Genomic DNA, 55450 nt, shown 5'->3' with positions numbered 1-55450 from the left:
CCGTAACGCTTCGTCGATGGCATCCGGCCGGTTGGTCGCCGCGATCACGACGAGGTTCGCCCGCGCTTCCAGCCCGTCCATCAGTGTCAGAAGCTGAGCCACCAGCCTTTTCTCGGCCTCACCCGGAACTTGCGTACGCTTCGGCGCAATCGAATCGATCTCGTCGATGAATACGATTGCAGGCGCAGCGCGGGTCGCCTCTTCGAAAACCTCGCGCAGACGCTTTTCGCTCTCGCCATAGCCCGAGCCCATAATTTCTGGCCCGTTGATGGTGAAAAATTCGGCATCGCTTTCATTGGCGACTGCCTGCGCGAGCCGGGTTTTGCCGGTTCCGGGCGGTCCATGGAGAAGAACGCCCTTGGGCGGATCGACCCCGAGCCGGGTGAACAACTCGGGATAGCGCAGCGGCAGCTCCACCATTTCGCGCAGTTGCCGAATGGTATCTTCCATGCCGCCGACATCGTCATAGTTCACGGCAGCGCGCGCGTCGCGCGGCTCTTCGAATTCCGTCCGCAGTTCGACCTCTGTGTTCTCGTCGATGTGGACAATGCCCTTGGGGCTTGTCGAGGCGACTGACAGACGGATCTGCGTCAGGGCGTAAGCGGGAGCGCGCAGTAACTGCCGCACATCGGAAGGCATATTTTGCACTGGCTGCTGACCGGTCGTCGCGACCAGATCGCCTGCCACCAAGGGTTTACCGAAGAAATTTCGTTTGAGCGCCTGCGTCGGCCCCTGCAGCCGCATTTCACGCTGGGCAGGCGCGAAGACCACACGCGTCGCCGGTCGCGACTCGGCTGCCTTGATCTCGACATGCTCGCCCGACCCTGCTTCGGCATTGCCTCGTTGCAGGCCGTCCAGCCGGACGACATCAAGCGTCTCATCCTCGGCATAGGCGGCGGTCGCGATGGCTGCGGTCGCGCGCTTCCCGATGATTTCGACAACGTCGCCTTCGGTTATGCCGAGTTCCTTGAACGCCGAACGCGGCATGCGCGCGATGCCCTGTCCCGATTCCTCCTGCCTCGCAGCGGCGACTTGAAGTCGCGCAGTTCGGGTAGCAGTGGCGGCTTCGGCATCGGCCATGGACAAATCCTCTCGATCGTTCGACTCGGCGGTCGGGCTGCCTGTTAGCTAGGCAGCGGCGCCGCCCTTTGCAAACGGCCATGCCTATGATCGTTTCGATAGAGACCGGGAAATTGTTACAAAGCGAAAGCGGGTACCACTCGGCGGCCCCAGATGCATGAGGGCAGAAAAAAGCCCGGCGCTGAGGCCGGGCTGGAAAAGTTTGGGAGAGGATGCCTGAAAGGCACGATTGGGTATGCGAGATCAGCTTCCATTTCGCAAGTGCGAAGGCCGCACTTTATGTTGCGTTCAGCGCAACCTTAGTCACTGTATCGGTGGATTGCTTCTGTCTGGCGCACATGATGTGCCGCATTTTTGGGCATTCGTGGTCTTTTCGCACAAATATGAGTCGTTGCCCCGTTGTGCATCGCAGCAACTTAAGGGCCTTGAACCCGCGCCAAACCCGGCGCGTGACACGGCGCGCTTCACCTATTAATCAGGGTGGTATTCCAGGTATCCAGATCGGATAGCTCCTCCTCCAATCCAACCGGGCAGGTCTTTCAATGAGTAAGCTTTTCCCAGATGCAGCCAGCGCGCTTGAGGGTGTGCTGCAAGACAATATGCTCGTTGCCGCGGGCGGCTTTGGTCTGTGCGGCATCCCCGAACGGCTTCTCGACGCGATACGCGACAGCGGCGTAAACGGGCTGACTTTCGCCAGCAACAATGCGGGCATCGACAACGAAGGGATTGGCAAGCTCCTTCGCACGCGCCAGGTGAAGAAGATGATCTCTTCCTATGTCGGCGAGAACAAGGAATTTGAGCGACAGTTTCTGGCAGGCGAGCTCGAAGTGGAGTTCTGCCCGCAGGGAACGCTGGCGGAGCGACTGCGCGCTGGCGGCGCGGGGATCCCCGGTTTTTACACTAAGACAGGCGTTGGCACCCAAGTCGCGGAAGGCAAGGAGCACAAGGATTTCACAGATCCCGATGGCGTCATGTCGACCTACATCCTGGAACATGGGATTTTCGCGGATCTGGCCATCGTGAAAGCATGGAAAGCCGATGAAACGGGCAACCTGATATTCCGAAAGACCGCTCGCAACTTCAATCAGCCAGCTGCAACATGCGGCAAGGTATGCGTTGTCGAAGTTGAAGAGGTGGTGCCTGCGGGCGCGCTCAACCCCGATGAAATCCATCTTCCGGGCGTTTTCGTGAACCGGATGATCGTCGGCGCGCCCTATGACAAGAAGATCGAATTCCGCACGACGCGAGAGCGAGAGTCGGCGTGACCTGCCACAGTGGCTGCACACTCATTTCGCCGAACAACACCAAAGAAGAGCATTCTCAATGACACAGGAAACGCCGGGCTGGTCCCGCGATCAAATGGCAGCCCGCGCAGCGAAAGAGCTGGAGGATGGTTATTACGTCAATCTCGGCATCGGCATTCCCACGCTTGTGGCCAATCACATTCCTGAAGGAATGCTGGTCACACTGCAGAGCGAGAACGGCATGCTGGGGATCGGGCCGTTCCCCCACGATGACGAGGTCGATCCGGACCTGATCAACGCGGGCAAGCAGACGATAAGCGAGCTGCCGCACAGCGCCTATTTCGACAGTGCGACGAGCTTTTCCATGATCCGCGGCGGCCATATCGACCTCACCGTTCTGGGGGCGATGGAAGTGGCGCAGAACGGCGACATCGCGAATTGGATGATTCCGGGCAAGATGATCAAGGGGATGGGAGGCGCGATGGACCTCGTCGCGGGCGTGAAGAAAATCATCGTCGTGATGGATCACAACGCAAAAGACGGCAGTCCGAAATTCATTCCCGAATGCACTCTCCCGCTTACCGGGGCAGGTGTTGTCGACATGATCATCACGAACCTTGGCGTGTTTCATCGCTCTGACAAGGGAACGCCATTTCGTCTGATCGAACTGGCTCCCGGCGTTTCGGCCGAAGAGGTAGCGGAAAAGACGACTGCTCAATACGAAGTGGCGCTTGAGACAGCCTGATCCATGTGGCTGGAAACGCCCCGAAATCCGAAGGCACCGCTTGCCGGAATAAGAGTGCTCGAACTGGCGCGTGTGCTAGCCGGGCCATGGGCCGGCCAGATTCTGGCCGATCTCGGCGCGGATGTGATCAAGGTCGAAAGCCCCGAAGGGGACGGCACACGTCAGTGGGGTCCGCCATGGGTGGAACGCGCCGATGCACACGGCAACATCCAGCGAGAAGCCGCCTATTATCACGCATGCAATCGCGGGAAGCGCTCGATCGTAGCGGACTTTCGCGATGAGGCCGATCTTGCGCGAGTGCGCGAACTGAGCGCCTCTGCCGATGTGCTCATCGAGAATTTCAAGACCGGCAGCCTAGCGAAGTTCGCACTCGATTACCCGTCGCTGAAGGCGGGCAATCCCGGCCTTGTCTATTGTTCGATCACAGGCTTCGGCCACACCGGACCCCGAGCGAGCGAGGCTGGATACGATTTCGTGATCCAGGGGATGAGCGGCTTTATGTCCGTTACCGGTGAGCCCGATGGCGATCCGATGAAAATGGGCATTTCGATTTCGGATCTTTCGACCGGGGTGTACGCGGCGAATGGCATCCAGGCCGCTCTGATCCAGCGCGGACGAACGGGCACCGGGCAGCAGGTCGATATGAGTTTGCTCGATTGTTCGGTGGCACTCCTCGCCAATCAGGCGACGTATTATCTGACCACAGGAGACAATCCACCGCGCATGGGCAACGCGCACGCCCAGGTTGCCCCTTACGGGGTCTTTCCGGTCAGCGACGGGCACGTGATCCTCGCGCCTGCGAATGATGGCCTGTTCAGGAAGCTTGCCGAACTTTTGGGGATTGCCGAGCTGGCCGACGATGCGCGTTTCGCGCGCAATGGCGATCGCACGATCAATGCCGCAGCTCTCGATGCCGAAATCGCTATGGCGACTGGAAAATGGACCAAGGCCGAACTGCTGGCCAAATGCAAAGCCAGAGGCGTTCCTGCCGGACCGATCAACCAATTGGACGAGGTTTTTTCCGATCCGCAGGTCATCGCGCGCGGGCTGCGCGTGGATATCGGCGGGATGCCCGGCGTGCGGTCGCCCTTCACGTTCTCCGATGCCGAGCTGGCGCTGGACCGACCGTCGCCGATCCAGGGCGAGGATGATTAGGACAGCAACCGGGCACTAAGGCGCCAGACTCGTTCGAACGGTCCATGGCCAAAATGCTTCAGCCAGAACGGCGACCACAGCGATATCGCGGCGATCGGTACAAAGCTGAGCGCGAATGCCTGAGACCGCGAAACCTCGCCGAACAGGCCGAACCCCCAACTCGCAAAGAGTGCGGCCAGGATCACACTCGTCATGAGGTAATTGGTCAGTGAGAGCCGGCCAACACAGGCGAGCTGACTGGTAAGCCTCCCCGAAGCGCTGAAAAACGCCATCGCCAGTGCCGCGTATGCGAGCGCAAGAAGCGTATCGAAAGGCGCGGACAGGACGAGCGCAGATGCCCCGACGAGAGCGCCCGGAAATCCGTTATCTGCCATCCACCAAGCGAGCAACAGGAGCACGGGGAGGGACAGCGCTGCACTGATCGCAGCGAGCCGCTGCATTCTGAAAGTGCGCCATTCCCGCGCCAGCATCCTGTCTTTCCAAAGCGCCATGCCAAGTGTCATCCCAGCCAGGCTTATCGGGACAGAGCCTGCAACCTCCCTCAGCTGGGATAAGATATCGGCCGAGCGCCGCGTGATCCTCCCGTGGAAATTTTCGCTCCCCAATTGCAGAGCGTGGCGGACGGCGGGTTCGTCAGCACCGAAGTTGCGCTCGGCGAATAGAGAAGCATCGGTCCCCATGCGGCCAGCGTAGAAATCGAGGACGCTGCTGCCGAACACCACGATGCCGCCACCCACATGGACGCCGACAAATCCGATTGCGACGGCATAGAGCGCGCGGTGCGATAGCTGCACGAAGAATGGCAGCGCCAGTCCTGCAATCGCATAGCCGCGCAGGATGTCGTTATTTGCCAGCAAAACAGAATGTGCGATCCCGATCGCGACCAATATCACCATCCGGGCATAGTGTTTCCGCACGGGACGCGCCGCCTCCCGCTCCAGCAGGATCAGGCAGCCCGCCCCGAACATCATAGCAAAGAGCGTTCGGAACTTGTCTTCGATGAAGACGAAACTGACAGCCCAGATCAGGCGGTCCGCCGCATGCTCTGCGCCGTACACAACCGGGTTGTGGTATGCCTGATGCGGGAGGGCGAACGCGTAAACGTTCATCCAGACGATGCCGATCACGGCGAGACCGCGCAGCGCATCCAGCTCGATGACGCGGTGCGTGCTGGGTGTGGGCACTCCCATGGGCAGCGCGTTTATCAGATCAGGCGAGCGCTGCCTTCAGGTCATCGACCAAATCCGTTTTCTCCCACGGGAAGAAATCACCATCGGCGGTACGGCCGAAGTGCCCGTATGCGGCGCTCTTGCGGTAGATGGGCTTGTTGAGGCCAAGATGCGTCCGGATGGCGCGCGGAGTCAGGCCGCCGAGCTTGGTGATCGATTTGATCGCATCTTCGATGGCCGCATCGTCGGCGCCGCCGGCGCAGGTGCCGTGGGTGTCGACGTAAAGCGACAATGGTTCCGATACACCGATGGCATAGGCAATCTGGATCGTGCAACGGTCTGCGATGCCAGCGGCGACCACATTCTTGGCGAGGTAGCGGGTGATATAGGCCGCGCTGCGATCAACTTTGGTCGGGTCTTTACCGCTAAAGGCACCGCCGCCATGCGGGCTTGCTCCGCCATAGGTATCGACGATGATCTTGCGTCCGGTCAGTCCGGCGTCCCCGTCGGGACCGCCGATCACGAAACTGCCCGTGGGGTTGATGTGCCACTGGGTTTCGCCCGAAATGAAGCCAGCGGGGAGGATATCCGTCACGACGCCTTTGACGTAGGATTTGAGCTCCGCTTCCTTATCGCCCTCGTCGTATCCCTCGGCATGCTGAGTGCTGACGACGATCGCGGTGCAAGCGACCGGCTTTCCGTCCTTGTAACGCAGCGTAACCTGGCTCTTCGCATCGGGTTCGAGGAAAGGCGCTGCGCCCGAGTGGCGGTCGGCTGCGAGCCTTTCGAGAATCTTGTGGCTGTAATCAATCGGTGCCGGCATGAGATCGGGTGTCTCGTTGCACGCAAAACCGAACATGATGCCCTGGTCGCCCGCGCCTTCATCCTTGTTGGAGCCATCCTCGCCAGCATCGACGCCCTGCGCGATATGGGCGGACTGACCGTGCAGATGGTTTTCGAATGTCAGCGTCTTCCAGTGGAAGCCGTCCTGCTCATAGCCAATATCGCGGACGGTGCTGCGAACGGCCTGTTCGATTTCTTCCTTTGCGCCGGGAGCCCAGCCTCCATTGACGGCCCAATCCTCGTTATCTTCATCGTACATCGGCGCACAGCGAATCTCCCCCGACAGGATCACGCGCTGGGTCGTGGTCATGGTTTCGCAAGCAACGCGCGCTTCCGGATCCTTTGCTAGCATGAGGTCGACGATGGCGTCGGAAATTTGATCGGAAACCTTGTCCGGGTGACCTTCTGAAACGCTTTCGGAGGTGAATAGAAAATCGCGGCGCATGGGCACTCCCGGTAAATCTCGATGTCGGCTCGCGGCCCCTTATGCAGATATAAGGAAACCTTTATGTGTTGCGCGATGCCTAGCCGGGCTGGCGGCGCAGCGCAAGCATTCTCGGGCCTGCCAATCCCAGCAATATCAGCAAGGCACCCCATGCGAGCGCAAGGGAATTACCCCAGCGCGAAAAAGGGGTCGGCGCTTTCGCGGGAGGTATGACGCCGCTAACAGCGTCTGCCTCGCCGCGACCGATCGATTTACGCACGACACCGCTCGCATCGATCACCGCGCTGATCCCGGTTGTGGTCGAGCGGAGAACCGGCAAGCCTTCCTCGATGGCACGCAGGCGCGCCTGCGCCAGATGCTGCGGCGGCCCCCACCAGCCAAACCAACCATCGTTCGAAGGATTGAATATGTAATCGGGCCGGTTTGACTGATCGACCACCTCGCCCGAAAACACGATCTCGTAGCAGATCTGAACGCCTACCTTCCCGTGAACTCCAAGATCGATCGTGCCTGGTCCGGGCCCCGGATCGTAGTCGATCGATCCCGCCACAAGCCGAGACAGTCCGAGCGGTTCAAGCAAGGGCCTCATGGGTAGATATTCGCCGTAAGGCACCAGATGCGCCTTCGCGTAGTGCCCAGTGATTTCGCCTTCGGCATTGATCGCCAGCACCGAATTTCGTGCGCTCTCGACCCGCTTGATCCCGAATTTTTCCGTGAAATCGAGATTCACGGCTCCAGTCAGCAAAGTGGACTGCGGCCCAGCGATTGTCGCCATCCGGTTCCGGGCGAAGACCGGATCGCCGCCAGCAGTCATCCTCTTGTAGTATCGCTGCGGATAGCCGTCTTCGAGGTAATCAGGCACAGCGCTCTCGGGCCAAAGGACAACGCGTGATCGTTCCCGGCCCGGCACTGTCAACCGCGTGATCCGCTCAAATTGCTCTTCGAATTTGGTCGGATCGTCTATCTCGTCCTGTGTGAGTAGCGGCTGCACGAGAGTATAGCTTACGCCGCCCGTGGCTGGCTGATCTGCACCAATCGGCAAAATCATTGCAATCATAACGGCCAACCCGGTGCCAGCGCCGAGCCACCAGCGGCGCGTTTTGACCGCCCAGAAAATGATCCCACCAATAAGAATTGCAATTCCAGACAGAGCGTAGGTGCCAAGCCATGGGAGGGCCGCGGCGATCCCGGCGCTATCCCAATCACCCAGAAGCATGAGGCCAAGAGGCGGCCAAGGATAGCCGGTGAGCGCCCAGCCGCGCAGCCACTCAGTGATGATCCATGCACCAGCAAGAACCAGCCCGAATGCAAAGGGGTCGGCTTTTCGGGCCAGCAGGTGGGCAGCCACAGCAGCCAGCGCGGGATAGACCGCAAGGTATATGCAAAGGAGAGGAACGGCGATCCAGCCGAGAAATTCCGGCATTTTCGCCTGATAGGTGAACGCGGTCGCGATCCAGTTATTGGCGAGCGTCAGGTGGGCCCAGCTGAACAACCAGCCCAGCCGCGCCGCCGATTTCCAGCTTTGTGCCTCCCACAAGAGCGCGGCGAACGCGGCAAGCGCAGGCAGCGCGATCCACCACGCGTGCAGGGGCGGATATCCGCACGCCGCGACAAGCCCCAGCGCAATCGCACTGAGACCGGGGCGCGCTCTTGCGAACGCAACCATTTTCTGGAGCTGGGAGAGCATTCGAAGCAATTCGCGTGTGCCCAGATGCCGCCCTTAACTATCGGTCAGCCGACCGCTTCCAGACTGTCGTCACTGTCCTTGTCGGATGCGGAACTGGCGCTGATTGAAGGCGGGAGGACCGACGAATCGATCTCTCCGGCACCTGCGTTCTCGCTCGGTTTTTCAGCGCGCGGCTTGCGCCGTTTCGGCTTCTCTTCACCGTCGGTTGAATCGCTTCTCGGCTTGCGAGCGCGGCGCTTCGGCTTCTCGGCCTCTCCAGCGGCGTCCTCACCGGAATCGCTTTCGTTTTCCCGATCGGGACCGTCTCCGCGCTGTTCGTTCGCGTCGTCCCGGCCGCCGCGCGGACGGCGATTGCCACCGCGGCGACTGTCGTTGCGGCGGGTATCGCCATCATCTTCGTCGCTGTCGTCGTTTGCCTGGCCGCGCTCATCATTCCGCTTTGCCCGCGCTTCGTCCTGTCGCGCTTTATTGTCGGCGATCACGCGGAAGTAGTGATCTGCAAACTGCAGGTAATATTCAGCCTGCACCCGGTCGCCATTATGTTGTGCGTCCTGAGCGAGCTTTTTATACTTGTCGAGCAATTGCGGCGCATTGCCGCGCGCCCGGCTGTCAATCCGGTTAAGCTGATTGCCCCCGCCGCCGCCCTGGTTGCGATTACCGCGTCCGCGGCGACGATTATTACGATTGTTATTCAAGGAAATTCTTCCCCTTAGCGACCTTGCGCACCCATGGGCTGCGCTCTCGGCCAACAGACTGCTCGTCTTTGCGCGAAACTTTTATGACGCGCGCTCCGCGCTGCCATGACCGAGGGCTTGCCCTAACGGCCGTCTGACATCGAATTTGGAGCTTGGCCGGTGATTCTGCGCAGTTCACAAATCAATGGCCTGATTCGGAGGTAGCGAGCCAAACCACGTTTGCCAAGCCCTCCTGGCGTTTTCATGTGCGGAAGACTAACGCGCGTGGCCGATTTGCAAGATCGCGGCGCAATTCCACAAAAAATCCGGCTTTTCGTGCAATTTCTGTAATATCTTTGACCTGATTTGATCCGATTTCGAAGATCGCGGCGCCCCCCTTGTTTAGGTGCTTGCCAATCTGCGGGATGATTATGCGATAGTCGTCAAGACCCTCTGGTCCCGCAAACAGCGCGTTTCCCGGCTCGAAATCGCGGACGTCGGGTTCTAACGCAGCATTTTCTTCAACATAAGGCGGATTGCACAGGATCAGATCGAATTCGCCGAGATCATCTCGCCATCCGTCCTGAAGCCAACTGCGCTCGGTCATTTGCGCGCGCGCATCGTCCAATCCGAAGCTCTGCGCATTTTTTCGTGCGATCTGCAAGGCATCGGCAGACGCATCGATGCCGATCCCGGTCGATCCATCATATTCGAGCAAGGCAGTCAGCAGCAGCGCGCCAGATCCGGTGCCGAGGTCCAGAATGCGCATTGCATTCGGCACAACCTCAAGAGCGGCCTCGATCAGCGTTTCGCTGTCACCGCGCGGGATCAACACACCGGGCGCGACCGCGAACGTGCGGCCATAGAATTCTTGCACGCCCGTTATATACGCAACGGGCTCATGCCCTGCGCGCCGTTCCACCAAAGGGCCGAACTCTCCAGGCGCATCATCCTGCATCGCGCGAAGCAGCATGTCGGAGCGGCTCATCCCGAGCGCATGCGCCATCAGCAGCTCCGCATCGAGCCGCGCGGTGTCGCTGGTGTTTGAAAGCGTCTCTGTCGCCGCACGGATCGCTTCGGCGACCGTCATTTTGCCGACCTACTCACTGAGCGCCGCTAGCCGCTTACCCTCATCCTCGGAAATGAGCGCGTCCACCAGCTCATTAAGGCCCGGCCCGGCGAGCACTTCTTCAAGCTTGTGCAGCGTCAGTCCGATCCGGTGATCGGTCACGCGTCCTTGCGGAAAATTGTAGGTCCGGATGCGTTCGGAGCGATCGCCACTGCCGACCATCGCCTTGCGCGCTTCGGCCTCCGCGCCTTGGGCTTCATCGCGCGTCTTTTCGAACAGCCGCGCGCGCAGTACCTGCATGGCCTTTTCGCGGTTCTTGTGCTGGCTGCGCCCGTCCTGACAGGTAACAACAAGACCGCTCGGTTCGTGCGTGATCCGGATTGCGCTGTCGGTGGTGTTGACGTGCTGGCCGCCCGCCCCGCTTGCTCTGTAGGTGTCGATCTTGAGGTCGCCGGGGTCGATATCGATGTCCACGTCGTCAGGTTCAGGCAGCACCGCGACCGTCGCTGCACTGGTGTGGATGCGTCCGCCGCTTTCGGTGACGGGGACGCGCTGAACGCGGTGGACGCCGCTTTCGAATTTGAGCTTTGCAAACACGCCCTGCCCGGTGACATTGGCGACGATTTCCTTGAAGCCGCCGACTTCGCTTGCGCTTATGCTGACCGGATCCACTTTCCAGCCCTGTTCGGCGGCAAAGCGTTCGTACATCCGGTAAAGATCGCCTGCGAACAAAGCCGCTTCATCGCCGCCGGTGCCGGCGCGGATTTCGAGCATTGCCGGCTTGCTGTCGGCCGCGTCGCGCGGGAGCAGGGCGACAGCAAGCGCGCGTTCTTTTTCAGGCAGTTCCGAACGAAGCGTTTCCAGCTCCTCCTCCGCCATCTCCTTCATTTCCGGATCGACCAGCATCTCTTCAAGTCCCGCGATTTCCTCGCGCATCGCCTTCACGTCGGCGGCGGTTTTCGCGACCGGCTCCAGTTCGGCATAGTCGCGGCTGGCCTGCACAAACTCGTCGCCCTCAAGCGTGCCCGATGCCATCCGCGCTTCAAGCTCGGCGAAGCGATTGGCAATCTGGTCAAGACGGGCGGCGGGGATCTGCATTATTCAGCGAAGCAGCGCTTCAAGTCGCGGCGTATCAGATTCATCTGCCTTGATGCGGTGCGTTGGTTCCCCATCGCGCACGTCAAAGGCAACTATCGAGCGCGCGCCGGACTTCACAGCCTTGTCGAACCGCTTGCGAGTGCTGCCTGCCGCGAACAGATCGGCTGACATCCCTGATCCGCGCAGCTTACCCAAGGCGGAGATGGCATCGCTCATGCGCGCGTCGTCCTCAACCACTACAATGACGTCCGCCAGAGGCTCACCCCTGTCCTCCACCAACATCGCCAGCCGCTCGATTCCCGCAGCCCATCCGACCGCAGGCGTTGCCGGTCCGCCGAGGCTTTCCATCAGCCCATCATAACGCCCGCCACCTAGCACGGTGCTCTGCGCGCCGAGTGTATCGGCTGCGGCCGAGCCCTCGTCCGGGATAAATTCGAATGCGGTGTGGCGATAATAATCGAGACCGCGAACAAGGCTTTCGGCGCGCTTCCAGTTCACGCCTGCCGCGTCGAGCCCGCTCGTCACGCTGTCGAAAAAGCCAAGCGCTTCGTCCGTGAGGAAGTCATCGATCTTAGGCGCATCGGCGACGAATTGCTGGTCCCGCCGATCCTTTGAATCGAGAATGCGCAGCGGATTCTTCTCCAGCCGATCCTGCGAATCCTCCGACAGGTCCCCCTTTACGCCGCCAAAATACTCGATCAGTGCCGCGCGCCAGTTTTCGCGGCTGTCCGCGTCACCGAGCGTATTGAGATGCAGGGTCACGCCCTCAATCCCCAGCTCCTTCAGCAGCTGGTCAGCCATCGCGAGCAATTCGACATCGGCCTGCGGTTCTGCGGCTCCGATGATCTCAGCATCGATCTGGTGAAACTGGCGATAGCGCCCTTTTTGCGGACGTTCGTAGCGGAACAGCGGTCCGTGGGTCGCCAGCTTCAGCGGCGCGTGCTGCTGCCAGCCATTGGTGAGAAAGGCGCGCGCGATCCCGGCGGTAAATTCGGGGCGCAGGGTGAGCGAATCCCCGCCGCGATCCTCGAACGAATACATCTCTTTCGACACGACATCGGTCGTCTCACCGATCGCGCGGCTGAACACCTCGGTCTTTTCGAACACCGGCATTTCCGCGCGGCGAAAACGGTACAGGCGGCGCACGCGCTCGAACGTCTCGACGACGAAAGCGAATGCCTCCGCCTCGGGGCCGAAGATATCCTGCGTGCCGCGAATGGCTTTGGGTGTGTTCTGGGGCATGGGTTCCTACTCTTAAGCGCCGCGCTTAAGACCAAGGGAGGTCTTTCGCAATGCCGCGACAACGGCTAGAGGCGCGCTCAACCAATACCTCCCCTTTTCAAATCCGAGAAAATCATGCGCATCGACAAGATCCCCACCGGCACCAACGTCCCCGACGACCTCAACGTCATCATCGAAGTCCCGACCGGCGGCGAACCGGTGAAATACGAATTCGACAAGGAAAGCGGCGCGTTGTTCGTCGACCGCATCCTGCATACGCCGATGCGCTATCCGGCCAATTACGGCTTCATCCCGCACACGCTTTCACCCGATGGCGACCCGCTCGATGCGTTGGTGATCGCGCGCTCGCCCTTCATGGCCGGGTGCGTCGTGCGTGCGCGCCCCATCGGCGTACTCAACCTCGAAGACGAGCACGGCGGCGATGAAAAGCTGATCTGCGTGCCGGTCGACACGACCTTCCCGTATTATTCGGATGTCGGCGAGACCAAGGACCTGCCCTCGATCATATTCCAGCAGATCGAACACTTCTTCACCCACTACAAGGATCTCGAAAAGGAGAAGTGGGTGCGCGTCGGTAAATGGGGCGACCGAGCCGAAGCCCGGCAGATCGTCCTCGAAGCGGTCGAGCGCGCTTCCTCCTGAGCCCTCAAGCGCCGGGCGCGGGCCTGTTGGCCTGTGCGGCGCCTGCTGCACCTTCAAAATACTATTCGACTGGGCGCGAAGGATCGAGCAGGTCCTTTGCCTGCTCGGGATCGGACTGGCGCTCGCTTTCGACCATTTCGCTGATTTCGCTCTCGGGCCGCACGTCGTCACCATCCGCTGGCGGTGAGGCGCGCCTCTTGGCCGGGGCCGGCGTCGCATCGCCATCCTTCGGCGATCGCCCGATAGGCAGGGGGTCGGTTCGCCCGTCAAAGCGCAGGCGGTAGATCGGCTCCGGCAAGGCGAAGCCTGCATCCTCCAGCGCTTCCTTCACCGCTGCAATGGCGAGACTGCGCGATTTGAACCAATCCGCCTCGCGCTGGTCGATCCAGCCGAGGAACAGGATGACGATGTTGGAATCGCCCACCTGCTCGATCCGTCCCGCAGGTTCCGGTTCATCGAGCACGAATGGCAGTCCCAGCAAGACCTCGCTTCCGAGCTGCATGGCCGAGCGCGGATCGTCATCGGCATCGATACCAAGTTCAAAGCTGAAGCGCCTTTGCGGGTTGCGCGTGAAGTTGACGATCACGGCCTTGAACACCTGCGAATTGGGAACGCGCAGGTGATTGCCTTCCAGTGTCATCAGCACCGTCGCGCGGCTGGTAAGGCGGATCACGCGGCCTTCCAGATCGTCGATCAGCACGTGATCATTGGGCCGGAACGGTTGGCGCAGGCTCAGCATCAGCGATGCGACATAGTTCTCGATCGTGTCCCGCATCGCAAAGCCGAGCGCGATCCCGATCACGCCAGCTCCGCCCAGGACCGCGCCGAGCAAAGCGCCCGCGCCCAACATGTCGAGGGCAATCACGATTCCGCCCACGACAAACGCGAAACGGATCGCGCTGCGGATGAGCTCGCCAAGGAAGGCGTTCGGAGCGATCCGGTCCCAGATGAAGCCTAGGCCGGCGATCAGATATCCCACCGCCCCGATGACAAGCGCCGTGAGCATCGCCACGGCGAACAGCGGGAGGCCCGCCATGAAGCTGTCGAACAGGTCCGAAACCTCTCCGAATACCGAAAGGTTCTGTTCAACGGACAGATCGCGTTCGATGGCATTTTCGACCGTGACGACGCCCGATACACGCGAGGCGATTCCCTCCGCGCGCGCGATCGCATCGGCATCGGCGAGCGTACCGGTCAGGCTGACAACGCCTTCATTGGTCTCGACAGCGACTGTGCCGAAATCGGGCAATTCGGCAAATATGCCCTCGATCCGCTCGGTAATCCGCGCGTCATCGCCCGCGTCCTGCCCCTGCGAAATGGTTTGCTCGACCGTTTGAACATCCTCAGCCGCACTCGTATCCGGCTCCAGACCGGGCAATACGGCCAGTGCAGGCGCCGCTGTGAGCGCGGCGAGAAAAGCTAGCAGGACTTTAAAGAGATTCACGCGGCAACACCCCAGATTCGCCGAAAGCGGCGTCTAGGGGATCAACATGGCTGCGAAACGTACGTTCCCGCGCGGTGCTGGGAGGCGCTTACGCCAGAGCGAATATGGCTTTGAAGAATGCGGTCAGCGCAATCGGCAATCCGATCGCCAGAAACCACAGCGCGATGATGTCACGGCGGAAAGCATCGGCATAGGCCGGGTCAGTTGCCTGATCATCCGAAAGGTCTGTCCAGCGCCGCTCGAACCAACGGCAAGCCGGGATGATTGCGGCGATCAGAACCACGAGGGCGAAATAAGGGAGCAGCGACGGGAAGCCTTCCGAAATCGCTTTGACAGTCACGAAAATATGCAGGCCTGTATAAACGAGCAATGCGTAAGCGACATGGTCGCTGATCGCTTTGCGCCAGTCTTTCTCACGCGTTTGCGCGGCTGTCCCAACTTTTGCATCAGTTTCTTGTCGCGAATAATCGCCCATCAGACCGCTCCCCAACGGAATCTCTCTCTCACCGGACCAGTATTCCAAACCCACGGACAAGTTGCAAGCACAGTAACCAAAACGCAACGATGTTGCGCGCGGTGCACCGAAAGCCATGTGGCGGTGCCCTTTCAAGATAGCCTTGCAAGCAAAAATCCTGCCAAAACCGCGTCCCGGCTCTTTCCTGTTAAGCCGAGGCTGCTAAAGCTTGCGCCATGGACGAGTCTTCATCTCTGGAAAAACTGGTCGAATCCACCCCGGAAACGGCAGACGGAAACGCGCCGATACTGGGGGGCGGCCTTGAAGTCGTGTCGATCGCGAAAAGCTACGACAAACGCGCGGTGCTGACCGATATTTCCTTGAGCGTGGCCAAGGGTGAGGTGCTGGGCTTGCTCGGGCCGAATGGTGCCGGCAAGACGACCTGTTTCTATTCGATCATGGGACTGGTGAAGCCGGATTCCGGCCGGATCCTCATGGACGGAGAGGATGTCACCAAGCTGCCGATGTATCGCCGCGCGATTCTGGGTCTCGGATACCTGCCACAGGAAACCAGTATCTTCCGCGGTATGACCGTTGAGCAGAACATTGCGTGCGTTCTGGAAATGGTCGAGCCCGATGCCGAAACACGCAGTGACGAGCTGGAGCGGCTGCTGGAGGAGTTCGGGCTCACCCGGCTCCGCGAAAGCCCGGCCATGGCGCTGTCTGGCGGCGAAAGACGCCGCTGCGAAATCGCCCGCGCGCTAGCCGCCAAGCCATCGATCATGTTGCTCGATGAGCCGTTTGCCGGGATCGATCCTCTTTCGATCAGCGACATTCGCGACCTTGTCGCTGATTTGAAGACGCGCGGGATCGGGGTGCTCATCACGGACCACAATGTTCGCGAAACGCTCGAAATCGTGGACCGCGCCTGCATTATTTATGGCGGCCAGGTCCTGTTCGCCGGCACACCGCAGGAACTGGTTGCAGACGAGAACGTCCGCAGGCTTTATCTCGGCGAGAGCTTCACGCTCTAACGGATTTCGCCATGGCGCTCGGACCCAGACTGGACCTTCGCCAATCACAGCAATTGGTGATGACGCCGCAGCTGCAGCAGGCGATCAAGCTGCTGGCGGCCTCCAACCTCGAAATCGAGACCTTCATCGGCGAGGCGCTCGAAAGCAATCCGTTGCTCGAAGCAGGGTCGGTGGCCAGCGACGACAATCGATCATCGGAAGAACCCGATGACATTCCGCGGGAAGAGTTCACTTCCGACCAGCTCATGTCACAGGCACAAGGCGAGCGCGAGGCTCCGCTGGACATAGACAACAGCGCGCTGGATCGGGACCGAGACACCGGCGATGGGTCGCGGCTGTCCCCGTCGCAGAGCGATGCCGAATGGGGTGCGAGTGCGGTAAGCTCGGGCGGCGGCGAGACCGACTTTCCCGGCATCGAAGCCAATCGCGCAGGTGATGTTTCACTCAGCGAGCATCTGAATGAGCAGGTCGGCACGGTTGCGGTGAATCCCAAGGAGGCCTTTCTTGCGCGACATTTGATCGGGCTGCTCGACGATGCGGGATATCTGACAAGCGATCTTCGCAACGTGGCATCCAATCTCGGCGTCAGCATGGACGAGATTGAAGACGCCCTGACCGTGGTGCAGATGCTCGATCCCACCGGGGTGGGCGCGCGCAGCCTTTCCGAATGCCTCGCCATCCAGGCACGCGAAGCCGACCGGTATGATCCCTGCATGCGTGCGATGATAGACAACCTCGAACTGGTCGCGCGCGGCGAGGTAGAGCGGCTCAAGCGCCTTTGCGAAGTCGATGATGAAGATTTTGCCGACATGCTGGGCGAGCTGCGCAGCTACGATCCGAAACCGGGGCTGGCATTCGCGCCGAGCGACGACAGTGCGATCACGCCCGACATATTACTCAGCGAAAACGATGAGGGCGGCTGGGATATCGCACTTAACGAAGATACCCTCCCAAGGCTCGTCGTGAACCGGAGCTATTATCTGGAAATCAACGAAGGTTCGCCCGACCCGCAAGCGCAATCATGGCTCAAGGAAAAACTTGCCGATGCGCATTGGCTGATCCGTGCGCTCGATCAGAGACAGAAAACGATCCTGAAAACTACCGCTGAAATTGTAAAACAGCAGGACGGCTTTTTTCGCAGCGGCGTATCGGAGCTGCGTCCGCTCACCTTGCGCGAAGTCGCCGAACAGATTGACATGCATGAAAGCACCGTGAGCCGGGTCACCAGCAATAAGTATTTGCACTGTGATCGCGGCTGCTTCGAGTTGAAATACTTCTTTTCCAGCGGCGTCGCATCAAGCGACGGCGAAGGCGCGTCATCCGAAGCGATCAAGGCGAGGATCAAGGCGCTGACCGACGCCGAAGACCCCAAAAAGGTGCTGTCCGATCAGAAACTGGCGGACCTGCTGGGCGAGGAGGGCTTTGACCTCGCGCGCCGGACCGTTGCCAAATACCGCGAGGCGATCGGCATCGGGTCGAGCGCACAGAGACGCCGGGCAAAGAAGCTGAACAGTTTTTGATCCCTGCCCTCAAACGCCGCGCGCCTGAGGACGCAAACAGACATGTTGCACAAAAGACTCGCAAACTTTCTGGCAAGCCGTTTACGGCGCGTTAACCTTTTCCGTTCAGATCTTGTGTGGTTAATACATGGCAACACCTCTTGACGAGGAGTTACCGACACAGCTTGCCAAAAGGTAAGCCGGCCAGGTTCTGGGGCAATTAGGGGACCAGATATGCGAGTGCTGTTGATCGAGGACGAGCCAACAACCGCGAAAGCGATTGAGCTCATGCTCACCACTGAAGGTTTCAATGTCTATTCCACCGATCTGGGCGAAGAAGGCCTCGATCTGGGTAAGCTGTACGATTACGACATCATCCTGCTCGATCTCAATCTGCCGGACATGCACGGCTATGACGTGCTGAAGAAGCTGCGCGTCGCCAAGGTGCAGACGCCTGTGCTGATCCTTTCGGGTATCGCAGAGATGGATAGCAAGATCCGCTCGTTCGGCTTCGGTGCGGACGATTACGTAACCAAGCCATTCCATCGCGAAGAGCTGGTCGCCCGCATTCACGCCGTCGTGCGCCGTTCGAAGGGTCACAGCCAGTCGATCATCCGCACCGGCAAGCTTGCCGTGAACCTCGACGCAAAAACCGTCGAAGTCGACGGCGCGCGCGTCCATCTGACGGGCAAGGAATACGCGATGCTTGAACTGCTTTCGCTGCGCAAGGGCACCACACTCACGAAGGAAATGTTCCTGAACCACCTGTATGGCGGTATGGACGAGCCCGAACTGAAGATCATTGATGTCTTCATCTGCAAGCTCCGCAAAAAGCTGAGCCATGCGTGCGGCGGCGAAAACTACATCGAAACGGTATGGGGCCGCGGATACGTCCTGCGAGACCCGAACGAAGAGGCTGAAGCGGCCTAAACCACTCGTTTTTTATCGAGCAACACCCGGTGCGCACCCCGCGCTCCGGGTGTTTCTAGTTTATGGACCCGAAACTGTGCCCAATGCCGCGAAATCCCGGCCGCTCGGTTCCTGGAATACGCGCAGGTCGAATTCGGGGACTATCGAAAGCAGGTGGTCGAAGATGTCTGCCTGGATCGCTTCGTATTCTCCCCAAGTGGTCGTGTCGGCGAAGCAATAAATCTCGATCGGAAGGCCCTGCGGCCCGGGGTCGAGCTGGCGCACCAGCATCGTGAACCCGTCCCCGATGCGGGGGTGCCAAGCGATATACGCTTCGATATAGGCGCGAAACGTGCCGATATTGGTCAGCCGGCGAGCGTTCACCGGCTGGTCGTCGCCCGCAAGCTCGGCCCTGTTCCACTCCGCAATCTCCTCGCGCTTCGCGGCCAGGTAGGGTTTTAGGATGCGGAACTTCTTCAGGTCCAACACCTCATCGTCGCTCAGGAAGCGGATCGAATTCTGGTCGAGCACGATCGACCGCTTAATCCGCCGCCCCCCGCTTTCGCTCATCCCGCGCCAGTTGCGATAGGCGTCCGACACCAGCCGATGCGTCGGTATCGTGGTGATCGTCTTGTCGAAATTCTGAACCTTCACCGTGTGTAGAGAGATGTCGATGACATCGCCGTCCGCCTGCATGCTCGGCATTTCAATCCAGTCTCCTACCCGCAGCATGTCGTTCGATGTGAGCTGTACGCTCGCGACCAGAGAGAGGATGGTGTCTTTGAAAACCAGCAGCAGCACTGCGGTAATAGCGCCAAGGCCCGAAAGCAGCAGCAGCGGCGATTCGTCGATCAGGACCGAGATCATGATAATCGCCGCGCCGCACAGCACGATGATCTTCACCACCTGCACGAAGCCCTTTATCGGGCGGTACCTGGATCGAGGCAGGCGTTCATAGACTTCATTGGCGTAGGCGAGCGCTTTGACGATGCTCATCGCGACCGAAATCACGATCAGCGCCTGCGCCACATTGGTTATGACGGTGTAGATGCCTTCGGGCAGATGCGGGACGAGCCGGATTCCACGCGATATGATCAGCAACGGCGCGACCGTTGCCAGCCAGGCGGCGGATTTGTCGATCGTCTTTGTCTGGCGGTCGAGATACGGGGCCAGAACGCGCAGGATTACGTGTTTGAGTACGTAATTGATCGCCAGCGATGCGGTGAAGAGCGCAATCAGCCCGATCGACGATTGCGCCCATGCGGGCTGGTCTGCGAAAACTTGGAACAGGTAAGCCATGACGGGCGAGTTAGGGTGAGAGAGGGCGCGGCTCAACCCCGCTGCTCATCTCGAACGCCAAACCTGCCCTTCGGTCTGGACAATTGTGCACGGAAAGCCTTAGCGGACCCAGCATGACAGCGTTCAAAGAAGGCGACCCCACCACATTAAACCGATTGTATGGCCGCAGCATCGGCAAGCCGCTGCGCGGGCGGCAACAAGGTCTTGTCGAAAATCTCCTGCCAAAGATTGCCGTACCCGAAGATGGTGAGGTGACTGCCGAAAGGCTGTTCGGCGAGGCTTGCCCGCTGCATTTCGAGATTGGCTTCGGCAGCGGCGAACATCTGGGGTACCGCGCTGACCTGCTGCCCAATCACGGCTTTATCGGAGCCGAGCCATTTCTCAATGGTGTGGCAGCGGCGCTCGGCCATGTTGAAGACCAGCGCCTTGCGAATGTGCGACTGCATCATGGCGATGCGATCGAAGTGCTCCAGCGTGTCCCGGATGGGGCCCTGACCATGGCGTATCTGCTACATCCCGACCCCTGGCCCAAGAACAAGCACGCAAAACGTCGCATGATGAATGATGGCCCGGTGGGATTGCTGGCCGACAAGTTGAAGCCGGGCGGCGAATTTCGTTTCGGCACCGATCATGCGATCTATCTGCGACACGCCCTGATGGTAATGCAGCGCTTCACCGACAAGTTCGAATGGATCGTCGATGGTCCATCGAGCTGGCAGAATCGCCCCAGCGGCTGGAGCGAGACGCGCTATGAGCACAAGGCCCGCACGGTCTTCGGACACGAGGTGTGGTATTTCCGGTTTCGCCGCCTCTGATATGCAAAGCCTTCGCCGCCGCGAACTTGGCTGCAAAAGGGCACAGTTCGTCCCGTGTGGTTAACGGCTAAACTTATGTGATGGAAATATAAGGGTTTTTTGGAACGGAATACCGCCTTGTCCATTGGTCATATGAAAAGCAAATCAAACCAAGGGATAATTATCCAATGACCATCAACACACTCACGGACCTCTACATCGATCAGCTGCAGGACATTTACAGCGCCGATAAGCAGTCGCTCGAGGCGACCAAGAAACTCCATGAAAAAGCAACCTCCGAAGATCTCCGCAGCGCACTCGAAGACGGCGTAAAAGGCATTTCGGAAGGTATGGTCCAGGTCCGCAAGCTGATCGAAGGCCACAATGCAAACCCGAATGGTGAATTCTGTAAGGGCATGGAAGGCCTCGTGAAGGAAGCTAAGGCGCACGCCATCGATGCCGACATCGACGACAAGGACGTGCTCGATGCTTCGATCATTACCCAATACCAGCGCATGACCCACTACGGCCTGGCGGGATACGGAACTGCAGTGGCGTTTGCGAGCCGTCTTGGACTCACGAGCGATGCAGAAACACTTCAGACCTGTCTCGACAACACCTATGATGGTGACCGCCGCATGACCGAAATCGCAACCGGCGAAGTCAATAAGGAAGCGATGGCCGCGTGAAAACCGCGACTAGTCGTAAATAACTGACACCCAAAAGGCTCGGCACCCGCCGGGCCTTTTTCGTGTTCAGGCTGCGCGGGCGTTCAGCCGACCACGCCTGCTCCCGCCAGCACGGCCAGCGTCAGAACATCCGGTGCAAGCGCCGTCATCGGGACAATCTGCACAGGCTTTTCCATCCCAATCAGCATCGGGCCGATCGTCGCATTGCCGCCCAGCTCTCGAAGGATTTTTGCCGATAGATTGGCCGATTGCAGACCCGGCATGACGAGCACATTGGCCGGTGCCGACAGCCTGCAAAACGGATACAGCTCCATCACTTTCGGATTGAGCGCAGCATCCGGGGCCATCTCCCCTTCATATTCGAAGCCTGGGTCTTCCGCATCGAGGATTGCGACCGCGTCGCGAATGTTGTTGAGCCACTGGCCCGACGGATTGCCAAAGGTAGAATACGACAGGAAAGCGACGCGGGGTTCGTGGCCCATCCGCCGCGCGACCGCTGCCGTTTCGCGCGCGATGTGGGCAAGCTCTTGCGCGCTGGGACGCTCATTGATGGTGGTATCGGCGAGAAAGGTGGTGTGGTTCTTGCCGATCATCATGTGGATGCCGAAGGGGATGGCACCGGGCTTCGGTTCGAGAACGCGGTTAATCTCCTTGGCGGTCTGCGCAAACGTACGCGTCAGGCCTGAAATGACGCCGTCACCGTGACCAAGCGCGACTAGCAGCGCCGCAAAAACGTTACGTTCCTGGTTCACCATGCGGCGCACATCGCGCTCGGTATATCCGCGCCGCTGCAACCGTTTGTAAAGGTATTCGACCATCGCGGGCACATGCTCACTATCGGCCGAGTTCTGGATTTCGAAGCTGCTCGGATCGGAAACCGAAAGCTGGTGCAGCTTGTTGAGCACCGCCTTAGTGCGTCCGACAAGAATCGGCGTTCCGTAGCCGAAATCGCGGAACTGAATCGCGGCGCGCAACACCACTTCTTCTTCCGCTTCTGCGAAAACCATCCGTTTGGGATTCGATTTGGCTTCGTCGTAAACTCCGGTCAGGACCGAAGTCGTCGGATTGAGCCGCGATTTCAATTCGTGGCGATATTGCTCGAAATCCTCGATCCGCGCCTGCGCGACACCCGAATCCATGGCCGCTTTCGCTACTGCGGATGATACCACCTCGATCAAGCGCGGGTCGAACGGTGCAGGGATAATGTAGTCGGTGCCGAATTTCTGGTTCTTGCCATAGGCGCTCGCCACTTCTTCCGGAACGCGGTCACGCGCCAGTTCGGCGATCGCCTGCGCGGCAGCAACTTTCATCTCTTCATTGATCGTGGTTGCCTGCACATCGAGCGCGCCGCGAAAGATGAAGGGAAAGCCCAGCACGTTATTGACCTGGTTCGGAAAGTCGCTGCGCCCGGTTGCAATGATCGCATCGGGACGGACCGCTTTCGCATCGTCAGGCATGATTTCGGGCACCGGGTTCGCCATCGCAAAGATGATCGGTTTGTCCGCCATCTTCTTCACCCATTCGGGCTTCAACGCTCCCGCCGCCGAAAGGCCGAGGAAGATATCTGCTCCGTTGAGCGCACTTTCGAGATCGGTCGCATCGGTGTGGACCGCGTGTGCGCTTTTCCATTGATCGACGTTGTCGCGTCCAGGGGTAATCGGACCGGAGCGATCGCACATGATCACGTTTTCATGAGGCACGCCCATTGCCTTGATCAGCGCGGTACACGCAATTGCGGCGGCGCCCGCGCCGTTCACGACGACGTTAACGTCCTTGATGTCGCGGTCGGTCAGATGGCAGGCGTTGAGCAGGCCGGCTGCCGTTATGATCGCGGTGCCGTGCTGGTCATCGTGCATCACCGGGATGTTCATCCGTTCCCGCAGTGCCGCTTCGATTATGAAGCATTCCGGTGCCTTGATATCTTCGAGATTAATGCCGCCGAAAGTCGGCTCCATCAGAGCAACCGCGTTTATGAACGCCTCGGGGTCCTCCGTCGCGAGTTCGATGTCGATCGAGTCCACATCGGCGAAACGTTTGAATAGGACCGCCTTGCCTTCCATCACCGGCTTCGATGCTAGCGCGCCGAGATTGCCGAGACCGAGAATGGCCGAACCGTTCGAAATCACTGCAACGAGGTTGGCCTTCGCCGTATAACGTGCTGCGAGCGCGGGATCTTCCGCAATGGCCTCGACCGGCGCAGCAACGCCCGGTGAATAGGCCAGGCTTAAATCGCGCTGCGAGGTCATTGGTTTGGTCGCGACGATTTCAAGCTTACCCGGCCGGATCGTCTCATGGTAAAACAACGCTTCGCGTGTGGTGAAACCGCCTTTGCGACCAGCTTGTTGTTCGTCCGACATAAAACCCTTTTCCGTTACGGCAATTATCGCTTCGTCGATCGCGCTTAGCCCGCCCCGCTCGCAAACGATAGGGGAAACAAGGCGCTCGCCCGTTCCGAATCGGTCGCATGCTGGCTAGGCCGGAAAAATGGCTTCGCCGAAACCCTCCCAGCCCACTCCGATGATGCAGCAATACCTTGCGCTCAAGGAGCAAGCTGCGGGGTCGTTGCTGTTTTACCGCATGGGCGATTTCTTCGAACTGTTCTTCGACGATGCACGCGAAGCGGCCAGTATTCTCGACATCGCACTTACGACGAGGGGCGAGCATGGCGGGGCGCCTGTGCCCATGTGCGGTGTCCCCGTTCATTCAGCTGAAGGGTACCTCGCCCGGCTGATCAAGGCAGGGCAACGTGTCGCCATTGCCGAGCAGGTCGAAACCCCGGACGAAGCGAAGGCGCGTGCAAAGAGCGAGGGCAGGCCATCTTCGAAAGTCCTGGTGAAGCGCGACATCGTGCGATTTGTCACCGCCGGAACACTCACCGAAGAGGCGCTTCTCAATCCGCGTAAGGCCAACCTGCTCGCCGCGCTCGCCGAAGTGCGCGGTGCTGTCGGCATTGCCAGCTGCGACATTTCGACCGGAACTGTGGTGTTGGAGGAATGCGCACCAGAAATGCTCGGCGCAAGACTGGCACGTATCGGTGCCACCGAGATCGTCGCACCGGAAGATTGGTCGCTTGGTCCGGAGGACGTGACATTTCATCCACGTGGCGATTTTTCGAGCGACGCAGGTGCAGAGCGGCTGAAGGCGATCCACGGCGTGGCGACACTGGACGGCTTTGGAGATTTTTCCCGCGCAATGCTGGCGGCAGCAGGCGGTCTGATCACTTACCTCGATCATGTCGGACGCGGAAATCTGCCTCTGCTGCTGCCGCCGGTCGTGCGGGCAAGCGCATCGGGAATGGAGATGGACGAGGCGACCCGTGCGAGCCTCGAAATCCTGCAAACACAGAGCGGCGGACGTCAGGGCAGCCTGATCGCAACCCTTGATCGCTGTTCGACGGGTGCAGGATCGCGGCTGCTCGCCGAAGATCTGGCTGCACCGCTGCTGGAACGCCTTGCGATAAATGACCGGTTGGAGCTGGTCGAATTCTGGCGCGCCCGGCCGATCCACCGGGCTGAGCTGCGCGATACTCTGAGAGCCTTGCCCGATATTGGCCGCGCACTCGGCCGCATCGTTGCCGGACGCGGAAGTCCGCGTGATTTGGGCCAGATTCGCGATGGATTGGCCGAGGCAGTGCGCATCCATGACCGTGTGCGAGGAGAAAGCGACCGACCGTCATTGCTCGATGCCCTCTTGCCAGCTCTTACCGGTCACGGCGCGCTCATAGATCACCTGGCTCATGCCTTGGTCGCCGCTCCGCCTACTGAGCGCGCGAATGGTGGTTTCATCGCCGACGGCTACGATGCCAGCCTCGATGAATTGCGTGAGGTGTCTGGCAATGCGCGCCGCGCCATCGCTGCGATGGAGGCGCGCTACCGCGATCAGACCGGAATCGCGTCGCTCAAGATCAAGCATAACGGCGTGCTGGGTTATTTCATCGAAGTGCCGAGCAGACATGGCGATGCCTTGATGCACGCAGACAGCGGATTCACGCATCGCCAGACCATGAAGGGCGCGGTGCGGTTCAATTCGCTGAGCTTGCACGAAGAAGCCTCGCGCATTTCCGAAGCCGGTGGCCGCGCCCTCGCGGCAGAGGAATCGCATTTCGAGGAATTGATCGAGGCCGTGGGCACGGCGCGTGAGGCAATCGCTCACACCGCCGCCGCCCTTGCGCGGATCGATGTCGCCGCCGGAAATGCAGAGCGCGCATCGGAAGGGGATTGGACGCGGCCTGAAATCACCGAGGATACCGGCATTGCAATCAGGGGCGGGCGTCACCCGGTGGTGGAGGCCGCACTCGCCAAGCAAGGCGACCGCTTCGTCGCCAATGATTGCGCGCTGAGCCAAGAGGATCGTTTGTGGCTGATCGGCGGCCCCAACATGGGCGGCAAATCGACATTCTTGCGCCAGAATGCGCTCATCGTCCTGATGGCGCAGTCCGGCTGCTTCGTACCGGCAGAGAACGCCAGGATCGGGGTAGTCGACCGGCTGTTCAGCCGCGTTGGCGCTTCGGACAATCTTGCACGTGGACGTTCCACCTTCATGGTGGAAATGGTCGAGACCGCAGCGATCCTATCGCAGGCAACCAAGCGCAGCTTCGTCATTTTGGACGAGGTCGGACGCGGTACGTCGACTTATGATGGGTTGGCGCTCGCCTGGGCTGTTGTCGAAGCGGTCCATTCGCGCATCGCGTGCCGCTGCCTTTTCGCCACCCATTACCACGAGCTCGCACGTCTGGCGGAAAGCTGCGAATCGCTCTCGCTTCATCATGTACGCGCTCGCGAATGGAAGGGGGAGCTGGTGCTCCTCCACGAACTTGCACGCGGTCCTGCCGATCGATCATACGGACTCGCGGTCGCAAAACTTGCAGGCGTTCCGGATGCCGTGGTGAATCGGGCGTCACAGGTCCTTGCGAAGCTGGAGGAGGCGCGAACCGAGACAGGCGGTATAGCGGCTGGTCTCGGTGAGTTGCCGCTGTTTGCCGCTTCACTGCACCAGCCAGAGCCCAAAAATACACCCGAGCAGGAACTGGCCGCCAAACTTCTGGAAACAGACATTGATTCGCTGTCGCCGCGGGAAGCGCTCGATTTGCTCTATGATCTGAAGCGCCAAGCCGGTTCTACCGATCGTTAACCGTTAACGGGTATCTCGGCAGACCATGTTTGCCAATTTGTTCAAGAACCCCAAGGCCGCACTGGCCTATGTCGGCATAACGTTATTCAGCGTGATGCTTTTCGTGGGCACCGAAGATAAGCCCGGTTCGCTCAAGCAAACCGTCGACTCCGTAAGCAGCGAGGGCCCCGAGGAGACCGCCGAAGGCCGGCAGTTCGGTGATGAGGTTGCAACCAGCGGAGACATACTAGGGAAAGCTCGGCCCAGATCCGAGTCCGACGGGGAAATCGAATTCGCGACCGACGAAGAACTGATCGATGCAGCAAAAGGCTTCAATCCCGCGCCGTCCTACGACTTTTCCGGCTACAACCCGAATCCCAAACAGCAAGACTTTCTCAGCGATCAGGACAAGATTGTTGCGCAAGACGACGATGGTGGATGGGCAGTGTCTCCGGCAGGCGAGTAACACAAGGCGGAGTTGCGGGCTTGCCTACGCGCGCTCTTTGCCATCGTATTTAGACGTATTGTCATCGTGGTTCGGCTCGCCGGCAAAGGCGCCGTAATCAATCCGTCCACTGTCTTCCATCTCGCGCATCTGATCGACCATGTCGGTTTCGGAACCTGCGACACCATCGACTGAATCCGATGCGACTTTCAGACTTTCTGTCGCGCCTGCAGATTGTGCGTGCTCCTTCGCCTGCATTGCGACTTCCTGCGCCTGACTGCGGTGATCGTCCTGCTCGTCATTATCCATTTCCGGGGCGAGATCGGCTTGGCGTTCTTCCTGGCTTTTAACGGGGGCTTTGTTGTCGGTCATGCTGGTAACTCCTTTGCATAACCAACGGCAGGACCGGGCCAGTGTTCCGAGTTTTACCGCGTGGGAACAGGTGCATCGCCAGAATAATCGTAAAAACCGCGCCCGGTCTTGCGGCCAAGCCATCCGGCTTCGACGTATTTGACTAGCAGCGGCGCGGGCCGATATTTCGTATCGCGGGTCGTCTTGTAGAGAACCTTGATGATGTCGAGACAGGTATCGAGGCCCACGAAATCGGCAAGTTGCAACGGACCCATCGGGTGGTTCAGGCCCAGCCGGCATCCTTTGTCGATATCCTCTATCCCGGCGGTGGATTGACCGAGGACGAAAACAGCCTCGTTTATCATGGGAAGCAGGATCCGATTGACGACGAAACCTGGCTCATCCTGACTGAGCACCACTTGTTTGCCGAGGCCTTCCGCAAATGCAGTGACACGATCGGTCGTATCCTGCGCGGTCGCCAGACCGGGAATGACCTCGATCAGTCCCATCACCGGGACTGGATTGAAAAAGTGCAAACCGATGAAGCGTTCGGGATCGGGCGAATGATTGGCCATCCGGGTGATCGGAATCGAGCTGGTGTTCGACGCCATGACCGCGCTGTCTGACAAGACCTTACCTGCCGCTTCGAAGATGGCCTGCTTGATCTGCTCTTTTTCGGTTGCAGCTTCGATGATCAGCTCGGCTTCCGCCATTGGCGCGTAATCCGCGACGGGGGTAACCTTGTCGAGGAGCGCCTCGGCAGCGCCAGCTTCGATCTTTCCGCGGCCCACCAGCTTGATTACGGCCTTTTCGATGGAATCCTTGCCTGCCTGAGCCCGCGCGAGATCGACATCCGACAGCAGCACTTGCATTCCATGCTGTGCCACCGTCTGCGCGATACCGGTTCCCATCTGACCGGCCCCGATTACACCAATTTTCCGCATGACAGACTTCCTTCGCAAGTGCAGCATTATGTCTGCCAGGCCTGTTAGCGTCGGGAGGGGTTATTGGCCAGAGCCAGCCGTCAACGATTTGCGCCAGGAACCCATTTCACATCCGAATTTCCGTCATCGTTGAGCACGCGTGCAAGGACGAACAGAAGATCGGACAGCCGGTTTATGTAAGCGGCAGCCTCTGGATTGACCGGCGTTTCGGCTGCCATCGCCGTTACCGCACGCTCTGCCGATCGCGTGGTCGCACGGGCAACGTGAACACGAGAGGCCGCTTCGCTGCCGCCGGGCAGGACAAAGCTGGTCAGCGGCTCAAGCCGTTCGTTGAGGGTGTCAATTTGAGCTTCGATCCATTCCGCTTGCGAAGAAACGATGCGCAGTACCATTTCCGAAGGAGAGAAATCGCCGTCCTCTGCTGGTGTCGCAAGGTCCGCACCAAGATCGAAAAGGTCGTTTTGAACCCGTGTCAGCAGGCTCGCCAGCGCTTCGTCGGCAATCGCACAAATTGCATGGCCGATCGCGCAATTCGCTTCATCCACCTCACCGATCGCAGCAATCCGAGCCGAGTGTTTCGGACAGCGAGACCCATCGACAAGCCCAGTGGTGCCATCGTCGCCGGTGCGCGTATAGATTTTGTTGAGTTTGACCATCCGAGCGCCTTAGCGCGCCCGGCGCGGGCGCGTCTAGCGCGAGACGGCCAGAATGATCGCCACCACAGCGATTGCCAGCGCCTGATACTTGATCCGCGCAAACATCGCCTTGTTCTGCAGCATCTGCATATCGGTCGCGGTTTCGCCCTCGCCGGTTTCAAGGTCGATCTTCGTAGTCTGCAGAAACGCAATAATCCCGCGTACGAGCGAAACGATCACCATGACACAAAGGACGACAAGGACAGCGATGAGGATATAGTTCATGACAGTTAAATGGGTTCTTTCACGCTAAGTTCCAGATAGCTTTTGTTGCAACCGCAATTGCTCGGCCAGCACTAGCCCGTCTTCGCCGCGTTCTCGGCGCGAAGCTAGCGCAGGCGATCCGCGTCTTTTTGCCAGTTTCCGGCCATCATCATCGATCAAGAGGTTGTGGTGATGATAATGCGGCAGTGGCAATTCGAGCAGCTCTTGAAGAATGCGGTGGACATGGGTTGCTGCGAACAGATCGGAGCCTCTTGTCACCACCGTGACCTCATCGGCCGCATCGTCCAGAGTCGCAGCCAGATGATAGCTCGCCGGCAGGTCCTTGCGCACGATTACGACGTCGCCGAACTCGCGCGGATCGGCAATGACCGAACCCGCCTGCTCATCAGTCCAGATGAGTTCGCCCAATTCGGTCATTGCCTTGTCCACATCCAGCCTGAGCGCAGCAGGTTCTTCGCCCGTCGGACAGCGTCCTTTGCAAGCTCCGGGATAGATCACACCGTCCTCGCCTGTGCGCGGGTCGAGCGCCTCGATCTCCTTGCGAGTGCACGAGCACCGATAGGCCATACCTAGTTCAAGCAGCGTATCGGCAGCATCGCGGTAGCTTTCCAGCCGGGTCGATTGCGCCGGCACCTCTTCCCATTCGAGCCCCAGCCATTCGAGGTCGCGGCGAAATTCGTCGGCGTGCTCGGGGCGCGATCGGGGACCATCTATATCCTCGATCCGAAGGAGAAAGCGTCCGCCTGCCGTTTTGGCCAAATCATGGGCGTAGATTGCCGAGAAAGCATGCCCCAGATGCAAGTGCCCATTGGGGCTCGGCGCGAAGCGCGTCACTATGCCGGGCGTCGTATTCATCCGGCGACAATGGCACAGCCTCTATCCATAGGCTATCAACAAGACGTCCACACATCGTCACTGTGGATATGAACAATGTCATGGCTTTGACTCTTTTTGTTGTCACGGCATGTTCCATTCAATCAGGGAGGGACGCGGAGCGTGTTCAAGAGCGAACTGATCGAAACGGCGGCCAAATTCCGCAGCGCATTGGAAGATCCCACGCGCAACCTGTCATCTTGCCCGGCTCTTGTGCTGAATGCGGATTACACACCGCTATCCTACTATCCGCTGAGCCTTTGGCCTTGGCAGACCGCGATCAAAGCGGTGTTTCTGGACCGTGTCGATATCGTCGAAAGCTATGACCGCGAGGTGCATTCGCCCAGCCTCGACATGAAGATACCGAGTGTTATCGCGCTTCGCCAATATGTGAGGCAGAGCGAATTTCCCGCCTTCACCCGGTTCAACGTGTTTTTGCGCGACAAGTTCACCTGCCAGTATTGCGGCAACACCGACCATCTCACGTTCGACCACGTCATACCCCGGCGGCTTGGCGGGAAGACGACGTGGGAGAACATCATCACCGCCTGCGCGCCTTGCAACATGAAAAAAGGCGGCCGTACGCCCAAGCAGGCGAGCATGCCTGTGCAGATGAAACCGATCCGCCCGACAAGCTGGCAATTGCAGCAATATGGCAAGCAGTTTCCGCCTAATTACCTACACGAAACATGGCGCGACTGGCTGTATTGGGACATCGAACTCGAAGCTTGATGGCGTACGACTGGGCAAGCAAAGACCGTACTGGGCCGCCGGACCCTATCAGGTTTTCGTTTAGACAAGCATAAACTCTCCCGATATAGCTCGGCGATCCGGCGCTAGATCGTAGGGGACTAAATCGTGCAGAATCTGCTTGCGAAATATGGCAAGGTTACGCCTCTGCGGCCTGAAGAAGAGGAAGCCTTCAAAGGTCTTGCTTGCGCCAAGCGGAGCTATGAAGCTGGCACCAATCTGGTCGCGAGCGAGGTAGACGAGCCAGACCAACTGTTCATCGTTGAAGAAGGCCGCCTGTTCGCCTCGCTCGATTTGCCCAGCGGAGAGCGTGCCATCACCCGGCTGTATTTCTCAGGCGATATTGTCGGCACTGCCAACATTCCTTTCGAACATGCGACCCACACCATTACGGTGAACGCTCCTTCGGTGGTCTACATTTTTCCACGCTCCAACCTGATCGAGGCCTTCACACGGCTGCCGCGGGTCGCTGCCATCTTCTACACATTTGCCGCGATGGAAAATGCGATCCTCAATGATCGACTGGTTTCAATCGGCCGGACGCGAGGCCGGGCGCGCCTGGCGGCTCTGATTCTGGAAATCGAAGCGCGCCGAAATCTCCTGTTCGACACATCCGAAGATCGCTTCCGGCTGGGTCTTACCCAAGGTCAGGTGGGCGATGCGATCGGGCTGACGGAAGTTCAGGTCAGCAGGCTGTTTCGCCAATTCATCGGTGAAGGCATCGTCGAGAGAAAGAACGGGGCGGTAAAAATCCTTCAGCGAAACCGGTTGGTTGAAATGGGTCAATTCACCGATCGATATGAGGATCTGGACCTCGACTGGTTCGATGAGAAGGTTTGAACCTTTCTGCCGATAACGACCCACTCACACCGGGTTTCGCTGGTTTGCCCCGCCGGGCTGTCAGGAGCCCGGCGGGGCGAGATATCTGCCATATCGCTGCGCCGAACGGCGGACACCTCATCTGAAATCTATGCTGCGCTATCTGATCCAACCGCCACTCACGCGCGGCTGCGTGTCATTATCCCTGCGCGTGCTTGCGTGAGCCTTCGACCAGCCAGACGCCCGTCTCCTCAACAAGCCGCATCCGGCATACCAACTGGCCGCCCTGATACAGCTCGGCCCAGTCGCCGTCGGCGGAATTCTTGGCAATCTCAAGCGCGCCCGCAGTTGAGTGCGCGTAAAACGAAACCGTTTTCTCGCCTTCGAAATTGTCAGCCGCAAATTTGAGCGAGTACTGGATCATTCGCTACCCCTCGATAAGATCCAGGCAATAGCGGTCGCAGACTTTGATGCATTAACAAATGATGGGTGCCTGCTGAGCAGGTCTAGCGCGTTTGGCACCCGCTACATCTTGACCCGCCTGCCGTCATGGGATCAGTTCTCGAAGATGACCGCCATCATCCTCGCCGCCCTTCTGATCGCCGCGACGATCTTCACACACTATGAAATCCTGCGTTTTACTTCGCGCGGTGCGACCGACCTCCGCGTTCACCCGAGAATGCGGCTCTGGATGATGCTCACTGCTGCGGTGATCTCGCACGTCCTGCACGTCGTTCTGTATGCTGGCGCTTATATCCTCCTTGAAGAGGTCTTCAGGGTCGGTGCAATTGCAGGCCCGAGCGCCGCAAAGTTCGATGACGCGTTCTACTTCTCCATCACCAGCTACACGACACTGGGCATTGGCGACCTGTACCCCACAGGCCAAATACGCCTGCTAAGCGGTGTGGAAGCGCTGAATGGGCTCGTTATGGTGACATGGACGGCGTCGATGACCTACCTCCACATGGAAAGGTTCTGGACGATTCACCTGAGCGACCAGCCGGGTAACGATGACTAGCAAGCGACGCTCAGGTCACCGCCGCGCGCCGATTGAATTCGTCGCGCTGCCATTCTTCTCCCGCAATCACCTCGGCTAGGTGGCGCGCAGCCTCGGCGATGTCCTCGAAGCGAAGGTAGGCGGGGGCGAAACCAAGCCGTAAGATATCAGGCGCACGGAAATCACCGATGACGTCGCGCGCGATCAGCGCCTGAGAAATGGCGTACGCATGCTGATGGCGAAAGCTGAGCTGACTGCCCCGAGCTGCTGAGTCCGCCGGACTGACAAGCTCGAGCTCGAGGCCAAGCTCGACCACGCATTCGAGGAAGAATTCCGAGAGCGCCTGCGATTTGAGGTGAAGCCGCTTTACCCCAATCTTGGCGATCAGATCGACACCTACCTCAAGCGCCGCCAGGCCAAGGACCGGCGACGTACCGCACTGCAGCTGCTCGATACCCGGAGCGGCTTCGTATTCATCCGAGAAGGCGAAGGGACGCGCGTGTCCGAACCAACCCGTGAGCGGTTGTTTGAGATCGCGGTGATGGCGCTCCGCCACAAATGCAAATGCAGGCGCGCCGGGGCCACCGCACAGATATTTGTAGCCGCAGCCGGTCGCAAAGTCGGCCCCAATCGCGCCGAGATCGACAGGCATTGCCCCTGTGCTGTGCGACAAGTCCCAAAGTACGAGCGCGCCCACTTCATGGGCCGCTTTGGTTAGCGCCGCCATGTCGAACAGCTCGCCGGTCTTGTAATGGGCGTGCGTAAGCATCAGCAACGCGACGTCTTCGTCCAGCGCGGTTGGGACATCTTCACGCGACGCCAATCTCTGTGTCGCCAGCCCTTGCCGCTCAAGTCCTTCGATCATGTAAATGTCGGTCGGGAAATTGCCGGGCTCCGACAATATGATCTTTCGTCCGGGGCGCATCTGGAGCGCCGCTGCGATCAGTTTGAAGAGATTCACACTGACGGTGTCGCACGCGATCACTTCCTGTGGCTCAGCTCCGATAAGGGGTGCGATCTTACCGCCTATGCGCGCTGCCATTTCGAACCAGTCCGCATCGTTCCAGCTGCGGATCAGCCCCTCGCCCCACTCCTGCTGGATAACGCGCTGCATCACTGCCGGTGTCGCGCTTGGCAGCGCGCCAAGCGAATTGCCGTCGAGGTAGATCAGGCCATCGGGAAGAATGAAGTGTACACGGTACTTCGCCAGCGGATCCGCCGCATCGAGCTCACGCGCGCGGTCCATCACGGCAGATCTCTCAGGATGGCGCGGACAGGTGAGGCATCGCCGCCAACGATCGGCAGCGGCAGTGCAATGAGTTCGTACCGTCCTTCCGGCACATCATCGAGCACCAGGCCCTCGAGCACCCGGATATCATGTTTCAACACTGCCTTGTGCGCGGACATATCTTTCGATTCCTGCGGATCGATCGAAGGTCCATCAATGCCGATCAACTTCACGCCTTGACCTGCCAGACGATTGACCGTCTCGGGCGCGATGGCGGTGGTATCCGCCTTCCAGTTATCCCTGGGAAAAACCTCGAAGGTGCGGAATAGCACCCGGTCCGCGCCCACGTCCTCAGGAAGATCGCTACTCTCGATTAGATGAGCGGCCCTGCGCGCATCGATTACCATGCATTCGCCCAGATACGCAGCCAGATCGACCGAAGCGATATCCGCTCCGCCCTCACTGTAATGAAGCGGCGCATCGGCATGGGCACCTGAATGCGTCGACATCGTCAGCGCCGACACATTGACCGGTAAACTCTCGCTCATCTGCCAAGTCTTCGCCTGCGCAAACTGCGTGTCACCTGGCCACACCGGCAGGCCCGGGTGCAATGGCTGTGAAATGTCCCAGATCCTGCGGCCCATCAGATTGCTGTCCGAACACTGAGCAATTCGGGAAAGAAAGCCTGTTTCAGGACACCGGCCAGATACGGAACGCCGGGAGTGCCGCCAGTGCCGCGTTTGAAACCGATTATTCGCTCGACAGTCTTAAGATGGCCGAACCTCCAGCGCTGGAAGTGATATTCCAGATCGACCAGCTTTTCAGCCAGTTCGTAGAGGTCCCAGTGATCTTCGGGAGAGCGGTAGATTTCCGCCCAAGCGCGCTCGACACTGGGATTGTGAAGATACGGCGCGTCGAGGTCGCGCTCCAGTACCTCAGCGTCGATCACAAAGCCGCGCCTTGCGAGAAGCTGAAGCGCCGCGTCATAAAGACTGTCGCGGGCGACTTCGTTGCGCAGTCGATCCGACCAGTTGCCCGTGTTCTCATGCAAGCGGATATGTTTGAGGTCGCGTCCGCCGAGCATGAATTCCATCATGCGATATTGCGGCGACTGGAAACCCGATGATGCGCCAAGATGCGGCCTGATGCGCGAATAATCATGCGGCGTCATGGTGCTCAGCACGTCCCAGCTCTGGATCAGTTGCTGCTGCGCACGCGCAACCCGCGAAAGCATCTTGAACGCCGGGCGCAAGTCGTCTCGCTCGACATGGTCGCGCGCGGCGGTCAGCTCATGCAGGCACAGCTTGAGCCACAGCTCGCTCGCCTGATGTACGACGATAAACAGCATTTCATCATGCGCATCCGAAGCCGGATGCTGCGCGGTCAAAACCTTCGTAAGGTCGAGATAGCTGGAATAGGTGACGTGTTCGGCCATGCTGAATGCACTAGCGCGCCCGCTACAGAAAGGAAATTACCCCTCGATAATCCGCGTTTCTGGGTGATGTTTGTCGAGGTGCTTCTTGATGATCCTGAGATTGCGCGAGTTCGAACGAAAGACGAAATCAGCCGCGTCACCAACAAGAGGTATGAGGCCGATGGCCGTATCGAAGGCAACATTCGCGCCCATGCGGCTCAACTGCCATTTGGAAAGTCCCAAATTGCGGCCTTCCCAGATGATATATGCGCCCATGGCCGTCGTTATGAAATCGCCCACAACCGGGATCAGGCCGATGATCGCGTCGAGGCCGATCGGCACATTGACGCCGGGTATGCGAAAGCTTCGCTCTAGCAACATCTCCATCGCCTCAACACGCATGCGGATCGAGGCCGGATCTGTGCCGCTTGGCAGTTTCAGGCTGAGAGTTTGCGGGCGATCGGGGCCGTCCATGGTTTCTCCTTACACCGTTTATGTGGTGGGCTGGGAAAGCGGGAACAAGGGGTGAAGGCCCCACTGGTTCGCCTGATATGCCGTGATCGCACCGCGCACCAGCGACCAACGCACAGGAGCGCCTAGGGGAATGAACACCTCCTCTTCGACCAGCGCTGCATGCGCCTCTGCAAGAAGGCGCTGTTTTGCGGCGAAATTTCTCACGGTCAGCGATTGCAGCACCAATTCGTCAGCCTCGGGCGAGCAGAGCCCGATTTCCAGCTCGCAATTGAACTGGTTCAGAAACCAACGCGGCGAGGAATATCGTGCGACCCGATCGCGCAGTTCGAGATCGGCACCTTCGCCGGGTGCGACCCGCTGCAAGGTGATGCCGATCGTCCCCCAACTCTCCTGGAGTTGCTGGAAAAGCAGATCGCTGCCCGGACCCTCGGGCAGGCCGATGCGAAGCTCGGCGCTCTCCCCCTCTCCGGGGGTCCATGCCAAAATTCGGCGCTGCGCGATGGCGCGCCGTTCTTCGATGGACAGGCCCTCCCAGCGCGAGTCTGGATACGCCCGAACACCGAATTGACCAGGCGGTACGATCCATGTTGCAGATTGCCAGCCGCCAAGGCCGAAAGGCTGGATCAATGCGTCACGGTCGAGCGCCATCGACAGAGCCTCTCGCCGCGCAGCGTCCGTCAGGATTCCGGCATCGCTGCGTATGACAAGACCGAACACGCCAATGGCTGGGTCGACCTGGATCGCTCCACGCGACAGCGGACCCAATTGTGCGAGCGGGAAACTTGAAAGACGCCCGTTCAAGAGCAGGTCGACCTCGCCATCGGCAAAGGCATCGACCGCATCTGCGGCGGGCAGTGCTCTGACGGTGATACCGCGCGCAAGCTCCTCCCAATCTTCTCTTGCCGCGAACCCTCTTGCCTCCGGCGGAAGGGCGCTCAGCCGTGCGATCGGAGCGTCCTCGTCGCGCGAGGCGATCATGGGGCCTGCACCGCCGCCGCTTTTGACAAATCCAAGTTCCGGCTGCGCGAGGAGCCGCAGGAATTCGGGCATGGGGCTGGATAGGCGAAGTTCGACAACCCGGCCGGTCATGGCCCGGACCTCGGTAACCTTTGCAAGATCAAGCCCGAGCGAGCTGCCCTCAAGCCGGTTCAGCGTATCTCTCAGCAGCAGCCGGACGTCGTCGGCCGTAATCGGCTCGCCATCGGGCCAGGACGTGTTGCGGAGCCTGAAAATATAGCTGAGGCCGTCATCCGTGACGATCCATCTTTCGGCGATTGCAGGCACGATTTGCCCTGCCGGATCGAGCGAGACGAGCCCCTCGAAGGATGCAGCGCGCAAGTGCTGAGCCCCCGACGACAGTCGCATTCCCTGCTGGAACAGGCTCTGCGGCTCTCCGATGATCGCCACGTTTACCGGGCCGGTATCGGCCGCGGGCCCGCACGCTGCCAGCGCAAAAAAGCAGATCAGAAAGGGAGAGAGTCGCTTCACGCTGCGCTGCTTAGCAGCTTGTTCCAGTCTGGTCAGCGCAAACACACGGGGTCAGATTGAGAAAGTGATCGCGGGCACTCGCCACCCTCTCGCTGAGAAACCGGCCAGTGAAAAACTGCCGCGAGAGAAAGACCCGCTCGGCGCTGCCCCTTACGCGCTGCGGGCAAGCTGCGAATCGACCTCGTTGTGGAATGCGATCCCAAATCGATCATCCTGCACCCAGGCGACACTGCCATCGACCTTTCCGATATTCTGCATTTCGATCTCGAGACGATTGCCGCGTTTGACGTGCAAATTCCCCTCGCCCATCATCCCTCCATCAGAAAGGTTGTGCACCCGCACCTGATGGCAGTGATCGTCTTTTTCGACACGAATGCTTGCAAGCAGACAGAAATCTTCGCGCGGCGAATTGCGGGCTTCCAAACCTGACATAAGCGAAACGCCTCCTTCGGGCTTCTCAGTGCGACCTCGTTTCATGCCCGCTGCGCCGCCTGTTTCGGTCAGTCGCAATGAAGCACAATCCGTCGCTAGGATTTCAGGGTTGATGAATTATGAAATTTGGCGCGCGGGAAAGGCCGCATGGGGCTTTCGTCCCAAACTGACACGGGAGGAAACCTTACTGGCTAACGGGATGTCCGAATGTCCGTATCAGTCGTCGCGAGATATCTTTTCGCGGCGCTCATGCGCTTCCTGGGCTTCCACTGTCATTGTTGCGACCGGCCTCGCGATCAATCGCTTGAGCCCGATCGGGTCGCCCGTTTTTTCGCAATATCCGTATTCGCCTTCGTCGATCCGCCGAAGAGCGGAATCGATCTTGGATACAAGTTTTCGCTGACGGTCACGGGTACGAAGTTCAATACCCCAGTCGGTCTCGCTCGATGCACGGTCATTGAGGTCGGCTTCCCGGATTGGGCCGTCCTGCAGGGACTGGAGTGTCTGATCAGCCGCATCGCGGATCGAGCGTTTCCACTCGATAAGAAGCATGCGGAAATACGCCTGATGCTTCTCATTCATGTACTCTTCGCTGTCGCTCGGCACGTAATCCGGCGCGAGCATATCCTTCGCGGTTTTCAGAATTTCGGTTTCTTTGGTCGCCGCCGTGGCCATGTGATCCTCTCGTCCCAACACTTCCCGCGAGACAGTCCCGTCGTCGCGCCTGAAAAAGATTCCAAGTCGCGATCCACCCCAGCAAGTCACTGCTTGGTCGCGCCTATAGGCAAGCGTCATGGCGGGCACAAGCCGTTTGCAGCGGACGCCCGGATCATTCCGGCAAATTGTCCCAAAACCGAGCGGTAATTCTGCTCCAGCCACACGAGTAAACGCAAAAAAGGTCGAGCGGCGTTAACCAATTGTTGACCATGATCCGCAAGTTCTGTGGCTAACGCGGTCCGCAAGGGGGATGGATCGCCGAAAACTTGGGGAACTCACGATGAAACTTGCACCGCTCAACGGAGGCGAATACGAAACGGCTCATAGCGCCGCTGTCGATCTGGTCGTGGCGCAATGCCTTGCCGCAGCAGCTGGCGGAGATATCTCAGCCCTGTTCGATCTTGGGGTGGCGTTTTCGACAGGATCGGGGGGTGTGACGAGCGATCTGATCGAAGCTCACAAGTGGTTCAACATCGCTGCATCGCGCGGTCATGATGAGGCGGGGTTCTGCCGCGCGGACATTTCCGACGAAATGACCGCCCGCGAAATCGCCGAAGCCCAGCGCCGCGCGCGCCAGTGGCTGGCAGAGAACCGGGCCAAAGCAGCCTAACTTTTCTTGAACGGCGTTCTTTCGCCAAGGAACAATTGGTCGGTAGCGACGCCATCGCGCTCTCGCGCGAGGAAATCGGCAACCGCCTCGCGAAATCCGGCATCGGCAAGCCAATGCGCCGAATGGGTCGGCACCGGTTCATATCCGCGTGCAAGCTTGTGTCCGCCCTGCGCTCCTGCCTCGACGCGCGGCAGGCCAAGCTCGATTGCGATATCGATCGCCTGATAATAACAGAGTTCGAAATGGAGGAAGCGTACGTCCTGTGTGCAGCCCCAGTACCGCCCGTAGAGCGCTTCAGCGCCGATGAAATTGAGCGCGCCGGCAATCGGATTTCCATCATCGAAGGCCAGGATCAGCACGATCTGGTCGCCCATCCGCTCTCCCAAGAGCGTGAAAGCCTCGCGCGTGAGATACGGCGTTCCCCATTTGCGCGCGCCGGTATCCTGATAAAAAATCCAGAACGCGTCCCAATGCTCGGGCCTGATGTCGTCGCCTGACAGACGTTCGATCCGCAGGCCCTCAGTCGCCGCGGCACGTTCCTTGCGCAGGTTCTTGCGCTTACGCGATGCGAGTGCATCCAGAAACCCGTCGAAGCTGGAATAATCCCGATTGATCCAATGGAATTGGATATCGTCCCTGATCAACCAGTCTCCTGCCTCGAACAGCGGCACCTGATCTGGTTCGACGAATGTCGCATGGGCGGAAGAAAGCCCGTTCTGCAGACATACCGCTTCAGCGCCTTTCAGCAGATGCGGCGCAAGGCTTTCGTCCAACAGGAGCAAACGCGGGCCGCTAGCAGGGGTAAACGGCGCGGCAATCTGCAGCTTCGGGTAATAGTTGCGCCCGGCGCGCTGAAGCGCGTCGGCCCAGGAATGGTCGAACACATATTCGCCTTGGCTATGGCCTTTTGCGTAGCTTGGCATCGCAGCCAGCAAATTATCGTCCGCATCCGTGATGACGATCGGGACAGGATCCCAGCCAGTGCCTTCACCGACACTGCCTGAATCTTCCATTGCAGTAAGAAACTCGTGGCTGACGAAGGGATTGCGATGACCGCCCAGCGCATTCCATGCTTCAGCCTCGAACTGTCCTACAGAAGGGGCGAGACGTACGGTCAGCTCTCTGGATACAGGGTCGCTTTCACTCACGGTAAGCCTTCGCCCTCGGCGATGAGGGCATCCACATTCTCGAGCGCTTTCGCACGGCGTTCTTCGGTGCTGATCGTCCAGCTGAGCAATGGGCGGTTTTTGTCACGCCATTCGCTCGCCAGCTTATTGGGAAGATCACGAATATCCACCGCCAGGAAATCGGGAGTGGCCCGTTCTATCGCGCCCTCAGTCCGCCACGCGCTCAACCAGCCGTGATCGAGCGTGTCGGTGCAGACCAATCCGCGTATCCGGTCAGGATCATGCGCTGCGAACCATTCACCGCAGCGCGGATCGAAGCTCATGACAGCGACCGGACCTCCATAGCCCGCCAAAGCGTTCGAAACTGACGCGCAGGCTTCCTCTACGGTGAAATCGGGCATGGATTTGATTTCGATGAGCAGCGGGACACGCTCGCCAATCTGCGCGAGTAAGTCCTCGAGGCTTTCCATTCTGTCGCCGGTTTCGATCAGGCGCATCTGCCGCAGCTCGGCGGCATCGTGGGCGGCGACAAACCCGCTGCCGTCGGTAAGCCGTTCAAGAACCCAGTCGTGAAACACCATCGCGACCTTGTCGCGGCTCAATTGGACATCGCATTCGATGCCCATGCCCGCGCCGATGGCGGCAGCGAATGCGGAGCGGGAATTCTCAATCCTCGTCCCGTGCAACGAGGTATCATGCAGCCCGCGGTGGGCGTATTCCCATTTCGTCAACCAGTCGAAAACGCGCTGCTCGCTCATCCGGCGAGCGCGATTATCGCATCCACTTCGACCGCCGCACCAAGCGGCAATGCCGGCACGCCAACAGCAGCACGAGCATGGCGACCTTTCTCACCGAATACGTCGTACATAAGGTCCGAAGCACCATTCGCGACCTTTGGCTGGTCGGTGAAATCGGGGGTCGAATTGACGAAAGCGCCCAGTTTCACAATGCGCTCCACCTTGTCGAGCGGGATCAGCGCGGCCTTCAATTGAGCAAGGATCATAAGACCGCATGCACGTGCCGCCAACATACCATCTTCAAGGCTGGTGTCATCGCCCAGCCGGCCAGTGACCAACTTTCCATCCACAAATGGTAACTGGCCGGAAATGTGGGCGAATCCGCCCTGCACTACCACCGGAACGTAGCTGGCGACCGGAGCCGCCGGTTCGGGTAGGACTATGCCGAGTTCTTCCAGGCGTGCTTCGATCGTCATGTAGGTTCTCCGTCCAATCGTTCCATCAACCAGGGTAACGCCTCAGCCCATCTGTCGATCCGCGCATCGGCATGACCCGCTTGATGTGCGCATTCGATCGAACCCGCGATCATGGGTTCGCCGCACATGTGGAGGCGTACCACTTCGGGCGTGGTTTCTAGAACCGAGAGATGGTGCTGGGGCAAATCGTCGATAAAGAAAGCGCGGCTCGGCGCGCGCTCTTCGATAATTCTTTGCAACGCCGGACCCTTGGGTCCCTGATTGGTATAGACCGGCGCCTCAATGCCGATTGCCGCGAGCTGTTCCGCCCGCATGTCGCGGCGCTTGTCGACCAGGTTCGTGAGGATCACGACGTCGGCATGTTCATTGAGCGCATTGATCGACTCGACTGCGCCTGCGATGGGCAGCTGGCGGTCCATTTGCGTATCGAAAAAGCCGCCGAGCATCCGCCAAACCTCGTTTGCTTCCAGCAAATCGCCGCTCTTCTGCCAGCGCAGTGCTTCGCCAAAATTCGCGCCGACAAGATTGAAATCGACCCCTTGGCTCTCCTCCAGCCAGTCCTTGAAATGAGAGACCATGTGCAGAAGCACTTCGTCGCAATCGCTGATGATTAGGGGGCGACTCATTGGGAAAGCTCCTGATGGGCGGAGACAAGCTCTTCGGGCGTAACGGCGAGCGCTTCGGCCGCGCGGATCAGGTCGGGTTCGTGGTTGACGAGAAATTCGAGCGGCGCGGCGAGGATTGCGGGATTGCCAAGGCCTGCCCGCAATGCATCGGGATCGAGCCCGGTCAGGCTCAAGAAACGCTCTGCGCGATCGCTGTCTTCAAGAACCCAACCGAGCGCAGCAAGCGCAAGCGTGGACGCCGACATTCCTCCGGTCGTCGCGGTCCTAGCGGAGTTATCATCTGCGTGCGGGATTGTGGCGGCCTCTTGGTCGGGGTAGTTAGCGATGAACAACGGATCGGGGCGTGCAGTGGCAAAGCGAATAATGGTTGTCGAGGACAACGATCTCAACCGGAAATTGTTCTGCGACGTGCTCAAGGCAAATGGTTTCGACGTTGAGCCGGTCGCCGACGGGGAAAGCGTACTGGATACCGCGCGCTCTGTATCGCCCGATCTGATCATAATGGACATTCAACTGCCAGGCATATCGGGTGTGGATCTGATCGAGGCCGCGCAGCGCGACACCACTTTGCGCAAGATCCCGGTGCTCGCCGTGACAGCTTTTGCGGCAAAGGGCGACGAGCAACGGATCCGCTCCGCAGGGGCATCGGGCTATCTTTCCAAACCGGTATCGATCATGCCTTTCATGGCTGCGGTGAAGGAATTGCTCCCGCTCTGAACCGGCAGTCGCTCGACAGACGCCGATCGTTGAGCACCGCTCTGTCGGGTCGTCCAGACGCCCCATCCGCGCGCTCCGCCGAGGGCTTCAAAACTTGACAATCGGCGTCCACAGCCGCTTTGCAACCGTAATTGAACAGGTACATCCAACCCGCCACCCGGCAAGAGAGTAGTTCCGCATTATGACCGAAGCTGAAGTCGACACGCGCATTCGCGCTCTGATCGAGCCTTTCAACAAGAAGGGTGTGGAGATCAAGGACAGCACAACATTCCAGAACGACCTGGAGTTCGACAGCCTGACCGTCATGGATTTCGTCGCCGAAATCGAAGACGAATTCGACATCATCATCAGCATGAACCAGCAGGCCGAAATAGAAAATTACGGCCAGTTGGTGAGCGCCGTGCACAAGCTGCAGGCCAATTCATGAGTGAAGGTATCGCACAGCCGGACCAGCGCGTCGAAAACGAAGGTGGAACGAGAGACCTGTTTTCGAAGTTCGACGACATCATCCATACCCGCGAGACGCTGCTCGCGACCGGGGTCGAGGATCCCTACAATCTGGTAATGGAGAAAGTGCTCTCGCCGACCCGCGCAATTTGCAACGGGCGCGACACTATCCTGCTGGGCACCTACAATTACATGGGCATGACCTTCGACCCGGACGTGCTGGATGCCGGCAAGCAGGCGCTGGCCGATTTCGGGTCTGGAACCACCGGCAGCCGCGTTCTCAATGGCACCTATCAGGGCCACAAGGAATGCGAGGACGCGCTCAAGGAATTTTACAACATGGACAGTGCCATGGTCTTTTCGACCGGGTACCAGGCCAATCTCGGGATCATTTCAACGATTGCGGGCAAAGGCGATTACGTCGTGCTCGACATCGACAGCCACGCCTCGATCTATGATGGCTGTGCGATGGGCAACGCCGAAATCGTGCCATTCCGCCATAACGATATCGAAGCGATGGAAAAGCGCCTGAGGCGCATTCCCGAAGACGCTGGCAAGCTTGTCATCCTGGAAGGCGTCTATTCGATGCTGGGCGACGTCGCACCGCTCAAAGAGATGGTCGCAATCGCCAAGAAATACGGCGCCATGGTACTCGTCGACGAAGCGCACTCGATGGGCTTCATCGGAGAGAATGGTCGCGGCGTATGCGAAGAGCAAGGCGTTATTGACGACGTCGACTTCATCATCGGAACGTTCTCGAAAAGCGTGGGCACGGTCGGCGGTTTCTGCGTGTCCAATCATCCGAAATTCGACATCATGCGGCTGGTATGCAGGCCCTATGTCTTCACCGCCAGCCTCCCGCCAAGCGTTGTTGCGACAGCGGCGACTTCGATCCGCAAGCTCATGCACGGATCCAACAAGCGCGCGCATTTGTGGGAGAATTCGAAGGTCTTGCACAAAGGCCTCGTGGATCTCGGGTTCGAGATCGGTACCGACGAGCCGCAGAGCGCGATCATCGCGGTGATCATGCCCGATCTGCAACGCGGCGCGATGATGTGGGAGGCGCTTTTGAAGGAAGGCCTGTACGTCAATCTGGCTCGGCCCCCGGCAACACCTGCGAACATGACGCTGTTGCGATGCTCCCTATGCGCCGAACATTCGGCGGAAGAGGTCCAGACGATCCTGCAGATGTTCGACCGCGCCGGTAAAGCGGTGGGGATATTAGCGAGCTAGCTCAGCCAAAGACCTCAGCTGCAGCTTTTACTGGAATGCGGAGATAGCGCGCGCCGTCTTGCTCGGATCGCGGCACGCAGCAGTCGCGGTACGGACAGAGAAAAGTGAGACCGGAAACTGCGATATCTGGCGTGCTCAAAGCTCTTCCATGCTCGTAACGCTGTCGCACCGATTGTCCGAGCCCGATTCTTCGCTACCGCCGAACTGGGTGATTGCGATGAAGCCTGCGACCACCAGCACGACGAAGATCGTGGTCACGGTTCCCAGATATTCGTCGATCACGCGTTTGATCGGCGCGCCAAAGACCTGAAACAGAATTCCGACGACCATGAAAATCAACGCCCGCCCCGCGATGGCAGCGCCGAGGAAGGTCAGCAGGTCCATCTCGATGAGACCGGCGGTGATCGTCATCAGCTTGAACGGGATCGGAGTTCCAGCGGCCAGGAACACCGCGGCTGCCCCCTGCTCCCGGATATAGCACGCCGCGACAGGGAAGCTTTCCGTGAGGCCCAGGACGCCCAGCATCCACTCCCCGAGCGTCTCGTAGAGAAAGAAGCCGATCGCATAACCCAGCAGTCCGCCTAGGACCGACGCGACCGTGGCGATTGTCGCGAACCGGAGGGCCTTTTTTGGCTCGGCGAGGCACATCAGGCCAAGCAGCGGATGGGGCGGGATCGGGAAGAAGCTGGATTCAATGAAGCAAAAGAAAGCAAGCCAATACGGTGCCTGCCGGTGCGCCGCCTTTGCCATTGTCCAATTGTAAAGCGCGTGCAGCCAAGCCAATATCATGCGGCCTTTATCTGAGGTTTGCGTGCTGGCTTAAGCGACCGCCCCACCCCGCGCAAGCCGCAATTCATGAACCTATTTGGTTTTTTTGATTGACATCGTAACGCTCTTTGGTTAGAAGAGGGCATAGTCGAAAAATAGCGATTCGCCACCGGGCAGCCATCGGAAACGATGTGCTGCCTTTTTTGATTGCGACGGGAGATCTCGATCATGACTGCTCGCGGCCGGCAAATATCCGGACACAGGGAAGGTCCGCATTGGCGCAAAGCGTTTCTTGCCAATCTCGCGGAAAGTTCAAATGTTTCTGAATCCGCTCGAAAGGCCAGGGCCGGTATCAGCGCAGTTTACAAACTGCGGCGCAACGACCCGGAGTTCGCGCGCGACTGGCTCGCCGCCTTGTGGGAGGGCTATGTCCATCTCGAAATGGAAGTTCTGCGGCGGCTGCGCGAAGGCGACCAGCAAACGCCTGCAGCAGACAAATACGATTTTGCCAACGCAATACGCCTGCTCAATGCGCACCGCGACAACGCGGCTCGAGCGCAAGCCGAACAGCGCAATGTAAGCGCAGCAGAAGTGCGTGCATCGATCGATCGCAAAGTCGAAGATATTCGCATGAGAGTGCGACAGGAGGCTCAGCGCGGGAAATCCGGATCGTGAAGGAGAAGCTCGATTGGCTCGCCGACGCGCCCCTCGAAGAGCATGCGCGGCTGGCCCGATCGCTGAATGAGGATGAGCGTGCGGAGTTCGAATTTCATTGGAGGTTTTTCGCCCGCGAGGCGCAGCTGCCGCCCGAAGGCGTGTGGCGCGTCTGGCTCATCATGGCTGGGCGCGGTTTCGGCAAGACGCGGGCAGGCGCCGAATGGGTTCGCATGGTCGCGGAAAGCAATCCGGCTGCCCGGATCGCGCTCGTTTCCGCCTCTCTTGCCGAGGCGCGCGCTGTTATGGTCGAAGGAGAAAGCGGAATTCTGGCATGCTCACCGCCGGACCGAAGGCCGGTGTTCGAAGCGTCCCTGCGACGCATCACATTCCCCAACGGTGCGCGCGCGCAGTTGTTCTCTGCCGCTGAACCCGAGACTCTTCGCGGTCCCCAGCACAGTCACGCTTGCCGGACAGGCCCAGAAAGAGTTCTTCCTGAATCAATCGATGGCCTTGATCGATTGTGCGACGCAAATGGTTGTCGAAGCGGCAATCAATGTGCCGCCTGCTGAACCTATCGACGGGCAGTGTTTCCTCATAACCGCCTCACCAGACGGGGAGTGGGCAGGAAAAGCGGATCGGATCGCGATCTGGATCTCTGGTGGATGGCATTACGTCGTGCCATTTGATGGAATGGCAATCTTTGATCGAAGCGCAAATAGTTCCGTTTTCTACAACTCAAATTGGGCCTACGCCTTACTCCCAGCGCTACCTTTCGGCGGGAATACGATTGATGCCGAGGCCCGCGAAGCTATCGCTGGGTTAATTCAAGCGCTTCGAATAGCAGGAGTTTTTCCGAATCCCGAGTAACGATTCGGGATAAGGGGCCTGAAGAGAGGCCTTTTGACTTAGCTTATACCCCCTTTTTTTGCGCTATACGCAAGATAGCGGCATTCTTGCAACACTTTAGGATGATTGATCGCTTGCCACTTTTTTGTCGAGAAGTTAGAGACCCGGTGTGCCTCAATCCGATAAAAAGGGGATTATTAAAATGCGGAAACTCGTCATTGGTTTGGCGATGGCTTCGACAGCGCTCACTGCACCTGCCACGGCTCGCGAGGGCCAGTGGTACATCCAGGGTGACGGTGGCGCAATGCTCGTCGAAGACATTGAGTTTGATGTAGACGGTGCGCCGGATGACGCCCGAGCTGACTACGATGTTGGTTATGATTTCGGCGCGTTGGTCGGCTACGATTTCGGTGTCTTCCGTCTTGAGGCGGAAGCAAGTTATCGTGCAGCTGATCTCGATGAGATCGAAATTGGCGGTTCCGGCCTTCAGGCTGGCCCAATCGGCATTCCGGGAGGCGGCGTTCCTACGAACCTTCTCGCCCCGGCGACTGGCGATTTTGATGCGCTCAGCTTTATGCTGAACGGGCTGTTTGACTTTGGCCCAGATGATGGCGTCCAAGGTTTTGTTGGCGGTGGTATCGGTATCGCGCGGGTCGATTTCGACGCCACGCTCGATGCGGCTGGTCCCGGAGCGTTCGACGACTCAGACACGGGTCTCGCTTGGCAAGCACTTGCTGGCATCCGCGCTCCGATCAGTGACAACTGGGACATTGGTCTAAAGTATCGTTATTTCAATGCGACCAATGTCGACATCATCGACACTCGTGGTCTGGCGCTCGAAACCGATGTGAGTACTCACTCGCTGTTGGGTTCGATCACTTACAACTTCGGTGGCGAGGCTCCGCCTCCACCACCACCTCCGCCACCACCACCTCCGCCTCCTCCGCCACCACCTCCGCCACCGCCGCCGCCACCGCCGCCGCCGTGCAACACGGGTCCATACATCGTCTTCTTCGATTTCGATGAATCGGCAATCACGGCTGAAGCTGCGACTATTCTGAACAATGCTGTCACCGCTTATGCGAATTGCGGTACTGCGAATGTTATGCTTGCCGGTCACACCGACCGTTCGGGTAGCGTGACCTACAACATGGGTCTGGCAGAGCGTCGCAACTCCTCGGTGCGGGATTACCTCACCGGTCGCGGAATTCCTGACGGACGCATCAGCAGCGAAGCGTTTGGCGAATCTCAGCCGCGTGTTCCGACAGCAGACGGTGTGCGCGAACTGCAAAACCGCCGCGTTGAAGTGACTTACGGTCCGGGCTCCGGTATGTAAGTTTGAGCTTCACGCTCTTGCTAAAAGAGAAGGGGGCCGGAGCGATCCGGCCCCCTTTTTTTTGGCGCGACACATTGGTGCTTGGAGAGACGATCATGCGAACCTACAACAAAGCGGCTGGAACACTGGGCTTGGCGCTCTTTTTGGCGAGTTGCTCCTACACTTCGGGCGATACCGGTACGGGACTTTATGCCTCCGATCAGAAGATCGCGGCAGCCGAGCTCACCGATCGACAAAATGATCCAGTCGGCAGGGTCATACTTGTTCGGAGCGAAGACGCCCTTTCGCTCAAGCTAGAACTTGGCGGCCTAGAACCCGGTGTGAAGGCGTTTCATCTGCATACGACCGCTGATTGCTCGGCTCCTGACTTCACCTCGGCCGGCGGACATCTTAACCCGGACGGCAACACCCACGGAAGTTTGAGCGAAGGTGGAAAGCATCTGGGCGACTTACCCAACATTACTGTCGGAGAAGATGGAACCGTCGACGAAACGTTTGCGCTAAGCGGTACTGCGGCAGACGTTTTGGCAGCCATCTTCGATGCCGATGGGACTGCGGTCATGATCCACCAAGGGCCAGATGACTATGTGTCTGACCCAGCGGGGGCCGCAGGCCCCAGGATAGCCTGCGGTGAGCTGGTCTTGAATTCCGACTAGCTCGCGGCTTGCATTCGACCGGGTTCGCCAGCGGCCACCGCACGCTCGACGACAGTTGCGTTCGCTTTGGGAACCAGACGAAGTGCGCTCATCAGCAACACCATCCCGATCGGGGTGATCCACAAGGTGGATAATACACCAGCGCTGAGATCACCGTCGTTCTGAGCTGACACGTACCCTGCCATGTACGGCCCAAGGGCCAAGCCGACCAATGTCGTGGCAAGGAAGAAAGTCGCAGTCGCGGTCCCTCGCATTCGCGGTAGCACGAGCGCCTGACTGCTTGCTGCTGCAGCCCCTAAAGCGGAAGCGGCAAGCGCGCCAACCACGACATTAAGGGCCAAGAATAACGGCCAGATATCAGTGGTGTACTGAATAATGGCAAAGGGGATCGGGCTCAGCAGTCCGAACAGCACCACCCAGATGCGCCCGCCGGACGTTCGCGTGTACAGGTAGTCGGCCATCCGTCCGCCAAGAATAACCCCCAAGAAACCGCCGGCGGCACCTCCCCCGCCAAGCCAGAACCCAAGTTCGGCTTTCGACACGTCGAAGACACGCTCGGCATAGGGCGCTCCCCAATACGATGCGGAGTACGCCATGAAGGCCACCGTGCCGTATCCGAGGATCGTGCACAGAAATGCTGGGGATCCCCAAGTCAGCATGAAGGTTGGATAGTCGCGCTGGCGAAGTGCGCTCGCCCAGCAGAATACGGAATAATAGCCGATTGCGAGGAGCAGCCACTGATCAGTGATCGCCGGCAATGCGAGGCCAAGCACGCTTCCCAGCGCTGCCCAGATGATGCCCTCGCCCGATTGAAGGAGCGAAGTCACGACGTGAGCGGCCGCCAGCGCGCCTAAGAAAACTGCCACGTTGATCGCCAAGGCACCGGCTCCGCGTGCTGCCGCTCCGACGAATGTAAAAGGCGGAATGACGGTATACAGCTCCCGCATGAAACCGCGGAACGGGTGCGGGTCCTCCGGTGTGGGTAGGCCGTCGATAGCTCCGCGGACTGGTTCACGTAGGGTGACCACCCACATCGCCAACAGCAGCCCAGGAACGCCGACCGCAATGAATGCCGCCTGCCATCCAGCCAAACCGAAATATGGGTCGCCATCGGGGAACGCCTTGTTCCAGTTGTCGACGATCACGCCGCCAATCGCCAGCGAAACCCCGCCGCCGATGTACAAACCGGACGAGTAGATCGCGAGCGCGGTGGCACGCAACCGGGCGGGAAACCAATCGGAAATGAGCGAGTAAGCCGAGGGGCTGGCCGTCGCTTCGCCAACACCGACACCGATCCGAGCAACCGTAAGCGTAGCAGCATCGCGCGCAAACCCTGACACCGCTGTCATGGCAGACCAGAGTGTCAACCCAATCGTCATCAGCCGGACACGCTTCCAACTGTCAGCCAGTTTTCCGAGAGGGATGCCGAACAGCGCATAGAAAATCGCAAAAGCAGTGCCGTAGAGAAATCCCAAATAGGCATCGTCGACGCCCAGGTCTGCCTTGATATCATTGGCGAGGATCGACAGGATCTGTCGGTCAATAAAGTTCAGGACATAAATGAGAACCAGAACGCTAAGCGCGTACCAACTGTAGGGCGGGACCGGCTGGTCTTCATGGCCAGCCTGGTCATTAGTGTCATCGCTCAAAGATCGATCCCCCACAAGGCCCACTAAGTTAGATTGCGATGCGTCGCCGTGGCCGTGCTAAGCTGCATATACCGTGCTATCGGTTATTCCGGCTTCGGCAAATCCCTTTTTACGTAAACGGCATGAATCACACAGACCGCAAGCGATATCTCCCGTCCCCGGGTCGTAACACGACCAACTCCAAGCAGGGTCGAGACCCAGCCGGTCGCATTCTCTAGCGATATCGGCTTTCGTCATGTGCTGCAGGGGCGTGTGCACCGTGAAGGGGCTGCCTTCGACACCTGCTCTCGTGCCCAGTCTCGCGGTCTCTGCGTAACTCGCGATGAACTCCGGTCGGCAATCGGGGTATCCCGAATAATCCAGCGCATTCACTCCGATAAAGACATCGGATGAGCCAGCTGCCTCGGCGCATGCTGTCGTCAGAGCCAGGAATACGAGGTTGCGTGCAGGGACATATGTTACGGGGATCGTCTCGCCCACACCTGACTTTGGAACCGCGATCGCGTCTGTCAGGGCAGATCCACCAAAGGCGCGCAAATCAAGCGCAATCTCGATATGATCAGCAAGGCTCAGCTTGTCAGCTATCCGTTTCGCAGACGCCAGTTCAAGACGATGCCGCTGGCCATAGTCAACCGATAGCGCACGCACGGCGAAACCTTGCTCCTTCGCAATCGCTGTAGTGACCATGGAGTCGAGGCCACCTGACAGCAGGACGATGGCCGTTTTGCTTGCCGCTTTATTCGAACTCGTATGGGTCATCGGGCGACGCATACCCTCAACGCGGGGATACGCAATCCCTGCGCGGTCGAGGAGCTTTAACAGGTACCTGTTCGGCGCGCCTCACCTGCAATGTGGAACGGCAAACCAGATGAGATGCCCTGGCTTTCGATCTGAACCAGCGAGTCCGTTTCGCGCCGGACATAGGTGCGCCCATACCCATTGCCCGGACATGTATATTGCACAGTGACCTTGAAAGCCGCATCTTCAACCACAAACCGACTGCAGCCCCGCTCGCTATGGCGCAGCTGGATCAATTCCTGCCCCGTCCGCACACACACTTTGCTATCCACCGAGCCGTCGCGATGCTTCACGGTCCACTCGCCCTTCGTCAGATTGCCAAGCATTGACAGGCCTTCTGACTGAGCAAGAGCTGGAATGGCGATCGCGAGAATGGCCACAGCGAAAGCCGCGGCGACACCAATCTTGCGGTTCGAAATACTGTACTTCATGGCATTATCATCGCCTGTTTGAGAGAAATCGCGCACACAATATCCGTTTTACGCGATGAGTCGTTGCTGAACAGCGACAAGCCGCTATATCTCGAGCTCGAATTCGCGGGCACAGAACGCGCAGTCCACAATCACCTTTCCATCGCCGTTGCGCATTTCAGCCCGTTCACCCTCCGGGAAACGGGCGATAACGGTCTCGTAATATTCCGGGCTGCAACGGCATCCGCGGGAAAGCGTGGGACCTGGCTGAATTCGCACCTCCTCCTCTTCATGAAACAAACGCCAGGCGATAGCTTCCATCGACAAATCGGGGTCAACCAATTCGTCATGCGTAATCGAGGAGCCGAGCGTTTGTACATGTTCCCAATCGGGATGATCGAGCCGCACATGCAACCGTTCTCGTCCCTCTTCGCCATCGGCGAGGTGCTGGATGAGCAGACCGGACGCGACGCGCCCTCCTGCCCCAGCGCGGCTAGCTACGCGGATCATCGTCGGAATCTGCTCCGATTGGCTGAAATACAGCTCACACGCTTCAGCCAAGCTATCACCCTCCAGCGGGACGATCCCCTGATAGCGCTCACCACCACCAGTTTCGAAGGTGATCGCGAGATATCCCTGAGCGAAGAGCGCGGATAGCGACGGATTGGCGCCAAGCGCCTCGAGTCGCGCAGCATCGAAATCGACGTATCCCCGAATGGCGCCCGCGCGGTAATCGCACACGAGAAGCGTGACCACGCCGCCTTGTGTTTGCGCCTGCATCGTGAGCTGCGCCTCCTCACCCTTGAGCAAGCCGCCCATGAGTGCGCTTAGTACAAGAGCTTCGCTCAAGAGGTGGGTAATCGGTGCCGGATAGTCGTGCGCGGAAAGCACCTCGTTCACCACGTCATCGAGGCGAACAATACGGGCGCGAGCGTTGCGCGCAGGCAGCGTGAAGCCGAGCAGTTTATCGGCGAATGTTTCGGCCTGATTTTCCATAGCGAGCAATATGGTAGCTCGGCTGGCCGCCGTTAACCCCGGCAGACGCAAAACATTAATTAGCGAAGCATTCCGAAAGCCCATAACAGCACTGACTTTTGGGCATGAATGCGATTTTCCGCCTCGTCGAAAACGACTGAATGCGGCCCTTCGAACACTTCTTTGCTGACTTCTTCACCGACATGCGCGGGCAGACAGTGAAGGAATACTGCGTCGCCCTTGGCCTCGGTCATGATCCTGGCGTTGATCTGGTAAGGCTCCATCGCTGCGCGCTTCTCGGCTGCGTCGGCCTGGCCCATCGAGATCCACGTGTCCGTGACCAGCACATCGGCATCGCGCGCCGCCGCGCGGACATCCTGCGTAAGCATCACGGAGCAGCCTGCACTGCGCGCCATGTCGACAAATTCCGGCTCGGGCTCGAACCCTTCAGGCGTTGCGATGCGGAGATTGAACTTCATCAGGCTCGCCGCTTCGAGAAACGAATGCAGTACGTTGTTGCCATCGCCAAACCACGCTACTTCCAGTCCGGGAAGCGCCTTGCCGTGTTCGATCACGGTCAGAAGGTCCGCGACGATCTGGCACGGATGCGAACGATCAGTCAGGCCGTTGATGACCGGGACGCTAGCATGGCGCGCCATTTCCTCGATCTTCGCGTGATCGTCGGTCCGGAGCATGATCGCATCCACCATCCGGCTGAGCACGCGCGCCGTGTCGGCGATACTTTCTCCGCGACCGAGCTGGCTCGACCCCGCGTCGAGAATGAGGACCGTGCCGCCAAGCTGACGCATGGCGATCTCAAAGCTTACCCGCGTACGCGTGGAATTCTTCTCGAATACCAGCGCAAGCACCCGCCCAGCCAGCGGGGCATCGGCGTCGGCCTTGCCCTTTGGCCAGCTTTGGCGCGCCCCCTTGCGATCGATCGCATCGCCAATCATTGCGGCAATCGCATCGGCCCCGGCGTCGCCAAGGTCGAGAAGATGCTGAAACGTATCGGTGCCGGACATCAGGCTGCTTCAGACGTCTTAAAGCTTGCAGCGCCAGCAGAGAGTTTTTCGAAGAACTCGTCGATTTCCTCATCACCGATCACGAGCGGCGGGATGACCCTCAATGTCTGGTCACCGGCGGCCACTGTCAGCAGTTGGTGGTTGTCGCGCAGGTGCACGAAGAATGGGCGGCTTTCGACTTTCATCTTGATGCCGAGCATCAATCCCTTGCCGCGGACGAGCTCGAAGAGTTCCGGATAGTTCCCGATAAACTGTTCGAGCCGGGTGCGGATGCGGTCACCTTTCTCCCGCACCGATGCCAGGAACTCCTCATTCGCCACTGCATCCATGACCGCGCTTCCCGCCGCCATGGCGAGTGGGTTGCCGCCATATGTCGAACCGTGGGTCCCGAAGGTCATGCCGCGCGCGGCTTTCTCGGTCGCAAGGCATGCGCCGAGCGGGAAGCCCCCGCCAAGCCCTTTTGCGGTCGCGACGATATCCGGCGTGATCCCATATTGCTCATATGCGTAGAGCGTCCCGGTCCGCGCGACGCCACACTGCACTTCATCCAGCGCAAGCATCAGGTCGTGCTCATCGGCAAGCGCGCGCAGCCCTTGCATGAATTCGTCCGATGCAGGCCGGATACCTCCCTCGCCCTGGATGGGTTCGACCAGAAAGCCTGCCGTTTGGGGGCCGATCAGGGCCTTTGCCGCATCGAGGTCGTCGAATTCTGCGTATTTGAACCCAGCGAGCAGCGGGGAAAAGCCGTGGTGCATCTTTGTCTGGTTCGACGCGCTGATAGTCGCCATGGTCCGACCGTGAAAAGCATTGGCGAATGTGATGATCTCGAAACGGTCGGCGTCGCCTTCATCGCCAGCGTTTTGGTGATACGACCGAACGCACTTGATCGCCGTTTCCACTGCCTCTGCGCCCGAATTCGTGAAGAAGACGGTATCTGCGAATGTGTTGTCGACCAGCTGCTGCGCGAGCTTTTCGCCTTGCGGACTACCGTACAGGTTGGAAACGTGCATCAGCGTCGCCGCTTGCTTCTGGATCGCTTCGATCAGGCCAGGGTGCGAATGACCGAGCAGGTTCACTGCGATGCCGCTCGCAAAATCCAGATAGCGCGTGCCGTCCTCATCGATCAGATGGCAGTGTTCGCCGCGGACAGGCCGAACACCGCACCGGGGATATACGGGCATCAGCGGAGTAATCGACATAATCGGAATCCTAGCTTGGGAATCGAGTGTAAAAGCAAATGGCGGCTCATCAATGAGCCGCCATTCATATTGAGATAGGGCCGCTCGCTTGGTTGGTCAAACGGCCGAACAGGTTTTGGAAGCTACTCCTGAACCGGCACGAGGTTGACCGCAGAATACTTTCCGCGTCGGTCAACTTCGAGATCGAATTCGAAGCGTTCGCCTTCGTTGATTGCACTCAGGCCGGAACGTTCGACAGCGCTGATATGCACAAATGCGTCAGGCTGGCCGTCGTCACGAACCAGGAAACCGAAACCCTTCATCGAGTTGAAGAACTTCACGGTGCCGGTGGCCTTGTCGCCTGTAAGCTCACGCTTTGGCGGACCATCGTTTTTCTCGACAGCGATGACATCGCCAACGACCTGAAGGTCCTGCGCTGAAATTTTCCCGCCGCGATCGACGAGATTGAATTCGAGTTCCTGGCCTTCGGCCAATCCTTCGAGCCCGGCGCGTTCAACCGCACTGATATGTACGAAAACGTCTTCTCCGCCGGTTTCCTGCTGGATGAAGCCGAAACCCTTCTGGCCGTTGAAGAACTTTACGGTGCCTTTGCCTGTACCGACAACCTGTGCGGGCATGCGGTTGAAGCCGCCGCCACCGGCACCGCCACTGCCGCCACGATCGCCACCGCCGCGCGGACCACCGCCGCCACGAGGGCCTCCGCCACCGCCGCCGAAACGGTCATTGCCGCCGCGATCACCACCTCCGCCGCCAAACCTGTCGTTTCCGCCGCGGTCATTACCGTAGTCGCTGGGCGGGGGAAATCCGTCCATGCCGCCGCCAAAAGGATCAAAACTGTCCTCGCCGAAACCGTCGCGCTTATCCCGGCCGCGCCGACGTCCCCTATCGTAACCCATAACTCTCTACGTACCTTGTCACACTGCCCACCTCCAATGCGTCGGTATCGGGGCAGCGGTCCGTACCGAACGCAAGCGAAACTTCG

General features: G+C 59.3%; 61 protein-coding genes (1 of these 61 cut by a window edge). 23 read left to right on the top strand and 38 right to left on the bottom strand.

Going from position 1 to position 55450, the window contains the following annotated elements; translation table 11 throughout:
* On the bottom strand, positions 1 to 1080 hold the 5' end (the start) of the coding sequence (locus tag KCG45_RS06585; RefSeq protein ID WP_218316250.1) for a CDC48 family AAA ATPase. Its footprint begins 1227 nt before the window's first position; only the first 1080 of its 2307 coding nucleotides appear in the window; the start codon lies at positions 1078 to 1080; its stop codon lies beyond the left edge, outside the window.
* Positions 1081 to 1622: 542 nt separating this feature from the next.
* Between KCG45_RS06585 and KCG45_RS06580 the strand changes: the two genes are divergently transcribed.
* From KCG45_RS06580 to KCG45_RS06570, 3 genes are read left to right on the top strand one after another with little or no spacing between them, the layout of a single operon-like run.
* A complete protein-coding gene (locus KCG45_RS06580; protein ID WP_218316249.1) occupies positions 1623 to 2345 on the top strand; it encodes a CoA transferase subunit A in 723 nt (240 codons plus the stop codon).
* Positions 2346 to 2403: 58 nt separating this feature from the next.
* Entirely contained in the window at positions 2404 to 3069 is a 666-nt protein-coding gene (locus KCG45_RS06575; RefSeq protein ID WP_218316248.1) for a CoA transferase subunit B, read from the top strand.
* Between the two features lie 3 nt (positions 3070 to 3072).
* Positions 3073 to 4224 (top strand): CaiB/BaiF CoA transferase family protein, encoded by a 1152-nt coding sequence (locus tag KCG45_RS06570; RefSeq protein ID WP_218316247.1) that lies wholly within the window; start codon positions 3073 to 3075, stop codon positions 4222 to 4224.
* On the opposite strand, the gene KCG45_RS06565 is transcribed toward KCG45_RS06570, so the two are convergent.
* From KCG45_RS06565 to hisS, 7 genes are all read right to left on the bottom strand, one after another.
* Positions 4221 to 5414 (bottom strand): DUF418 domain-containing protein, encoded by a 1194-nt coding sequence (locus KCG45_RS06565; RefSeq protein WP_218316246.1) that lies wholly within the window; start codon positions 5412 to 5414, stop codon positions 4221 to 4223. The genes KCG45_RS06570 and KCG45_RS06565 overlap by 4 nt on opposite strands.
* A gap of 19 nt (positions 5415 to 5433) precedes the next feature.
* On the bottom strand, positions 5434 to 6681 hold the full coding sequence (metK, locus tag KCG45_RS06560) for a methionine adenosyltransferase (RefSeq protein ID WP_218316245.1): 1248 nt from the start codon (positions 6679 to 6681) through the stop codon (positions 5434 to 5436).
* Between the two features lie 79 nt (positions 6682 to 6760).
* A complete protein-coding gene (gene lnt / locus KCG45_RS06555; protein ID WP_218316244.1) occupies positions 6761 to 8368 on the bottom strand; it encodes an apolipoprotein N-acyltransferase in 1608 nt (535 codons plus the stop codon).
* A 44-nt stretch (positions 8369 to 8412) separates the two neighbouring features.
* Complete coding sequence (locus KCG45_RS06550; protein ID WP_218316243.1) at positions 8413 to 9063, bottom strand: DUF4167 domain-containing protein; 651 nt, start codon at positions 9061 to 9063, stop codon at positions 8413 to 8415.
* Between the two features lie 241 nt (positions 9064 to 9304).
* Positions 9305 to 10132, bottom strand: coding sequence for a peptide chain release factor N(5)-glutamine methyltransferase (prmC, locus tag KCG45_RS06545; protein WP_218316242.1), 828 nt, complete (start codon positions 10130 to 10132; stop codon positions 9305 to 9307).
* A 9-nt stretch (positions 10133 to 10141) separates the two neighbouring features.
* Positions 10142 to 11209 carry a peptide chain release factor 1 gene (prfA, locus tag KCG45_RS06540; RefSeq protein ID WP_218316241.1) on the bottom strand — a complete coding sequence of 356 codons (1068 nt, stop codon included), beginning with the start codon at positions 11207 to 11209 and terminating at the stop codon, positions 10142 to 10144.
* A gap of 3 nt (positions 11210 to 11212) precedes the next feature.
* A complete protein-coding gene (gene hisS / locus KCG45_RS06535; protein WP_218316240.1) occupies positions 11213 to 12451 on the bottom strand; it encodes a histidine--tRNA ligase in 1239 nt (412 codons plus the stop codon).
* A 114-nt stretch (positions 12452 to 12565) separates the two neighbouring features.
* Here hisS and ppa point away from each other — a divergent pair, with 114 nt between their 5' ends.
* A complete protein-coding gene (ppa, locus tag KCG45_RS06530) occupies positions 12566 to 13093 on the top strand; it encodes an inorganic diphosphatase (protein WP_218316239.1) in 528 nt (175 codons plus the stop codon).
* A 61-nt stretch (positions 13094 to 13154) separates the two neighbouring features.
* Here the strand turns inward: ppa and KCG45_RS06525 are convergent, their stop codons facing one another.
* Together KCG45_RS06525 and KCG45_RS06520 are read right to left on the bottom strand one after the other, a co-directional pair.
* On the bottom strand, positions 13155 to 14537 hold the full coding sequence (locus tag KCG45_RS06525) for a mechanosensitive ion channel domain-containing protein (RefSeq protein WP_218316238.1): 1383 nt from the start codon (positions 14535 to 14537) through the stop codon (positions 13155 to 13157).
* 88 nt (positions 14538 to 14625) lie between these two features.
* A complete protein-coding gene (locus tag KCG45_RS06520; protein ID WP_218316237.1) occupies positions 14626 to 15012 on the bottom strand; it encodes a hypothetical protein in 387 nt (128 codons plus the stop codon).
* A gap of 215 nt (positions 15013 to 15227) precedes the next feature.
* On the opposite strand from KCG45_RS06520, the gene lptB reads away from it, so the two are divergent.
* The 3 genes from lptB (at position 15228) to ctrA (ending at position 18454) form a co-directional block, all read left to right on the top strand.
* Positions 15228 to 16025, top strand: a complete 798-nt coding sequence (gene lptB, locus KCG45_RS06515) for an LPS export ABC transporter ATP-binding protein (protein ID WP_218316236.1) — start codon at positions 15228 to 15230, stop codon at positions 16023 to 16025.
* A gap of 11 nt (positions 16026 to 16036) precedes the next feature.
* The gene (rpoN, locus tag KCG45_RS06510; protein WP_218316235.1) at positions 16037 to 17545 is read left to right on the top strand and encodes an RNA polymerase factor sigma-54; all 1509 of its coding nucleotides are present in this window, start codon (positions 16037 to 16039) and stop codon (positions 17543 to 17545) included.
* Positions 17546 to 17758: 213 nt separating this feature from the next.
* Complete coding sequence (gene ctrA, locus KCG45_RS06505; protein ID WP_142787809.1) at positions 17759 to 18454, top strand: response regulator transcription factor CtrA; 696 nt, start codon at positions 17759 to 17761, stop codon at positions 18452 to 18454.
* A gap of 60 nt (positions 18455 to 18514) precedes the next feature.
* Here ctrA and KCG45_RS06500 read toward each other — a convergent pair whose 3' ends face one another.
* Positions 18515 to 19732: a mechanosensitive ion channel family protein gene (locus KCG45_RS06500; protein WP_218316495.1), complete on the bottom strand. Its 1218-nt coding sequence runs from the start codon at positions 19730 to 19732 to the stop codon at positions 18515 to 18517.
* Between the two features lie 113 nt (positions 19733 to 19845).
* Here KCG45_RS06500 and trmB point away from each other — a divergent pair, with 113 nt between their 5' ends.
* The gene (gene trmB / locus KCG45_RS06495) at positions 19846 to 20547 is read left to right on the top strand and encodes a tRNA (guanine(46)-N(7))-methyltransferase TrmB (RefSeq protein ID WP_218316234.1); all 702 of its coding nucleotides are present in this window, start codon (positions 19846 to 19848) and stop codon (positions 20545 to 20547) included.
* A 167-nt stretch (positions 20548 to 20714) separates the two neighbouring features.
* Entirely contained in the window at positions 20715 to 21215 is a 501-nt protein-coding gene (locus KCG45_RS06490; protein ID WP_218316233.1) for a ferritin-like domain-containing protein, read from the top strand.
* 83 nt (positions 21216 to 21298) lie between these two features.
* Here KCG45_RS06490 and KCG45_RS06485 read toward each other — a convergent pair whose 3' ends face one another.
* Positions 21299 to 23572, bottom strand: a complete 2274-nt coding sequence (locus KCG45_RS06485; protein WP_218316232.1) for an NADP-dependent malic enzyme — start codon at positions 23570 to 23572, stop codon at positions 21299 to 21301.
* Positions 23573 to 23699: 127 nt separating this feature from the next.
* Between KCG45_RS06485 and mutS the strand changes: the two genes are divergently transcribed.
* Together mutS and KCG45_RS06475 are read left to right on the top strand one after the other, a co-directional pair.
* A complete protein-coding gene (gene mutS, locus KCG45_RS06480) occupies positions 23700 to 26345 on the top strand; it encodes a DNA mismatch repair protein MutS (RefSeq protein ID WP_500793861.1) in 2646 nt (881 codons plus the stop codon).
* Positions 26346 to 26370: 25 nt separating this feature from the next.
* On the top strand, positions 26371 to 26790 hold the full coding sequence (locus tag KCG45_RS06475; RefSeq protein ID WP_218316231.1) for a hypothetical protein: 420 nt from the start codon (positions 26371 to 26373) through the stop codon (positions 26788 to 26790).
* 24 nt (positions 26791 to 26814) lie between these two features.
* Here the strand turns inward: KCG45_RS06475 and KCG45_RS06470 are convergent, their stop codons facing one another.
* From KCG45_RS06470 to gluQRS, 5 genes are all read right to left on the bottom strand, one after another.
* Positions 26815 to 27141, bottom strand: coding sequence for a hypothetical protein (locus tag KCG45_RS06470; RefSeq protein WP_218316230.1), 327 nt, complete (start codon positions 27139 to 27141; stop codon positions 26815 to 26817).
* 53 nt (positions 27142 to 27194) lie between these two features.
* A complete protein-coding gene (locus KCG45_RS06465; protein WP_218316229.1) occupies positions 27195 to 28064 on the bottom strand; it encodes a 3-hydroxyacyl-CoA dehydrogenase NAD-binding domain-containing protein in 870 nt (289 codons plus the stop codon).
* A gap of 80 nt (positions 28065 to 28144) precedes the next feature.
* On the bottom strand, positions 28145 to 28720 hold the full coding sequence (locus tag KCG45_RS06460; protein WP_218316228.1) for a cob(I)yrinic acid a,c-diamide adenosyltransferase: 576 nt from the start codon (positions 28718 to 28720) through the stop codon (positions 28145 to 28147).
* Between the two features lie 33 nt (positions 28721 to 28753).
* Complete coding sequence (locus tag KCG45_RS06455) at positions 28754 to 28984, bottom strand: HIG1 domain-containing protein (protein ID WP_218316227.1); 231 nt, start codon at positions 28982 to 28984, stop codon at positions 28754 to 28756.
* Between the two features lie 24 nt (positions 28985 to 29008).
* Complete coding sequence (gene gluQRS / locus KCG45_RS06450; protein ID WP_218316226.1) at positions 29009 to 29839, bottom strand: tRNA glutamyl-Q(34) synthetase GluQRS; 831 nt, start codon at positions 29837 to 29839, stop codon at positions 29009 to 29011.
* Between the two features lie 141 nt (positions 29840 to 29980).
* On the opposite strand from gluQRS, the gene KCG45_RS06445 reads away from it, so the two are divergent.
* Both KCG45_RS06445 and KCG45_RS06440 read left to right on the top strand, forming a co-directional pair.
* Entirely contained in the window at positions 29981 to 30589 is a 609-nt protein-coding gene (locus KCG45_RS06445; protein ID WP_218316225.1) for an HNH endonuclease, read from the top strand.
* Between the two features lie 126 nt (positions 30590 to 30715).
* Positions 30716 to 31447 carry a Crp/Fnr family transcriptional regulator gene (locus KCG45_RS06440; protein WP_218316224.1) on the top strand — a complete coding sequence of 244 codons (732 nt, stop codon included), beginning with the start codon at positions 30716 to 30718 and terminating at the stop codon, positions 31445 to 31447.
* Between the two features lie 178 nt (positions 31448 to 31625).
* Here the strand turns inward: KCG45_RS06440 and KCG45_RS06435 are convergent, their stop codons facing one another.
* Positions 31626 to 31850: a hypothetical protein gene (locus tag KCG45_RS06435; protein WP_218316223.1), complete on the bottom strand. Its 225-nt coding sequence runs from the start codon at positions 31848 to 31850 to the stop codon at positions 31626 to 31628.
* Positions 31851 to 31994: 144 nt separating this feature from the next.
* Between KCG45_RS06435 and KCG45_RS06430 the strand changes: the two genes are divergently transcribed.
* Positions 31995 to 32444, top strand: coding sequence for a potassium channel family protein (locus KCG45_RS06430; protein WP_218316222.1), 450 nt, complete (start codon positions 31995 to 31997; stop codon positions 32442 to 32444).
* 10 nt (positions 32445 to 32454) lie between these two features.
* Here the strand turns inward: KCG45_RS06430 and kynU are convergent, their stop codons facing one another.
* The 7 genes from kynU to dksA all read right to left on the bottom strand — a co-directional run bounded on the left by kynU (position 32455) and on the right by dksA (position 38134).
* Entirely contained in the window at positions 32455 to 33672 is a 1218-nt protein-coding gene (gene kynU / locus KCG45_RS06425) for a kynureninase (RefSeq protein ID WP_218316221.1), read from the bottom strand.
* On the bottom strand, positions 33669 to 34295 hold the full coding sequence (gene kynB / locus KCG45_RS06420) for an arylformamidase (protein WP_305040793.1): 627 nt from the start codon (positions 34293 to 34295) through the stop codon (positions 33669 to 33671). Before kynB ends, kynU begins: the two co-directional genes overlap by 4 nt.
* Positions 34295 to 35086: a tryptophan 2,3-dioxygenase gene (locus KCG45_RS06415; RefSeq protein WP_218316220.1), complete on the bottom strand. Its 792-nt coding sequence runs from the start codon at positions 35084 to 35086 to the stop codon at positions 34295 to 34297. Before KCG45_RS06415 ends, kynB begins: the two co-directional genes overlap by 1 nt.
* A gap of 36 nt (positions 35087 to 35122) precedes the next feature.
* Positions 35123 to 35539 (bottom strand): DUF4112 domain-containing protein, encoded by a 417-nt coding sequence (locus KCG45_RS06410; RefSeq protein WP_218316219.1) that lies wholly within the window; start codon positions 35537 to 35539, stop codon positions 35123 to 35125.
* An 18-nt stretch (positions 35540 to 35557) separates the two neighbouring features.
* The gene (locus tag KCG45_RS06405) at positions 35558 to 37027 is read right to left on the bottom strand and encodes an ABC transporter substrate-binding protein (protein ID WP_369410744.1); all 1470 of its coding nucleotides are present in this window, start codon (positions 37025 to 37027) and stop codon (positions 35558 to 35560) included.
* Between the two features lie 150 nt (positions 37028 to 37177).
* Positions 37178 to 37459, bottom strand: coding sequence for a PilZ domain-containing protein (locus tag KCG45_RS06400; protein WP_218316218.1), 282 nt, complete (start codon positions 37457 to 37459; stop codon positions 37178 to 37180).
* Between the two features lie 216 nt (positions 37460 to 37675).
* A complete protein-coding gene (gene dksA, locus KCG45_RS06395; RefSeq protein WP_218316217.1) occupies positions 37676 to 38134 on the bottom strand; it encodes an RNA polymerase-binding protein DksA in 459 nt (152 codons plus the stop codon).
* Between the two features lie 322 nt (positions 38135 to 38456).
* Here dksA and KCG45_RS06390 point away from each other — a divergent pair, with 322 nt between their 5' ends.
* Positions 38457 to 38786 carry an SEL1-like repeat protein gene (locus KCG45_RS06390; RefSeq protein WP_218316216.1) on the top strand — a complete coding sequence of 110 codons (330 nt, stop codon included), beginning with the start codon at positions 38457 to 38459 and terminating at the stop codon, positions 38784 to 38786.
* Here KCG45_RS06390 and KCG45_RS06385 read toward each other — a convergent pair.
* Genes KCG45_RS06385 through KCG45_RS06365 form a run of 5 tightly spaced genes read right to left on the bottom strand, consistent with a single transcriptional unit; the run spans position 38783 to position 41997 of the window.
* A complete protein-coding gene (locus KCG45_RS06385) occupies positions 38783 to 39934 on the bottom strand; it encodes a GNAT family N-acetyltransferase (RefSeq protein ID WP_369410743.1) in 1152 nt (383 codons plus the stop codon). The two genes, KCG45_RS06390 and KCG45_RS06385, sit on opposite strands and share 4 nt — an antisense overlap.
* Positions 39931 to 40671: a glycerophosphodiester phosphodiesterase family protein gene (locus KCG45_RS06380; protein ID WP_218316215.1), complete on the bottom strand. Its 741-nt coding sequence runs from the start codon at positions 40669 to 40671 to the stop codon at positions 39931 to 39933. Before KCG45_RS06380 ends, KCG45_RS06385 begins: the two co-directional genes overlap by 4 nt.
* Entirely contained in the window at positions 40668 to 41126 is a 459-nt protein-coding gene (locus tag KCG45_RS06375; protein ID WP_218316214.1) for a RidA family protein, read from the bottom strand. Before KCG45_RS06375 ends, KCG45_RS06380 begins: the two co-directional genes overlap by 4 nt.
* The gene (locus KCG45_RS06370; protein ID WP_218316213.1) at positions 41123 to 41752 is read right to left on the bottom strand and encodes an HAD family hydrolase; all 630 of its coding nucleotides are present in this window, start codon (positions 41750 to 41752) and stop codon (positions 41123 to 41125) included. The genes KCG45_RS06375 and KCG45_RS06370 overlap by 4 nt, the downstream gene beginning before the upstream one ends.
* On the bottom strand, positions 41749 to 41997 hold the full coding sequence (locus KCG45_RS06365) for a DUF3572 domain-containing protein (RefSeq protein WP_218316212.1): 249 nt from the start codon (positions 41995 to 41997) through the stop codon (positions 41749 to 41751). Before KCG45_RS06365 ends, KCG45_RS06370 begins: the two co-directional genes overlap by 4 nt.
* A gap of 103 nt (positions 41998 to 42100) precedes the next feature.
* Here KCG45_RS06365 and KCG45_RS06360 point away from each other — a divergent pair, with 103 nt between their 5' ends.
* The 3 genes from KCG45_RS06360 to spt all read left to right on the top strand — a co-directional run bounded on the left by KCG45_RS06360 (position 42101) and on the right by spt (position 44149).
* Positions 42101 to 42469 carry a response regulator gene (locus tag KCG45_RS06360; protein ID WP_218316488.1) on the top strand — a complete coding sequence of 123 codons (369 nt, stop codon included), beginning with the start codon at positions 42101 to 42103 and terminating at the stop codon, positions 42467 to 42469.
* Between the two features lie 181 nt (positions 42470 to 42650).
* Positions 42651 to 42896, top strand: coding sequence for an acyl carrier protein (locus KCG45_RS06355; protein WP_218316211.1), 246 nt, complete (start codon positions 42651 to 42653; stop codon positions 42894 to 42896).
* Positions 42893 to 44149 (top strand): serine palmitoyltransferase, encoded by a 1257-nt coding sequence (gene spt / locus KCG45_RS06350; protein WP_218316210.1) that lies wholly within the window; start codon positions 42893 to 42895, stop codon positions 44147 to 44149. Before KCG45_RS06355 ends, spt begins: the two co-directional genes overlap by 4 nt.
* Positions 44150 to 44284: 135 nt before the next feature.
* Here the strand turns inward: spt and KCG45_RS06345 are convergent, their stop codons facing one another.
* On the bottom strand, positions 44285 to 44938 hold the full coding sequence (locus KCG45_RS06345; protein ID WP_255547975.1) for a YqaA family protein: 654 nt from the start codon (positions 44936 to 44938) through the stop codon (positions 44285 to 44287).
* A gap of 207 nt (positions 44939 to 45145) precedes the next feature.
* Between KCG45_RS06345 and KCG45_RS06340 the strand changes: the two genes are divergently transcribed.
* The 5 genes from KCG45_RS06340 to KCG45_RS06320 all read left to right on the top strand — a co-directional run bounded on the left by KCG45_RS06340 (position 45146) and on the right by KCG45_RS06320 (position 48412).
* Positions 45146 to 45592: a hypothetical protein gene (locus KCG45_RS06340; protein WP_218316209.1), complete on the top strand. Its 447-nt coding sequence runs from the start codon at positions 45146 to 45148 to the stop codon at positions 45590 to 45592.
* Positions 45589 to 46143, top strand: a complete 555-nt coding sequence (locus KCG45_RS06335) for a terminase large subunit domain-containing protein (protein ID WP_218316208.1) — start codon at positions 45589 to 45591, stop codon at positions 46141 to 46143. Before KCG45_RS06340 ends, KCG45_RS06335 begins: the two co-directional genes overlap by 4 nt.
* Positions 46079 to 46441: a DUF2793 domain-containing protein gene (locus tag KCG45_RS15605; RefSeq protein ID WP_369410742.1), complete on the top strand. Its 363-nt coding sequence runs from the start codon at positions 46079 to 46081 to the stop codon at positions 46439 to 46441. The genes KCG45_RS06335 and KCG45_RS15605 overlap by 65 nt, the downstream gene beginning before the upstream one ends.
* Before the next feature lie 181 nt (positions 46442 to 46622).
* Positions 46623 to 47756, top strand: coding sequence for an OmpA family protein (locus KCG45_RS06325; RefSeq protein ID WP_218316206.1), 1134 nt, complete (start codon positions 46623 to 46625; stop codon positions 47754 to 47756).
* Positions 47757 to 47851: 95 nt separating this feature from the next.
* Positions 47852 to 48412, top strand: coding sequence for a superoxide dismutase family protein (locus tag KCG45_RS06320; protein ID WP_218316205.1), 561 nt, complete (start codon positions 47852 to 47854; stop codon positions 48410 to 48412).
* Here the strand turns inward: KCG45_RS06320 and KCG45_RS06315 are convergent.
* The 7 genes from KCG45_RS06315 to KCG45_RS15550 form a co-directional block, all read right to left on the bottom strand.
* Positions 48409 to 50061 carry an MFS transporter gene (locus KCG45_RS06315; protein ID WP_218316204.1) on the bottom strand — a complete coding sequence of 551 codons (1653 nt, stop codon included), beginning with the start codon at positions 50059 to 50061 and terminating at the stop codon, positions 48409 to 48411. The genes KCG45_RS06320 and KCG45_RS06315 overlap by 4 nt on opposite strands.
* A gap of 57 nt (positions 50062 to 50118) precedes the next feature.
* On the bottom strand, positions 50119 to 50820 hold the full coding sequence (gene queC, locus KCG45_RS06310) for a 7-cyano-7-deazaguanine synthase QueC (protein WP_218316203.1): 702 nt from the start codon (positions 50818 to 50820) through the stop codon (positions 50119 to 50121).
* A 56-nt stretch (positions 50821 to 50876) separates the two neighbouring features.
* The gene (locus KCG45_RS06305) at positions 50877 to 51326 is read right to left on the bottom strand and encodes a hypothetical protein (RefSeq protein ID WP_369410741.1); all 450 of its coding nucleotides are present in this window, start codon (positions 51324 to 51326) and stop codon (positions 50877 to 50879) included.
* Between the two features lie 48 nt (positions 51327 to 51374).
* Positions 51375 to 52265 carry an Hsp33 family molecular chaperone HslO gene (gene hslO, locus KCG45_RS06300; RefSeq protein WP_218316485.1) on the bottom strand — a complete coding sequence of 297 codons (891 nt, stop codon included), beginning with the start codon at positions 52263 to 52265 and terminating at the stop codon, positions 51375 to 51377.
* 59 nt (positions 52266 to 52324) lie between these two features.
* Positions 52325 to 53269, bottom strand: a complete 945-nt coding sequence (gene argF / locus KCG45_RS06295; protein ID WP_218316202.1) for an ornithine carbamoyltransferase — start codon at positions 53267 to 53269, stop codon at positions 52325 to 52327.
* Complete coding sequence (locus tag KCG45_RS06290; protein ID WP_218316201.1) at positions 53269 to 54468, bottom strand: aspartate aminotransferase family protein; 1200 nt, start codon at positions 54466 to 54468, stop codon at positions 53269 to 53271. The genes argF and KCG45_RS06290 overlap by 1 nt, the downstream gene beginning before the upstream one ends.
* Before the next feature lie 122 nt (positions 54469 to 54590).
* A complete protein-coding gene (locus KCG45_RS15550) occupies positions 54591 to 55364 on the bottom strand; it encodes a cold-shock protein (RefSeq protein ID WP_218316200.1) in 774 nt (257 codons plus the stop codon).
* Positions 55365 to 55450 lie beyond the last annotated feature (86 nt).

Source organism: Erythrobacter ani (assembly GCF_019204025.1).
Lineage (GTDB): Bacteria > Pseudomonadota > Alphaproteobacteria > Sphingomonadales > Sphingomonadaceae > Erythrobacter > Erythrobacter ani.
The sequence above is the reverse complement of the archived record's forward strand: the minus strand, read 5'-3'. Positions and strand labels throughout refer to the sequence as shown.

Coding starts and splice junctions, on each gene's coding strand:
- KCG45_RS06460 (WP_218316228.1), bottom strand. CDS start 28,720: ATGGTCAAACTCAACAAAATCTATACGCGCACCGGCGACGATGGCACC.
- KCG45_RS06435 (WP_218316223.1), bottom strand. CDS start 31,850: ATGATCCAGTACTCGCTCAAATTTGCGGCTGACAATTTCGAAGGCGAG.
- KCG45_RS06520 (WP_218316237.1), bottom strand. CDS start 15,012: ATGGGCGATTATTCGCGACAAGAAACTGATGCAAAAGTTGGGACAGCC.
- KCG45_RS15550 (WP_218316200.1), bottom strand. CDS start 55,364: ATGGGTTACGATAGGGGACGTCGGCGCGGCCGGGATAAGCGCGACGGT.
- spt (WP_218316210.1), top strand. CDS start 42,893: ATGAGTGAAGGTATCGCACAGCCGGACCAGCGCGTCGAAAACGAAGGT.
- prfA (WP_218316241.1), bottom strand. CDS start 11,209: ATGCAGATCCCCGCCGCCCGTCTTGACCAGATTGCCAATCGCTTCGCC.
- trmB (WP_218316234.1), top strand. CDS start 19,846: ATGACAGCGTTCAAAGAAGGCGACCCCACCACATTAAACCGATTGTAT.
- KCG45_RS06370 (WP_218316213.1), bottom strand. CDS start 41,752: ATGAGTCGCCCCCTAATCATCAGCGATTGCGACGAAGTGCTTCTGCAC.
- KCG45_RS06290 (WP_218316201.1), bottom strand. CDS start 54,468: ATGTCGATTACTCCGCTGATGCCCGTATATCCCCGGTGCGGTGTTCGG.
- KCG45_RS06345 (WP_255547975.1), bottom strand. CDS start 44,938: ATGATATTGGCTTGGCTGCACGCGCTTTACAATTGGACAATGGCAAAG.
- KCG45_RS06390 (WP_218316216.1), top strand. CDS start 38,457: ATGAAACTTGCACCGCTCAACGGAGGCGAATACGAAACGGCTCATAGC.
- KCG45_RS06490 (WP_218316233.1), top strand. CDS start 20,715: ATGACCATCAACACACTCACGGACCTCTACATCGATCAGCTGCAGGAC.
- mutS (WP_500793861.1), top strand. CDS start 23,700: ATGGCTTCGCCGAAACCCTCCCAGCCCACTCCGATGATGCAGCAATAC.
- KCG45_RS06415 (WP_218316220.1), bottom strand. CDS start 35,086: ATGGCCGAACACGTCACCTATTCCAGCTATCTCGACCTTACGAAGGTT.
- KCG45_RS06320 (WP_218316205.1), top strand. CDS start 47,852: ATGCGAACCTACAACAAAGCGGCTGGAACACTGGGCTTGGCGCTCTTT.
- queC (WP_218316203.1), bottom strand. CDS start 50,820: ATGACCCATACGAGTTCGAATAAAGCGGCAAGCAAAACGGCCATCGTC.
- KCG45_RS06475 (WP_218316231.1), top strand. CDS start 26,371: ATGTTTGCCAATTTGTTCAAGAACCCCAAGGCCGCACTGGCCTATGTC.
- ppa (WP_218316239.1), top strand. CDS start 12,566: ATGCGCATCGACAAGATCCCCACCGGCACCAACGTCCCCGACGACCTC.
- KCG45_RS06400 (WP_218316218.1), bottom strand. CDS start 37,459: ATGTCAGGTTTGGAAGCCCGCAATTCGCCGCGCGAAGATTTCTGTCTG.
- KCG45_RS06470 (WP_218316230.1), bottom strand. CDS start 27,141: ATGACCGACAACAAAGCCCCCGTTAAAAGCCAGGAAGAACGCCAAGCC.
- KCG45_RS06485 (WP_218316232.1), bottom strand. CDS start 23,572: ATGTCGGACGAACAACAAGCTGGTCGCAAAGGCGGTTTCACCACACGC.
- argF (WP_218316202.1), bottom strand. CDS start 53,269: ATGTCCGGCACCGATACGTTTCAGCATCTTCTCGACCTTGGCGACGCC.
- lptB (WP_218316236.1), top strand. CDS start 15,228: ATGGACGAGTCTTCATCTCTGGAAAAACTGGTCGAATCCACCCCGGAA.
- prmC (WP_218316242.1), bottom strand. CDS start 10,132: ATGACGGTCGCCGAAGCGATCCGTGCGGCGACAGAGACGCTTTCAAAC.
- KCG45_RS06375 (WP_218316214.1), bottom strand. CDS start 41,126: ATGACGATCGAAGCACGCCTGGAAGAACTCGGCATAGTCCTACCCGAA.
- KCG45_RS06380 (WP_218316215.1), bottom strand. CDS start 40,671: ATGAGCGAGCAGCGCGTTTTCGACTGGTTGACGAAATGGGAATACGCC.
- KCG45_RS06340 (WP_218316209.1), top strand. CDS start 45,146: ATGACTGCTCGCGGCCGGCAAATATCCGGACACAGGGAAGGTCCGCAT.
- dksA (WP_218316217.1), bottom strand. CDS start 38,134: ATGGCCACGGCGGCGACCAAAGAAACCGAAATTCTGAAAACCGCGAAG.
- metK (WP_218316245.1), bottom strand. CDS start 6,681: ATGCGCCGCGATTTTCTATTCACCTCCGAAAGCGTTTCAGAAGGTCAC.
- lnt (WP_218316244.1), bottom strand. CDS start 8,368: ATGCTCTCCCAGCTCCAGAAAATGGTTGCGTTCGCAAGAGCGCGCCCC.
- KCG45_RS06570 (WP_218316247.1), top strand. CDS start 3,073: ATGTGGCTGGAAACGCCCCGAAATCCGAAGGCACCGCTTGCCGGAATA.
- KCG45_RS06430 (WP_218316222.1), top strand. CDS start 31,995: ATGACCGCCATCATCCTCGCCGCCCTTCTGATCGCCGCGACGATCTTC.
- KCG45_RS06575 (WP_218316248.1), top strand. CDS start 2,404: ATGACACAGGAAACGCCGGGCTGGTCCCGCGATCAAATGGCAGCCCGC.
- KCG45_RS06365 (WP_218316212.1), bottom strand. CDS start 41,997: ATGTCGGCGTCCACGCTTGCGCTTGCTGCGCTCGGTTGGGTTCTTGAA.
- KCG45_RS06455 (WP_218316227.1), bottom strand. CDS start 28,984: ATGAACTATATCCTCATCGCTGTCCTTGTCGTCCTTTGTGTCATGGTG.
- hisS (WP_218316240.1), bottom strand. CDS start 12,451: ATGCCCCAGAACACACCCAAAGCCATTCGCGGCACGCAGGATATCTTC.
- KCG45_RS06355 (WP_218316211.1), top strand. CDS start 42,651: ATGACCGAAGCTGAAGTCGACACGCGCATTCGCGCTCTGATCGAGCCT.
- KCG45_RS06565 (WP_218316246.1), bottom strand. CDS start 5,414: ATGGGAGTGCCCACACCCAGCACGCACCGCGTCATCGAGCTGGATGCG.
- KCG45_RS15605 (WP_369410742.1), top strand. CDS start 46,079: ATGGCCTTGATCGATTGTGCGACGCAAATGGTTGTCGAAGCGGCAATC.
- ctrA (WP_142787809.1), top strand. CDS start 17,759: ATGCGAGTGCTGTTGATCGAGGACGAGCCAACAACCGCGAAAGCGATT.
- KCG45_RS06580 (WP_218316249.1), top strand. CDS start 1,623: ATGAGTAAGCTTTTCCCAGATGCAGCCAGCGCGCTTGAGGGTGTGCTG.
- KCG45_RS06465 (WP_218316229.1), bottom strand. CDS start 28,064: ATGCGGAAAATTGGTGTAATCGGGGCCGGTCAGATGGGAACCGGTATC.
- gluQRS (WP_218316226.1), bottom strand. CDS start 29,839: ATGAATACGACGCCCGGCATAGTGACGCGCTTCGCGCCGAGCCCCAAT.
- KCG45_RS06500 (WP_218316495.1), bottom strand. CDS start 19,732: ATGGCTTACCTGTTCCAAGTTTTCGCAGACCAGCCCGCATGGGCGCAA.
- KCG45_RS06410 (WP_218316219.1), bottom strand. CDS start 35,539: ATGGACGGCCCCGATCGCCCGCAAACTCTCAGCCTGAAACTGCCAAGC.
- kynB (WP_305040793.1), bottom strand. CDS start 34,295: ATGGGCCGCAGGATCTGGGACATTTCACAGCCATTGCACCCGGGCCTG.
- hslO (WP_218316485.1), bottom strand. CDS start 52,265: ATGGAAAATCAGGCCGAAACATTCGCCGATAAACTGCTCGGCTTCACG.
- rpoN (WP_218316235.1), top strand. CDS start 16,037: ATGGCGCTCGGACCCAGACTGGACCTTCGCCAATCACAGCAATTGGTG.
- KCG45_RS06325 (WP_218316206.1), top strand. CDS start 46,623: ATGCGGAAACTCGTCATTGGTTTGGCGATGGCTTCGACAGCGCTCACT.